At 72.8% G+C, this 57,516-nt stretch carries 46 protein-coding genes and 1 pseudogene (1 of these 47 only partly in view); 30 read left to right on the forward strand and 17 right to left on the reverse strand.

The window, feature by feature from the left end; genetic code table 11:
- Positions 1-22: 22 nt before the first annotated feature.
- Complete coding sequence (locus tag ACFQ79_RS21840; protein WP_383585956.1) at positions 23-397, reverse strand: hypothetical protein; 375 nt, start codon at positions 395-397, stop codon at positions 23-25.
- A 232-nt stretch (positions 398-629) separates the two neighbouring features.
- Here ACFQ79_RS21840 and ACFQ79_RS21845 point away from each other — a divergent pair, with 232 nt between their 5' ends.
- The 4 genes from ACFQ79_RS21845 (at position 630) to ACFQ79_RS21860 (ending at position 6,859) form a co-directional block, all read left to right on the forward strand.
- Positions 630-4,385: an ABC transporter ATP-binding protein gene (locus tag ACFQ79_RS21845; protein WP_383585958.1), complete on the forward strand. Its 3,756-nt coding sequence runs from the start codon at positions 630-632 to the stop codon at positions 4,383-4,385.
- Positions 4,386-4,456: 71 nt separating this feature from the next.
- Entirely contained in the window at positions 4,457-4,810 is a 354-nt protein-coding gene (locus ACFQ79_RS21850) for a hypothetical protein (RefSeq protein ID WP_383585960.1), read from the forward strand.
- Positions 4,811-4,891: 81 nt separating this feature from the next.
- Entirely contained in the window at positions 4,892-5,314 is a 423-nt protein-coding gene (locus ACFQ79_RS21855) for a hypothetical protein (protein ID WP_383585962.1), read from the forward strand.
- Positions 5,315-5,413: 99 nt separating this feature from the next.
- Positions 5,414-6,859: an aminopeptidase gene (locus ACFQ79_RS21860; protein ID WP_383585964.1), complete on the forward strand. Its 1,446-nt coding sequence runs from the start codon at positions 5,414-5,416 to the stop codon at positions 6,857-6,859.
- A 102-nt stretch (positions 6,860-6,961) separates the two neighbouring features.
- Here the strand turns inward: ACFQ79_RS21860 and ACFQ79_RS21865 are convergent, their stop codons facing one another.
- Positions 6,962-8,788, reverse strand: coding sequence for a glycoside hydrolase family 3 protein (locus ACFQ79_RS21865; protein WP_383585966.1), 1,827 nt, complete (start codon positions 8,786-8,788; stop codon positions 6,962-6,964).
- Positions 8,789-8,900: 112 nt separating this feature from the next.
- The gene (locus ACFQ79_RS21870; protein ID WP_383585968.1) at positions 8,901-9,830 is read right to left on the reverse strand and encodes a LysR family transcriptional regulator; all 930 of its coding nucleotides are present in this window, start codon (positions 9,828-9,830) and stop codon (positions 8,901-8,903) included.
- A gap of 110 nt (positions 9,831-9,940) precedes the next feature.
- Here ACFQ79_RS21870 and ACFQ79_RS21875 point away from each other — a divergent pair, with 110 nt between their 5' ends.
- Together ACFQ79_RS21875 and ACFQ79_RS21880 are read left to right on the forward strand one after the other, a co-directional pair.
- Positions 9,941-10,939: an EamA family transporter gene (locus ACFQ79_RS21875; protein ID WP_383586035.1), complete on the forward strand. Its 999-nt coding sequence runs from the start codon at positions 9,941-9,943 to the stop codon at positions 10,937-10,939.
- Entirely contained in the window at positions 10,936-11,499 is a 564-nt protein-coding gene (locus ACFQ79_RS21880; RefSeq protein WP_383585970.1) for an AAA family ATPase, read from the forward strand. Before ACFQ79_RS21875 ends, ACFQ79_RS21880 begins: the two co-directional genes overlap by 4 nt.
- Before the next feature lie 62 nt (positions 11,500-11,561).
- Here ACFQ79_RS21880 and ACFQ79_RS21885 read toward each other — a convergent pair whose 3' ends face one another.
- The 3 genes from ACFQ79_RS21885 to ACFQ79_RS21895 all read right to left on the reverse strand — a co-directional run bounded on the left by ACFQ79_RS21885 (position 11,562) and on the right by ACFQ79_RS21895 (position 16,252).
- Positions 11,562-13,847 (reverse strand): DPP IV N-terminal domain-containing protein, encoded by a 2,286-nt coding sequence (locus ACFQ79_RS21885; RefSeq protein WP_383585972.1) that lies wholly within the window; start codon positions 13,845-13,847, stop codon positions 11,562-11,564.
- A 65-nt stretch (positions 13,848-13,912) separates the two neighbouring features.
- Positions 13,913-14,584 carry a DUF4097 family beta strand repeat-containing protein gene (locus tag ACFQ79_RS21890; RefSeq protein WP_383585974.1) on the reverse strand — a complete coding sequence of 224 codons (672 nt, stop codon included), beginning with the start codon at positions 14,582-14,584 and terminating at the stop codon, positions 13,913-13,915.
- A gap of 621 nt (positions 14,585-15,205) precedes the next feature.
- Positions 15,206-16,252, reverse strand: coding sequence for a LacI family DNA-binding transcriptional regulator (locus ACFQ79_RS21895; protein ID WP_383585976.1), 1,047 nt, complete (start codon positions 16,250-16,252; stop codon positions 15,206-15,208).
- A gap of 110 nt (positions 16,253-16,362) precedes the next feature.
- On the opposite strand from ACFQ79_RS21895, the gene ACFQ79_RS21900 reads away from it, so the two are divergent.
- Genes ACFQ79_RS21900 through ACFQ79_RS21910 form a run of 3 tightly spaced genes read left to right on the forward strand, consistent with a single transcriptional unit; the run spans position 16,363 to position 19,477 of the window.
- A complete protein-coding gene (locus tag ACFQ79_RS21900; protein WP_383585978.1) occupies positions 16,363-17,514 on the forward strand; it encodes a Gfo/Idh/MocA family protein in 1,152 nt (383 codons plus the stop codon).
- Positions 17,511-18,674: a dihydrodipicolinate synthase family protein gene (locus ACFQ79_RS21905; protein ID WP_383585980.1), complete on the forward strand. Its 1,164-nt coding sequence runs from the start codon at positions 17,511-17,513 to the stop codon at positions 18,672-18,674. Before ACFQ79_RS21900 ends, ACFQ79_RS21905 begins: the two co-directional genes overlap by 4 nt.
- Entirely contained in the window at positions 18,674-19,477 is an 804-nt protein-coding gene (locus tag ACFQ79_RS21910; protein WP_383585982.1) for a sugar phosphate isomerase/epimerase family protein, read from the forward strand. Before ACFQ79_RS21905 ends, ACFQ79_RS21910 begins: the two co-directional genes overlap by 1 nt.
- A 21-nt stretch (positions 19,478-19,498) precedes the next feature.
- Here ACFQ79_RS21910 and ACFQ79_RS21915 read toward each other — a convergent pair.
- Both ACFQ79_RS21915 and ACFQ79_RS21920 read right to left on the reverse strand, forming a co-directional pair.
- Positions 19,499-19,663 (reverse strand): annotated as a pseudogene (locus tag ACFQ79_RS21915) (VapC toxin family PIN domain ribonuclease); the annotation flags it as partial.
- 177 nt (positions 19,664-19,840) lie between these two features.
- The gene (locus ACFQ79_RS21920; protein ID WP_383585984.1) at positions 19,841-20,311 is read right to left on the reverse strand and encodes a DUF937 domain-containing protein; all 471 of its coding nucleotides are present in this window, start codon (positions 20,309-20,311) and stop codon (positions 19,841-19,843) included.
- A gap of 122 nt (positions 20,312-20,433) precedes the next feature.
- On the opposite strand from ACFQ79_RS21920, the gene ACFQ79_RS21925 reads away from it, so the two are divergent.
- The gene (locus tag ACFQ79_RS21925) at positions 20,434-22,665 is read left to right on the forward strand and encodes an ATP-dependent RecD-like DNA helicase (protein ID WP_383585986.1); all 2,232 of its coding nucleotides are present in this window, start codon (positions 20,434-20,436) and stop codon (positions 22,663-22,665) included.
- Between the two features lie 179 nt (positions 22,666-22,844).
- Positions 22,845-24,134: a citrate synthase gene (locus ACFQ79_RS21930; RefSeq protein ID WP_026057844.1), complete on the forward strand. Its 1,290-nt coding sequence runs from the start codon at positions 22,845-22,847 to the stop codon at positions 24,132-24,134.
- 384 nt (positions 24,135-24,518) lie between these two features.
- On the opposite strand, the gene ACFQ79_RS21935 is transcribed toward ACFQ79_RS21930, so the two are convergent.
- A complete protein-coding gene (locus ACFQ79_RS21935) occupies positions 24,519-26,777 on the reverse strand; it encodes a heavy metal translocating P-type ATPase (protein ID WP_383585988.1) in 2,259 nt (752 codons plus the stop codon).
- A 73-nt stretch (positions 26,778-26,850) separates the two neighbouring features.
- Positions 26,851-27,075 carry a heavy-metal-associated domain-containing protein gene (locus ACFQ79_RS21940; protein ID WP_266966116.1) on the reverse strand — a complete coding sequence of 75 codons (225 nt, stop codon included), beginning with the start codon at positions 27,073-27,075 and terminating at the stop codon, positions 26,851-26,853.
- 125 nt (positions 27,076-27,200) lie between these two features.
- Between ACFQ79_RS21940 and ACFQ79_RS21945 the strand changes: the two genes are divergently transcribed.
- On the forward strand, positions 27,201-28,409 hold the full coding sequence (locus ACFQ79_RS21945; protein WP_383585991.1) for a cation:proton antiporter: 1,209 nt from the start codon (positions 27,201-27,203) through the stop codon (positions 28,407-28,409).
- On the opposite strand, the gene ACFQ79_RS21950 is transcribed toward ACFQ79_RS21945, so the two are convergent.
- Positions 28,387-29,040 carry a TetR/AcrR family transcriptional regulator gene (locus ACFQ79_RS21950; RefSeq protein ID WP_383585993.1) on the reverse strand — a complete coding sequence of 218 codons (654 nt, stop codon included), beginning with the start codon at positions 29,038-29,040 and terminating at the stop codon, positions 28,387-28,389. The genes ACFQ79_RS21945 and ACFQ79_RS21950 overlap by 23 nt on opposite strands.
- Positions 29,041-29,203: 163 nt before the next feature.
- On the opposite strand from ACFQ79_RS21950, the gene ACFQ79_RS21955 reads away from it, so the two are divergent.
- From ACFQ79_RS21955 to ACFQ79_RS21970, 4 genes are read left to right on the forward strand one after another with little or no spacing between them, the layout of a single operon-like run.
- Positions 29,204-31,594: an MMPL family transporter gene (locus ACFQ79_RS21955; protein WP_383585995.1), complete on the forward strand. Its 2,391-nt coding sequence runs from the start codon at positions 29,204-29,206 to the stop codon at positions 31,592-31,594.
- Positions 31,595-31,615: 21 nt separating this feature from the next.
- On the forward strand, positions 31,616-32,950 hold the full coding sequence (locus ACFQ79_RS21960; RefSeq protein WP_383585997.1) for a tachylectin-related carbohydrate-binding protein: 1,335 nt from the start codon (positions 31,616-31,618) through the stop codon (positions 32,948-32,950).
- 46 nt (positions 32,951-32,996) lie between these two features.
- Positions 32,997-34,265 (forward strand): tachylectin-related carbohydrate-binding protein, encoded by a 1,269-nt coding sequence (locus tag ACFQ79_RS21965; RefSeq protein ID WP_383585999.1) that lies wholly within the window; start codon positions 32,997-32,999, stop codon positions 34,263-34,265.
- A gap of 19 nt (positions 34,266-34,284) precedes the next feature.
- Positions 34,285-35,610 (forward strand): hypothetical protein, encoded by a 1,326-nt coding sequence (locus ACFQ79_RS21970; RefSeq protein WP_383586001.1) that lies wholly within the window; start codon positions 34,285-34,287, stop codon positions 35,608-35,610.
- Between the two features lie 36 nt (positions 35,611-35,646).
- On the opposite strand, the gene ACFQ79_RS21975 is transcribed toward ACFQ79_RS21970, so the two are convergent.
- On the reverse strand, positions 35,647-35,844 hold the full coding sequence (locus ACFQ79_RS21975; protein WP_015033732.1) for an AlpA family transcriptional regulator: 198 nt from the start codon (positions 35,842-35,844) through the stop codon (positions 35,647-35,649).
- A 273-nt stretch (positions 35,845-36,117) separates the two neighbouring features.
- Positions 36,118-37,053, reverse strand: a complete 936-nt coding sequence (locus ACFQ79_RS21980) for a sugar phosphate isomerase/epimerase family protein (protein WP_383586003.1) — start codon at positions 37,051-37,053, stop codon at positions 36,118-36,120.
- Positions 37,054-37,254: 201 nt separating this feature from the next.
- Between ACFQ79_RS21980 and iolC the strand changes: the two genes are divergently transcribed.
- From iolC to mmsA, 4 genes are read left to right on the forward strand one after another with little or no spacing between them, the layout of a single operon-like run.
- The gene (gene iolC, locus ACFQ79_RS21985) at positions 37,255-38,211 is read left to right on the forward strand and encodes a 5-dehydro-2-deoxygluconokinase (RefSeq protein WP_383586037.1); all 957 of its coding nucleotides are present in this window, start codon (positions 37,255-37,257) and stop codon (positions 38,209-38,211) included.
- A 9-nt stretch (positions 38,212-38,220) separates the two neighbouring features.
- The gene (gene iolB / locus ACFQ79_RS21990; protein ID WP_383586005.1) at positions 38,221-39,045 is read left to right on the forward strand and encodes a 5-deoxy-glucuronate isomerase; all 825 of its coding nucleotides are present in this window, start codon (positions 38,221-38,223) and stop codon (positions 39,043-39,045) included.
- Positions 39,042-40,913: a 3D-(3,5/4)-trihydroxycyclohexane-1,2-dione acylhydrolase (decyclizing) gene (gene iolD, locus ACFQ79_RS21995; RefSeq protein ID WP_383586007.1), complete on the forward strand. Its 1,872-nt coding sequence runs from the start codon at positions 39,042-39,044 to the stop codon at positions 40,911-40,913. Before iolB ends, iolD begins: the two co-directional genes overlap by 4 nt.
- A gap of 14 nt (positions 40,914-40,927) precedes the next feature.
- Entirely contained in the window at positions 40,928-42,439 is a 1,512-nt protein-coding gene (mmsA, locus tag ACFQ79_RS22000; RefSeq protein ID WP_318209895.1) for a CoA-acylating methylmalonate-semialdehyde dehydrogenase, read from the forward strand.
- Positions 42,440-42,554: 115 nt separating this feature from the next.
- Here mmsA and ACFQ79_RS22005 read toward each other — a convergent pair whose 3' ends face one another.
- Entirely contained in the window at positions 42,555-42,986 is a 432-nt protein-coding gene (locus tag ACFQ79_RS22005; RefSeq protein WP_383586009.1) for a GNAT family N-acetyltransferase, read from the reverse strand.
- 158 nt (positions 42,987-43,144) lie between these two features.
- Between ACFQ79_RS22005 and ACFQ79_RS22010 the strand changes: the two genes are divergently transcribed.
- Both ACFQ79_RS22010 and ACFQ79_RS22015 read left to right on the forward strand, forming a co-directional pair.
- Positions 43,145-45,877 carry a CocE/NonD family hydrolase gene (locus ACFQ79_RS22010; protein WP_383586011.1) on the forward strand — a complete coding sequence of 911 codons (2,733 nt, stop codon included), beginning with the start codon at positions 43,145-43,147 and terminating at the stop codon, positions 45,875-45,877.
- Positions 45,874-46,773 (forward strand): ABC transporter permease, encoded by a 900-nt coding sequence (locus ACFQ79_RS22015; RefSeq protein WP_383586013.1) that lies wholly within the window; start codon positions 45,874-45,876, stop codon positions 46,771-46,773. The genes ACFQ79_RS22010 and ACFQ79_RS22015 overlap by 4 nt, the downstream gene beginning before the upstream one ends.
- Positions 46,774-46,896: 123 nt before the next feature.
- Here ACFQ79_RS22015 and ACFQ79_RS22020 read toward each other — a convergent pair whose 3' ends face one another.
- Positions 46,897-47,616 (reverse strand): DNA-binding response regulator, encoded by a 720-nt coding sequence (locus ACFQ79_RS22020; protein ID WP_383586015.1) that lies wholly within the window; start codon positions 47,614-47,616, stop codon positions 46,897-46,899.
- A 215-nt stretch (positions 47,617-47,831) separates the two neighbouring features.
- Between ACFQ79_RS22020 and ACFQ79_RS22025 the strand changes: the two genes are divergently transcribed.
- The 4 genes from ACFQ79_RS22025 (at position 47,832) to ACFQ79_RS22040 (ending at position 53,497) form a co-directional block, all read left to right on the forward strand.
- On the forward strand, positions 47,832-49,460 hold the full coding sequence (locus ACFQ79_RS22025) for a von Willebrand factor type A domain-containing protein (RefSeq protein ID WP_383586017.1): 1,629 nt from the start codon (positions 47,832-47,834) through the stop codon (positions 49,458-49,460).
- 33 nt (positions 49,461-49,493) lie between these two features.
- Positions 49,494-49,961, forward strand: a complete 468-nt coding sequence (locus tag ACFQ79_RS22030; protein ID WP_383586019.1) for a DUF1772 domain-containing protein — start codon at positions 49,494-49,496, stop codon at positions 49,959-49,961.
- A 409-nt stretch (positions 49,962-50,370) separates the two neighbouring features.
- A complete protein-coding gene (locus ACFQ79_RS22035) occupies positions 50,371-51,252 on the forward strand; it encodes a BTAD domain-containing putative transcriptional regulator (RefSeq protein ID WP_383586021.1) in 882 nt (293 codons plus the stop codon).
- Positions 51,253-51,466: 214 nt separating this feature from the next.
- Positions 51,467-53,497, forward strand: coding sequence for a helix-turn-helix domain-containing protein (locus ACFQ79_RS22040; RefSeq protein WP_383586022.1), 2,031 nt, complete (start codon positions 51,467-51,469; stop codon positions 53,495-53,497).
- A gap of 34 nt (positions 53,498-53,531) precedes the next feature.
- Here the strand turns inward: ACFQ79_RS22040 and ACFQ79_RS22045 are convergent, their stop codons facing one another.
- Complete coding sequence (locus ACFQ79_RS22045) at positions 53,532-54,803, reverse strand: IS701 family transposase (protein WP_383586024.1); 1,272 nt, start codon at positions 54,801-54,803, stop codon at positions 53,532-53,534.
- A 385-nt stretch (positions 54,804-55,188) separates the two neighbouring features.
- Between ACFQ79_RS22045 and crcB (ACFQ79_RS22050) the strand changes: the two genes are divergently transcribed.
- Both crcB (ACFQ79_RS22050) and crcB (ACFQ79_RS22055) read left to right on the forward strand, forming a co-directional pair.
- Positions 55,189-55,632 carry a fluoride efflux transporter CrcB gene (gene crcB / locus ACFQ79_RS22050; protein ID WP_383586026.1) on the forward strand — a complete coding sequence of 148 codons (444 nt, stop codon included), beginning with the start codon at positions 55,189-55,191 and terminating at the stop codon, positions 55,630-55,632.
- A complete protein-coding gene (gene crcB, locus ACFQ79_RS22055; protein WP_383586028.1) occupies positions 55,629-55,982 on the forward strand; it encodes a fluoride efflux transporter CrcB in 354 nt (117 codons plus the stop codon). The genes crcB (ACFQ79_RS22050) and crcB (ACFQ79_RS22055) overlap by 4 nt, the downstream gene beginning before the upstream one ends.
- A 9-nt stretch (positions 55,983-55,991) precedes the next feature.
- Here crcB (ACFQ79_RS22055) and pucL read toward each other — a convergent pair whose 3' ends face one another.
- On the reverse strand, positions 55,992-56,909 hold the full coding sequence (gene pucL, locus ACFQ79_RS22060; protein ID WP_383586030.1) for a factor-independent urate hydroxylase: 918 nt from the start codon (positions 56,907-56,909) through the stop codon (positions 55,992-55,994).
- 454 nt (positions 56,910-57,363) lie between these two features.
- On the opposite strand from pucL, the gene kdpF reads away from it, so the two are divergent.
- Complete coding sequence (kdpF, locus tag ACFQ79_RS22065; RefSeq protein WP_345693099.1) at positions 57,364-57,453, forward strand: K(+)-transporting ATPase subunit F; 90 nt, start codon at positions 57,364-57,366, stop codon at positions 57,451-57,453.
- Between the two features lie 8 nt (positions 57,454-57,461).
- A protein-coding gene (gene kdpA, locus ACFQ79_RS22070; RefSeq protein ID WP_383586033.1) for a potassium-transporting ATPase subunit KdpA crosses the window boundary here: on the forward strand, positions 57,462-57,516 show its start. Its footprint extends 1,610 nt past the window's final position; the window shows 55 of its 1,665 coding nt (coding positions 1-55); it begins with the start codon at positions 57,462-57,464; the stop codon falls past the right edge of the window.

The following is a 57,516-nucleotide window of genomic DNA, read 5'->3' on the forward strand; positions in this document are numbered from 1 at the left end:
GGGCCGGGCCACCGGGGCCTCGTCACCCGACGAGTCCCTCCCAGGCCTTCCGGTACTCGGCGAGCCGGGCCTCGTACCCCTGCCGGAACTCCTCGGCCCCCTCCTTGGTCAGCCCGTCCCGGGACACCCGCCGTGCGGGTATCAGCCCGACCGCGTCGGCCATGACCACCACGGCCGCGGCGGCGACGGCCCCGCCGCGCTCCCGCGCGAGGAACGCCTGGTGCCCGGCCTCGCCCAGGAGCTGCCAGCAGATGTTGCGGGGGTTCCCCGCGGTCCGCTCCAGCTGCCGGTCCGGCACCGGCTCGACCCGCCCGGCCTCGGCCAGCCCCCTGATCGTGAGCAGCGCCGCGTACAGCTGCCCCCATCCGTACGGCACCCCGTCCTCGACCCGCGCCACGTGCGACCCCTTTCCCCTGGGCACCCCGCGAGACCACCCCGCAGCGGCTCCCCGACCCCTACCCATCGCGGGGCCCGCTCGCGCGCCGGGTCCCCCGCGTGGTCCTAGGACCACGGTCCCGCCCCCGTGGGACCTCCGGACGAAACCCGGGCCCGGTTTGTTGCGGCGGGATGAAATCGCAGCCCAGCCGTGTTGGGGCTTCCGGTAGAGCAGGACGAACGGGAGGCCACTCGTGGCGGCGGTCGGGGAACAACAGCAGGGCTGGGCGCGCAGGCTCGCCGGGTACGCGTGGCGGTACAAGGCCAACACGTTGCTCGCGCTCGGGTCCTCGCTGGTCGGCATGGCCGTGCTCGCCCTCGTGCCGCTGGTCACCAAGGTGATCATCGACGACGTCATCGGGGCGAAGACCCGGGACCTCTCGGTCTGGACCGGCCTCCTCATCGGCGCCGCCGTCCTCGTCTACGCCCTCACCTACGTCCGCCGCTACTACGGCGGACGCCTCGCCCTCGACGTCCAGCACGACCTGCGCACCGACATGTACGCCACCATCACCCGGCTCGACGGGCGACGGCAGGACGAGCTGTCGACCGGGCAGGTCATCGGGCGGGCCACCAGCGACCTGCAGCTGATCCAGGGCCTGCTGTTCATGCTTCCGATGACGATCGGGAACGTCCTCCTCTTCCTCATCTCGCTGGGCGTCATGGCCTGGCTGTCCCTTCCGCTCACCCTGGTCGCCCTCGCCGTCGCCCCCGCCCTCTGGTTCATCGCCAAGCGCAGCCGCACCCGCCTCCACCCCGCCACCTGGCACGCGCAGCAGCAGGCCGCGGCCGTCGCCGGGGTCGTCGACGGGGCCGTGACCGGCGTCCGGGTCGTGAAGGGCTTCGGCCAGGAGGACCAGGAGACCGGCAAGATCCGCGAGGCCGGACGGAAGCTGTTCGCCGGCCGCCTGCGGACGATCCGGCTGAACTCGCGGTACACCCCGGCCCTCCAGGCCGTCCCCGCCCTCGGCCAGGTCGCCGTCCTCGCCCTCGGCGGCTGGCTCGCGTACCGCGGCCAGATCACCCTCGGCACCTTCGTCGCCTTCTCCGCCTACCTGGCCTCCCTGGTCGGCCCGGTCCGGATGCTCGCCATGGTCCTCACCGTCGGCCAGCAGGCCCGCGCCGGCGTCGAGCGGGTCCTCGACCTCGTCGACACCGAGCCGGTCATCAAGGACGGGACGAAGGAGCTGCCCGCCGACGTGCCCGCCACCGTCGAGTTCGACGACGTGGCGTTCGGCTACGAGGGCGCCGACGGCAGGACCAGCCCCGTGCTCGACGGGTTCTCGCTGGAGATCCGCGCCGGCGAGACCGTGGCCGTCGTCGGCGCCTCCGGTTCCGGCAAGTCCACCGTCTCCCTGCTCCTCCCGCGCTTCTACGACGTCACCCACGGCGCCGTCCTCGTCGGCGGCCATGACGTCCGCGAGCTCACCCTGGACTCGCTGCGCGCCGCGATCGGCCTCGTCCCCGAGGACTCCTTCCTCTTCTCCGACACCGTCCGCGCCAACATCGCGTACGGCTTCCCGGACGCCACCCAGGAGCAGATCGAGGCGGCGGCCCGCGCCGCCCAGGCGGACCGTTTCATCGCCGAGCTGCCCGCCGGGTACGACACCAAGGTCGGTGAGCACGGACTCACCCTCTCCGGCGGCCAGCGCCAGCGCGTCGCCCTCGCCCGCGCGATCCTCACCGACCCCCGCCTGCTCCTCCTCGACGACGCGACCTCCGCCGTCGACGCCAAGGTCGAGCACGAGATCCACGAGGCCCTGAAGGCGGTGATGGCGGGCCGTACGACCCTGCTCATCGCGCACCGCCGCTCCACCCTCGGCCTCGCCGACCGCATCGCCGTCCTGGAGAACGGCCGGCTCGCCGACATCGGCACCCACGCCGAGCTGGAGGAGCGCTCCCCGCTCTTCCGCCGTCTGCTCACCGACCCGGACGAGCTGGGCGCCGTCTCGCCCGGCCACACCACCCCGGCCGAGCTCCCCGAGGACCGCACGCTGCGGGCCGAGCTGGACGCCGAGTTCGACGCCGAGCGCGGCATCACCCCCACCCTGTGGGTACGGGACGAGACCACCGGCCGGGAGAGCGACGCGCCCGGGGCCACCCCCGAGCTGCTCGCCGCCGTCGAGGCACTGCCGCCCGCCACCGACACCCCCGGCATCGACGAGGGCCGCGCCGTCGCGCCCGAGGACGGCTACGGTCTGCGCCGGCTGCTCCGCGGCTTCGGCGTCCCGCTGCTCATCAGCCTCGGCCTGGTCGCCCTCGACGCCGGCGCCGGTCTGCTGCTCCCGGTCCTGATCCGGCACGGCATCGACGAGGGCGTGAACCGGCTCGCGATCGGCGCCGTCTGGGCGGCCTCCGCGTTCGCCCTGGTCACCGTGCTCGTGCAGTGGGTGGCGCAGACCGCGGAGACCCGGATGACCGGCCGTACCGGCGAGCGGGTCCTCTACGCGCTGCGCCTGAAGATCTTCTCCCAGCTCCAGCGGCTCGGTCTCGACTACTACGAGCGCGAGCTCACCGGCCGGATCATGACCCGGATGACCACGGACGTGGACGCCCTGTCGACGTTCCTGCAGACGGGCCTCGTCACCGCCTTCGTCTCCGTCGTGACCTTCTTCGGGATCATGGTCGCGCTGCTCGTGCTCGACCTCCAGCTCGCCCTGGTGGTCTTCGCGACCCTGCCGGTCCTCGCCGTCGCCACGTACTACTTCCGCCGCTCCAGCGTGAAGGCGTACGAGCTGGCGCGCGAGCGGATCAGCGTCGTCAACGCCGACCTCCAGGAGTCCGTCTCCGGCCTCCGGATCGTGCAGGCCTTCCGCCGCGAGCAGTCCGGCGCGGCCCGGTTCGCCGAGCGCAGCGACCACTACCGCGAGGCGCGCGTCCGCGGCCAGTGGCTGATCTCCGTCTACTTCCCGTTCGTCACCCTGCTGTCCTCGGTGGCCGCGGCGGCCGTCATGATCGTGGGCGCGAACCGCATCGACGGCGGCACGCTCACCACCGGCGCCCTCGTCGCCTACCTCCTCTACATCGACCTGTTCTTCGCCCCCGTGCAGCAGCTCTCGCAGGTCTTCGACGGCTACCAGCAGGCCGCCGTCTCGCTGAAGCGGATGCAGGAGCTCCTCCAGGAGCCGACGTCGACGGCCGCCGCGCCCGCGCCCCTGGACGTGCTGTCGCTGCGCGGCGAGATCGCCTTCGAGGACGTCTCCTTCGCGTACGGCGGCGAGGACGGCGCCCCGAAGGACGAGACCGCCCTCACCGGCATCGACCTGCGCATCCCGGCCGGTCAGACCGTCGCGTTCGTCGGCGAGACCGGCGCGGGCAAGTCCACCCTGGTCAAGCTGGTCGCCCGGTTCTACGACCCGACGGGCGGCCGGGTCACCGCCGACGGCACCGACCTGCGCGACCTCGACCTCACCGCGTACCGGCACCGGCTCGGCGTCGTCCCGCAGGAGGCGTACCTCTTCGCCGGGACGGTCCGGGACGCCATCGCGTACGGCCGTCCCGAGGCGACCGACGCCGAGGTGGAGGCGGCGGCCCGTGCGGTCGGCGCCCACGACATGATCGCGACCCTCGACGGCGGCTACCTCCACGGGGTCGCCGAGCGGGGCCGTAACCTCTCGGCCGGTCAGCGCCAGCTCATCGCCCTCGCCCGCGCCGAGCTCGTCGACCCGGACGTCCTGCTCCTCGACGAGGCCACGGCGGCCCTCGACCTGGCCACCGAGGCCCAGGTCAACCAGGCCACCGACCGTCTCGCCGGCCGCCGGACGACGCTGGTCGTCGCCCACCGGCTGACCACCGCCGCCCGCGCCGACCGGGTGGTCGTGATGGACCACGGCCGGGTCGTGGAGGACGGCACCCACGAGGAGCTGCTCGCCCTCGACGGCCGGTACGCGACGCTGTGGCGGACGTTCATCGGCGAGGCCGTCGACGAGGAGGAGCCGGAGCGGGTGTGAGCACCCGCCCGTCCGGCAGGTGAGTACCCGGGCGGATACCGGAGCCGGGGCGGGCGGGGTGGGATGGAGGCATGAGCCCCCATCCCCGCACCCGCGCCGCGTCGCCCGTCCCGATCACCCCGCCGGACGTCGAGGGCCCGCGTCTGCGGAGGCGGTCGGCGGTCTGGGCGGGGCTCTTCGTGCCCGCGAGCCTGCTCGCCGGCATCCTCGTGCTCACCCGCGAGAACACCGCCCGCTGCCTCACCAAGGGGGAGGCTTGCGACGGCACCCCCGGCCTGTTCTACGTCGCCGCCCTGGCGATCGCCCTCGCGGCGCTCGTCACCGTGCAGAGCACCTCTCGCCCCGGGGTCCGCCGGGCGGCGTGCTGGACCCAGCTGGGTGCGGAGGGCATCTTCCTGATCTTCCTCCTCACCGCGTTCGCGTAGCGGGCGCCCGACGCGGAGGCAACCATTCCGGGGCGGGCTGCGTCGTACGCCCGTACGCCGATCCACTCGGGAGGGGAACGCATGCCCACGGACCCGCAGCACCCACGACGCGGCCCACGGCTGCTCGCCCGAGTCCTCGCGCCGCTCCTCGCCGCCCTCGCCCTCGTCCTGACCCCGGCGCCCCTCGTCCCCGGCGCCGCCGCCGGCACCGCCGAGGCCGTCTCCGTCTGCCAGGGCCGGCCCGCCAGGACCATCGCCTTCGCCACCGGCGAGCTCCGCCTCTACCGCACCCGCCACTACGCCTGCGCCGTCACCGTCGCCAACGGCGGCGGCCGCCGGCCGATGGCCGTCTCCCTCCAGCCGCGCGGCGGCCGGCCCGCCGTCCGGGCCGGACGGTTCGACCGGCAGGCCGGGCCCGTCACCGTCCACGCCCTCAACCGCTGCGTCCGGGTGAGCGGTTCGGTGGCCGGGCGGGGCACGTCCACCGGCTGGATCCTGTGCTGATGTACAGGAAAGTCCAAGGGTAAGGATCAACTGGGTCTGGCGGTCCACACGTTGCCCCCGCTAGGTTCGCGACACCGTTGTGAACCAAGGGGAGGGTGAATGCGCAAGTCGCTGAGATGGGCGCTGTCGCTTTCGGTGCTCATAGGCACCGTGGCACCGACCGGCGTGGCTACCGCCGCGGACACGGACACGGGCAGCACGGCCGTCGTCGACTCGCAGAGCACGGACATCAAGGACCGCATCCTGGCGATCCCCGGGATGAGCCTGATCGAGGAGAAGCCGTACGCGGGCTACCGCTTCTTCGTCCTGAACTACAAGCAGCCGATCGACCACCGCCGGCCGTGGGCCGGCACGTTCGACCAGCGGATCTCCGTCCTCCACAAGGACACGAGCCGCCCGACCGTCTTCCGCACCAGCGGCTACTCGCTGAGCACCACCCCGAGCCGCGCGGAGCCGACGCGGATCATCGACGGCAACCAGGTCTCCATGGAGTACCGCTTCTTCACGCCGTCCCGGCCGCAGCCCGCCGACTGGTCGAAGCTCGACATCTGGCAGGCGGCCAGCGACCAGCACCGGATCTTCAGCGCGCTGAAGAAGATCTACGGCCAGAAGTGGCTCTCCACCGGCGCCTCCAAGGGCGGCATGACCGCCACCTACTTCGAGCGCTTCTACCCGCGCGACATGGACGGCGTCGTCGCCTACGTCGCGCCGAACGACGTGGTCGACAAGGAGGACTCGGCCTACGACCGGTTCTTCGCGACCGTCGGCACCAAGGACTGCCGCGACCGCCTGAACAACCTGCAGCGCGAGGCCCTCGTGCGCCGCGCGCCCCTCGAGGCCAGGTACAAGGCGTGGGCCGAGTCGGAGGGCCTCACCTTCAACACGGTCGGCACGGTCGACAAGGCCTTCGAGGCCGTCGTCCTCGACTTCGTGTGGGGCTTCTGGCAGTACTACGGCGAGGACGTCTGCGACCAGATCCCGGTCGCGAAGACCGCCACCGACGACGAGGTGTACGGCACGATCGACGCCTACTCGGGCTGGGCCGCCTACACCGACCAGGGCCTGGAGCCGTACACGCCGTACTACTACCAGGCGGCGACCGAGCTCGGCTCGCCCACGATCAAGCAGCCGCACCTCAAGGGCCTGAGCCGCTACGGCTACCAGCCCGCGAGCAACTTCGTGCCGCGCGAGATCCCCATGAAGTTCAAGCCGCACGCCATGCGTGACGTGGACGACTGGGTCCGCAAGAACGCGAACAAGATGCTGTTCGTGTACGGCGGCAACGACCCGTGGGGCTCGGAGAAGTTCCACCTGGGCAAGAGCGCGCGCGACAGCTACGTGTACGTGGCGCCGGGCGCCAACCACGGTGCGAACGTCGCCGGGCTCGTCGAGGCCGAGCGGAACAACGCCACCGCCCGCATCCTCGCCTGGGCCGGGGTCCCCGCCCCGGCCGTCCAGGCGGCGCAGCCGCTGGCCCGCTTCGACGCGCGCCTCGACCAGCGGGTCGACGAGGACGCGACGAAGGAGCACGGCCTGCGGCCGTAACCGCTACGAAGGGGGGTGGGGTGCGTCCGGCGGCGCGCCCCACCCCCCTCCGTCGTGCCGGCCGTGCCGACCGAGCAGGCCGTGCCGGCGGTGGCGGCGGTGTCAGCGGTACGACAGGCCGTGCCCGACCGGGTAGAGCACCTTCGCCGGGTCGTCGGCGCTCTGCACCGGCACCGGCAGCCGACCCCTGGGCCTGGCCCTGCCCGCCAGGACCCGCGCCGCGGCCCGGAGTTCGACATCGGTCCAGGAGTAGGCGGCGAGCGTCGCCCGCTGGCCGTCGATCCGGGCGATGTCGTACGGGTTGCGGATCGCGATCGTCACGACGGGCACCCCGGTCGCGACGAGCCGCGCCACGAGCGTGCGCTGCGGGCTGGTCGCGGTGACGTTGTACGTGCCCACCACGACGACGTCCTTGCCCGCGGCCGCCGCCACCGCCTCCTCGATCTTGGCCGCCGTCGGGGTGATCCCCGTGGAGAGCGCGGTAGCGGTGAACCCCAGCTCCGTCAGGGCGGTCGCCAGCGTCGTCGTCGGCGGGCCCGTCGTACCGGACGGCGAGGCCGGGTCGGCGCCGACGACGAGGACCGAGCCGTGGCGGGCCGGGCTCAGCGGCAGGAATCCGCCGTCGTTGCGGAGCAGGGTCGTGGTGGCCTCGGCGATCCGGTCGGCCTGGGCGAGATGGGCGGCGGTGCCGACCACCCGCTCGACGCCGGCCCGGGTGACGTACGCGTTCCGGAACAGACCGAGCTTCGACTTGAGCCGCAGGATCCGCAGGATCGATTCGTCGAGCCGGGCCTCCGTCAGTTCGCCGTCCCTGACGGCCTTCAGGACCGCGTTCCAGGCCACATCGAGCTTCGGCGGGTTGAGCAGCTGGTCCACCCCGGCCTTCAGGGCGAGGACCGGGACGCGCTCGTCGCCGTACTTGGTGCGCACCCCCTCCATGCCGAGCGCGTCGGTGACCACCACACCGTCGTAGCCGAGCTCCTCGCGGAGGATGCCGGTGAGGATCGGCCGGGACAGCGTCGCCGGGTCCTCGCTCGGGTCGAGCGCCGGGACCACGATGTGCGCGGTCATGATCGAGTCGATCCCCGCGGCGATCGCGGACCGGAACGGCGGGGCGTCGAGCGCGCTCCACTGCGCCCGCGTGTGGGTGATCGTCGGCAGGCCGTAGTGGCTGTCGACGGCCGTGTCGCCGTGCCCGGGGAAGTGCTTGGAGGTGGCCGCGACCCCGGCCCGCTGGTAGCCCTTGACCTGTGCGGCGACCATTCCGGCGACCGCCGCCGGGTCGGAGCCGAAGGAACGGACGCCGATGACCGGGTTGGCCGGGTTGACGTTGACGTCGGCGACCGGGGCGTAGTTCTGCCGGATGCCGACGGCCGCGAGCTCCGCGCCCGCGATCTGCGCCGCCCTGCGGGAGTCCGCGAGCGAACCGCCGGCACCGAGGGCCATCGCGCCGGGCACCAGGGTGGCGGGCTCGCCCACCCGGCAGACGATGCCGTGCTCCTGGTCGGTGGAGATGAGCGCGGGGATCGGCGTGGGCTGCGCGAGCGCCGCCTGCTGGATGCCGTTGGAGAGCGCGGCGATCTGCTGCGGGTCGCGGGTGTTGTGGGCCCAGGAGAAGTAGATGACGCCGCCCACGTGGTAGCGGTCGACCAGCTCGGCGGCCGTACGGACACCGATCTCGGCGAGGTTGGCGTCGATGTCGGCCTGGTCGGGTGCGGTGGCGGAGTGACCGTACACCCGCATCACGAAGAGCTGGCCGACCTTCTCCTCGAGGGACATGCGGTCGATGATCCGCCGGAGCTTCCGGTCGTCGTGCCGGTCCTGCCCGGCGAGGGCGGGGGTGCTGACCCCGGTGACGGCGGCCGCTGCCGCGGCGGCGGTCACCGTGAGGAGGGTGCGTCGGGAGGGGGCGGGGGCGCGGTGGTGCACTGATGCTCCTTCCGGCCGTGCGAGGTTGAAGGGATCCATGCGCGAAGTCCTCGGAAGCCACCTCTGAAGGAAACTTCCAAGGGTCACGGATAGCCCGAAAGTAACTGCCAGGTCAAGGACCCGCGCACGAATCGCCCACGGCGGCGATCCCGGGCCAGAGCTCCTGGAGCGTACGGACCGTCTCCCGGATCGCCGGGCGCCGCGCCGCCCCGGTCCGCCACATGGCGTGCAGGCGGCGCGTCGGCATCGGGTCCAGCCGCACCGGTGTCACCTCCGGCGGCAGGGTCCCGCGCCCCAGGCGCGGCACCAGCGCGATGCCCAGACCGGCCGCGACCAGGGCGACCTGCGTGTGGTTCTCCTCCGCCTGATGGACGATCAGCGGCTCGAAGCCCGTCTCCCGCAGCGTCCGCGTCAGCCAGTCGTGGCAGACCGTCCCCGGCGGCTGCGAGATCCACCGCTCCGCCGCCAGCTCCTCCCGGCGCACCGAGTCCCGCGCGGCGAGCGGATGATCCCGGTGGACGAGGATGTCGCACAGGTCGTCGCCGATCACCGACTGCTCGACCCCCGGCGGTACGGGGAGCGGGGCGATGTCCCAGTCGTGCGCCACCGCCAGGTCGATGACCCCGCGCGCGACCAGGTCGACCGACACGTGCGGGTCCACCTCCGAGAGCCGGGCGTCGACATCGGGGTGGACCCGGCCCAGCTCCGCGAGCACCCGGGGCATCAGCCCGCGCGCCGCGCTCGCGAAGCAGCCGATGTCGAGCCGCCCGGCGGGCCGGCCGCGCCGCTCCTCCAGCCGTACCTCCGCCTCCTCCACGAGGGCGAGCAACCGGCCGGCGGTGGCGGCGAGGTGATGGGCGTCGTCGGTGAGGCGGATGCCGCGGCCGCTGCGTTCGAGCAGGGTCGTACGGGTCTCCCGCTCCAGCTTCGCGATCTGCTGGGAGACCGCGGACGGCGTGTAGCCGAGGGCGGTGGCGGCGGCGCCGACACTGCCGTGGACGGCGACGGCGTGCAGGGCGCGCAGACGGCCGAGATCCAGCACGGGCGTTCCTCCTCTTCGATGCGCGGGACGGATGGATGAAGCGTTGCTACATCTCACCATGAAGAACTCCGTGCTGGTGCTACACAGTCGGGGCGGCCATGCTCGACAGCATGCGCCCCGCCCACCTCGCCCTCGCCGCCCTGGTCGCCGCCGTCTGGGGAGTCAACTTCGTCGTCATCGAGATCGGCCTCGACCACTTCCCGCCGCTGCTCTTCTCCGCCCTCCGCTTCCTCGCCGCCGCCCTGCCCGCCGTCTTCCTGGTGGGCCGGCCCACCGTGGCCTGGAAGTGGATCCTGGCGGTGGGACTCGTCCTCGGCGTCGCCAAGTTCGGGCTCCTCTTCACCGGCATGGACCTCGGCGCCCCCGCCGGTCTGTCCTCCCTCGTCCTCCAGGTCCAGGCCGTCTTCACCGCCCTCTTCGCCTTCGCCGCCCTCGGCGAACGCCCCGGCCGCCTCAGGCTCGCGGGCATGGGGGTCGCCCTGGTGGGCATCGGCGTGGCGGCGGCGGACGAGGGCGGGGCCGGGTCCCTCACCGGGTTCGTCCTGGTGATCGCCGCGGCCGCCTGCTGGGGCGTCTCCAACGTCCTGACCCGCAAGGCCTCCCCGCCCGACGCGCTCAACTTCATGGTCTGGGTCAGCGTCGTGCCCGTCCTGCCGCTGCTCGGCCTCTCCCTCCTCCTGGAGGGACCGGACCGTGACCTCGCGGCCCTGCGCGGGCTCGACTGGACCGGCGTCGGCGTCATCGTCTACGTCGCCTGGATCACCACCGTCTTCGGCTTCGGCGCCTGGGGCCGGCTGCTCCGCCGCTACCCTGCCTCCTCCGTCGCCCCCTTCTCCCTCCTCGTGCCCGTCTTCGGGATGTCCGCGGCGGCGCTCGTCCTGGGCGAGGGAGTGAGCCCGGCCCGCTGGTGCGCGGCGGCGCTGCTCGTCGGGGGAGTGGCCCTGACGTCCTTCGCACCGGGCCGGCGGGCCACCGGCGGGGCCGGTGGGGTCAGCAGTGCTGGCGGGGCCGGGAATCCCGTGGCGGCGCCGGACCCCGTGGCCGTATCGTCGACCGGCCGCCCGCTCGGCGAGGAACGGCGCACGACCCGCGAGGAAAGGCCCGCATGACCTTCGAGAACATCACCGTGGACACCCCCGGACCCGTCCCCGGGGCCGTGCTGCTCGCCGGGATCCCCGGCAGCGGGAAGTCCACCGTCGCGGCCGCCCTCGCGGCCCGCTTCGCCCGGGCCGCGCACATCGAGGTCGACGACCTCCAGTCCCTCATCGTGAGCGGCTGCCACTGGCCGAGCCCGGACGGCGACCCGGAGGCGGACCGTCAGATCCTGCTGCGCGCCCGCAACGCCTGCCTCCTCGCCGGCAGCTTCGCGGCGGCCGGCTTCCTCCCGGTCCTCGACGACGTGGTCGTACGCCGCTCCCACCTGGACTACTACCGCGCCCACACGACGGCGACGGCGCTCCACGTGGTGATCCTGGCCCCCGGCCCCGCCAAGGCCTGGGAGCGCAACAACGCCCGCGACAAGCGCCTGACGACCGACTGGACCTTCCTGGACGAGGCGATGCGCGCGGAGCTGTCGGACGAGGGCGTCTGGATCGACAACGCGGACCTCACGGTGGCGGAGACGGTGGACGCGGTCCTCGCGGCGACGGGCCTGACCCCCGGGACGTAGCCCGTCGGATCCCCACGGGGGTGGGATCCGACGGGCTCGTCGTCCTGTCCGCGACGTCGCGGTCAGGCGAACATGTCGGCCAGCAGCTCGGGGCCGATCACGATCGGCGCCGGGCGGTAGGCGGGCGGCAGCGTCCCCATCAGCTCGCGGACCAGGAAGTCCCAGCAGCGGGTGCGGACATGGGCCAGGCAGTCGATGAAGGTGTGCTCGGCGCCGGGCACGACGTGCAGTTCGACGTCCTTGCCGGCGGCCAGGAGCCGGTCGGCGAACCGCAGGGTCTGGTGCGGGTGGACCTGGTCGTCCATGTCGCCGTGGACGAGCAGCAGCTTGCCGGTCAGCCGGTCGGCGAGGTCCAGGTTGGACGTCCGGGCCCAGGTCTCGGGGGCGTCCGCGCCGTCGTAGGACTCGACGAAACCGGCGTTGAAGGTGCGGGCGTCGTGCGAGCCGGAGAGGGCGGCCCCGACCTTGTACGTCCCGGGGAAGTCCAGCATCGCGCGGGCCGCGGCGAATCCGCCCCCGGAATGGCCGAAGACGCCGACCCGCTCCAGGTCCATCCACGGCCGGGTCTCGGCCAGCTGCCCCAGGGCCGCGACGTGGTCGGCCAGGGAGCCGGCGTCGGCCAGGTGACCGAAGGAGGCGTCGTGGAAGGCCTTGCTCCGGCCCGGGGTGCCCCGGCCGTCGAGCGCGATGACCACGAAGCCGAGCGCCGCCAGGGGTTCGGCGTCCATGCCCATGCCGCCGGGGTCGAAGCACGGGGCGACCCGGTTGACCTGCGGGCCCGGGTAGAGGTTGTCCACCACCGGGTAGGACCGGGCGGGGTCGAAGTCCCGCGGCCGGTACAGCACTCCGTAGACGTCGGTCTCGCCGTCGGCCGCCTTGACGCGGAAGCGCTCCGGCGCGGTCCAGCCGGTGGCGGCGAGCCTGGTGGTGTCGGCGCGCTCCAGCTCGACGAGCACCCGCCCGGTCCAGTCGCGGACCGTGGTGACGGGGGCGGTGTCGACGGTGGACGCGGAGTCGATGAAGTACTCCTGGTCGTACGGGGTTTCCGGGAGGGCGGCGATGTGGTCGAGCGTGTCGTCGGTGAGCCGGACGAAACCGGAGCCGTCCAGGCCGACCCGGCACACCGTGCGCCGGTACGGGTCCTCGTCGACGAGTCCGGAGGCGGTGAAGTACACGACCCGCCCGGCCTCGTCGACGCGCAGGATCTGCCGTACCAGCCACGGCCCGGAGGTGACCCGGCCGAGCAGCTCGCCGGTGTGCAGGTCGTAGCGGTAGAGGTGGCCCCAGCCGTCGCGCTGCGAGAACCACAGCACCTCGTCGGCGAGCACCCGGACGAGGGGCGGCTCGGTCATCCACTGGTTGGGCTCCACCCGGGTCTCCCCGCACTCGCGGATCACGACGGTGACGTCGCCGGTGACCGGGTCCAGGCGGTTCAGGGTGAGGGAGTGCTGGTCCCGGGGCCGGGCGAGGAAGTAGACGGCGGAGCCGTCCGCGGCCCACCACGCCCACTTCACGGTGATCGGCGACACATGGGTCATGATCAGCGGCTCCGCCTCGGCGCGGACCACCGTGCCCTCGGCGACGTCGAGGACGACCAGCTCGGCCAGCGGCAGGTGCTCGTCGCCTGCGTACGCGAACGGCTGGGTGTGCAGGCGGGGTACGCCTCCGTCGGCGGGCAACGCCTCCACCAGGTGGGTCCTGCGGACCTCGCGCTCGTCGGTCCGGTGGGCGAGGACCTTCGTCGAGTCCGGCGACCAGGCGACCGCGGGCGGCAGGTAGGGCACGCCGAGCTTGCGCAGCAGGGTGGCGTTGCCGGTCGCGGCGGGCCCCGGACCGTAGGCGTGACCGGGTGCGCCGTCGGTGGTCAGGGGCCACTCGCGGCCGTCGGACAGCGAGCGGGCCCACAGGTCGTGTCCCCGCTGGGACACCGCGGTCCTCCCGTCGGGCGACGTCACGTCCAGCGGGTTGCCCGGGGCGGTGAACTCGGCCGGCTCGCAGACGTATCCGTCCAGTTCGCAGCGCCAGTACGCGCCGAACGCGACGAACCTGACCTCGTTCCCGACCGGTTCGATGCCGGGGAACGGCAGGGCCTCGGGGTCGACCGGCTGCCCGGAGGCGGTGGCCAGCGAGGCGGCCAGCCGGGCGTGGTCGAAGGCCGGCTCACGTGTGCCCGCCGCCGGGTCGACCCGTACGAAGCGCCTGCCGGCGCCGTCGCTCACCGCGTACCAGAACCGGGCGCCCCCGTCGATCCACTGCGGCCTGACCTTGTCACCGACGACGAGCTCGCCCGGGCGGGCGGGACGACGGAGAAGCTGCTCGGCGGCCTGGTAGTTCTGAGTGGTGCTCATTCTGCTTGTCCGTCCTCGGAGTTCGTCGTGGAAGATCTGGGGGCGTCGGGCGCCGCCGGGGTGGTTCAGAGGCTGCGGGCGGTGATGTCGCCGTACGAGGTGGTGGCGTGGATGCTCAGGCCGGCGGCGGCGCCGTCGGTGTTGGCGAGGGCGTTGTGGACGCGGCCGTAGGCGGTGCCGGCGTTCAGGGTGGCGGAGACGCCGCGGGCGGCGCCGACCGTGATCTCGCCGGACTCGGTGCGCAGCACGACCGTGCCCCGCGTGGCCTCGGCGACGCGCAGGTCGCCCTTCTCGGCGCTGATCTCGGCGGGGCCGCCGAGGCGGCCGACCGTGATGTCGCCGGCGAGCAGGCGGACGCGGGCGCCCGCGGTCTCGTCGAGCTCGACCGTGCCCTGCGCGCTCTCGACGGTGACGTCGCCGAGGCGCCCGACGCCGCGGAGTTCGGCGGCGGCCGTCTTCGCCTCGACGCGGGAGCCGGCGGGGAGCTGGACGGTCACCTCGACGGAGCCGGAGTCGCCGAGGATCTTGTTCTTCGCGGGGGCGGCGGCGATTCGCAGGACGCCGTCGGTGAACTCGACGGTGATCTCCTCGGCGGCCTTCACGTCGTTGCCCTTGGCGGCGTTCGCGGGGCGGATGTCGACGGTGGCGTCGGCGCGGTCGGCGGCGATGAGCCGGATGCGGCCGGCGGGGATGTCGAGGACGGTGGTGATGGCGGCGGTGGTGGCGAACTTCTGCAAGGTTCTTCTCCTTCTTGGGGCGGGCCCGCTCTCGGGCCGCGCCGTTTCCGATGAGGGAAAAGCTACGTTGCGTTCATGGGTCTGGCAACGTGTTCGTTGCGCGAAGTGGGCATCGTTGCAGGTAGATTGAGGGATTTCGTTGCAACGGTTTCAAGGATAATGCAACGTCAGGAGTGTGGTTCGTTGCAATGGAATGAAGGTGAATGCACTGTGGGGGTGCTCTGAGTGCTCTGGGTGCCCTGGGTGCTCCGGGCGTCGGTGCGAGGTGCGGGGCGCGGGGCGCGGGGTCGGTGTCTCGGCGCCGACGGGGGCGCCGAAGGGGGGATGCGGCGGTGGGCTCGGTGATACGGCCAGGGCGGACGCGACCCTCGTGGATGCCAGACAGGTCGGCCGACGGGTCGATCGGCAAGTCGGCGGGCCGGTCGGCGAGTCGGCGGGGCGTCCGCCCACGCCAAAGGCAGGGGGGCCCGGACGCCAACTGCGGCACCTGCTCGGCCACTTCCTCTGAGCGGCCGTCCGGCCGCGTGCCCCCGGCGGCTCTGCGGCCCGTGCCCCGGCGGCTCTGCGGCCGCGTGCCCCCGCGGCCCTTCGTTCGTGCAACTCCCCCCGTGGCGCCGTCGCCTACTCCCGGGGCCGCCCCGTGGAACCCCGTACCACCAGCTCCGCCGGGACGCGGGCCAGGCCGCCCGCCGGGGGGTCCTCCGTGCCCATGGCCAGGCGGCCCGCTCGTGTCCCCGCCTCGTGCAGCGGCAGATGGACCGTCGTCAGGGACGGGACCGCGTCCACCGAGAACGGGAGGTCGTCGAAGCCCGCCACGGACACGTCGCCGGGGATCGACAGGCCGCGTTCCCGCAGGGCCGCGCAGACGCCGAGGGCGACCGTGTCGTTGGCGGCGACGACCGCCGTGAGGTCCGGGTCGCGGGCGAGGAGCTCGGCCGTGGCCTTGTAGCCGGCCTGCCGGTCGTACGCGCCGTGGACCGTCGGCCCCTCCGTGATCCCCGCCGCCGTGAGCGCCGCCCGGTGGCCCTCCAGGCGGTGCCGGGTCGTCGTCCGGTCGGCCGGGCCGGCCGCGTATCCGATGCGCCGGTGGCCGAGTTCGAGCAGGTGCTCGGTGAGGCGCCGCGCGCCGCCCCGGTTGTCGAAGACGAGCGCGGCCGCGTTCGCGTCGCCGGTGACCGGCGGCCGCCCGCAGAGCACGACCCGGGTCCCCGCCTCCGCAAGCTTGGCCAGCTTGCCGGTGGTCGCCGCCAGGTGCTCGGGGTCCTCGATCGAGCCGCCCATGAGGATCACGGCCGCGGCCCGCTGCCGCTGGAGCAGGGTGAGGTAGGTCAGCTCTCGCTCGGGGGAGCCGCCGGTGTTGCAGACGACGGCGAGCTTCTCGCCGCCGCCGCGCCCCGAGCCGCTCTCCCCGATGGAGCTCTGCGCCGCGCTCGCCATGATTCCGAAGAACGGGTCGGCGATGTCGTGGACGAGGACGCCGACGAGGTCGGAGGTGGCGGCGGCGAGCGAGCTGGCGGGCCCGTTGAGGACGTAGTCCAGCTCGTCCACGGCCCGCAGGACCCGCTCGCGGGTCGACTCGGCGACCGGGTAGTTGCCGTTGAGGACGCGGGAGACGGTGGCGGGCGAGACCCGTGCGCGAGCGGCCACGTCCGCCAGGGTGACGGTCATCGTGTGCGTACCTCCAGGGCCTTGTCGACGGCGATGTCGGCAGGCTAGCGTCATCGCCGATGGAAAGCGCTTTCTATCGAAGCGCGGAACGCCGGGGAGAGGAACCTTTCGTGACACGCAGGACAGTCCGCATCGCCATGAACGGCGTCACCGGGCGCATGGGACACCGCCAGCACCTGGTCCGTTCGATCCTCGCCCTGCGCGAACAGGGCGGCCTCGACCTCGGCAACGGCGAGACCCTCTGGCCCGAGCCGGTCCTCGTCGGCCGCCGCGAGCCCGCCCTGCGCGCACTCGCCGAGCGCCACGGCCTCACCGAGTGGTCCACCGACCTCGACGCCGTCCTCGCCGACGACACGATCGACATCTACTTCGACGCCCAGGTCACCTCCGCCCGCGCCGAGGCGATCACCAAGGCCGTCCACGCGGGCAAGCACGTCTACACCGAGAAGCCCACGGCCGCCGACCTCGCCGGCGCCCTGGAGCTCGCCCGGCTCGCCACCGAGAAGGGCGTCAAGCGCGGCGTCGTCCAGGACAAGCTGTTCCTGCCGGGCCTGCTCAAGCTCAAGCGCCTCATCGACGGCGGCTTCTTCGGCGAGATCCTCTCCGTGCGCGGCGAGTTCGGCTACTGGGTCTTCGAGGGCGACTGGCAGGACGCCCAGCGCCCCAGCTGGAACTACCGCTCCCAGGACGGCGGCGGCATCGTCGTCGACATGTTCCCGCACTGGGAGTACGTGCTCCACGAGCTGTTCGGCCGCGTCACCTCCGTCACCGCCCAGGTCGCCACCCACGTCCCGCGCCGCTGGGACGAGCACGGCAAGCCCTACGAGGCCACCGCCGACGACGCCGCCTACGGCATCTTCCAGCTGGAGGGCGGCGCCATCGCCCAGATCAACTCCTCCTGGACCGTCCGCGTCAACCGCGACGAACTCGTCGAGTTCCAGGTCGACGGCACCCACGGCTCCGCCGTGGCCGGACTGCGCAACTGCCGTGTCCAGCACCGCTCGGCGACCCCCAAGCCCGTCTGGAACCCGGACATCCCGGCGACCGAGCCCTTCCGCGAGCAGTGGCAGGAGGTCCCCGACAACGCCGAGTTCGACAACGGCTTCAAGGCCCAGTGGGAGCTCTTCCTGCGGCACGTCGTCCTCGACGAGCCGTACCACTGGGACCTCCTCGCGGGCGCCCGCGGCGTCCAGCTCGCCGAACTCGGCCTGAGGTCCGCCGCCGAGGGCCGCCGCCTCGACGTCCCGGAGGTCGGCCTGTGATCCGCCTGCCCGAGACCGGCGGCGGCACACGGGAGTACACGCCGCGCACCGAGCCGCCGGCCCCGAGCGGCGGCGGCGCCCTGACCTCCCGTACGGTCTTCTCCGCGGCCCACGTGGTCGCCGACCCGTACGCCGACACCACCCCCGACTCGCCCGCCGCGGTCGACTGGGACGCCACCCTCGCCTTCCGCCGGCACCTCTGGTCCCACGGCCTCGGGGTCGCCGAGGCCATGGACACCGCGCAGCGGGGGATGGGCCTCGACTGGACGGGCGCGGCCGAACTGATCCGCCGCAGCGCGGCCGAGGCGAAGGCGGTGGGCGGCCGGATCGCCTGCGGCGTCGGCACCGACCAACTCGCCGGGGACCCGCTCACCGGCCCCGCCGGACTGGCGGCGGTCCGCAAGGCGTACGAGGAGCAGCTCGCGCTCGTCGAGGAGACCGGCTCGCGGGCCGTCCTCATGGCCTCGCGCGCCCTGGCCGCGGCGGCGTCGGGCCCGGAGGACTACCTCGAGCTGTACGGCCACCTCCTCCGCCAGGCGGGCGAGCCGGTGATCCTGCACTGGCTCGGACCGATGTTCGACCCGGCGCTCGACGGGTACTGGGGCTCGGCCGACCTGGACACCGCGACCGAGACGTTCCTCGAGGTCATCGCCGCGCACCCGGACAAGGTCGACGGCATCAAGGTCTCCCTCCTGGACGCCCGGCGCGAGGTCGCACTGCGCCGCCGCCTCCCCGAGGGCGTGCGCTGCTACACGGGCGACGACTTCCACTACCCGGAGCTGATCGCGGGCGACGAACAGGGCTTCAGCCACGCCCTGCTGGGCATCTTCGACCCGCTGGCGCCGCTCGCGGCGGAGGCGGTGCGGACGCTCGACACGGGCGATGTGAACGGATTCCGGGCCGCCCTCGACCCGACGGTCGCGCTGTCCCGGCACCTCTTCCGGGCGCCGACCCGCTTCTACAAGACGGGAGTCGTCCTGCTCGCCTGGCTCGCCGGCCACCAGGACCACTTCACGATGGTCGGCGGCCTGGAGTCCGCCCGCTCGCTGCCGCACCTCGCGACGGCGTACGAACTGGCCGACGGTCTGGGCCTGTTCCCCGACCCGGCGCTCGCGGAGTCGCGCATGCGCTCCCTCCTGACGGTGCGGGGAGGCCTGTGATGGACCTCGACCGGTTCAGCATCAACCAGATGACGGTCAGGCAGCTGTCCCTCCCCGACCTGGTCGCCCACTGCGTCCGCCTCGGCATCCCGGGCGTCGGACTGTGGCGCGAGCCGGTCCAGGAGTACGGCGTCGAGGCGGCGGCCGGCCTCGTGCGGGACGCGGGCCTGACGGTCACCACCCTCTGCCGCGGCGGCTTCTTCACCTCGGACGGCTGGGAGGCCGAGAACCGGGCGGCGATCGACGAGGCGGTCACGCTCGGCACGGACACCGTCGTGCTGGTCTCCGGCGGCCTCACGCCCGCCTTCCCGGACCCGGCATCGGCCCGCGCCCGGATCACCGAGGCGATCGGCGCGCTGGCGCCCTACGCGGGCGACCGCGGAATCCGCCTGGCCGTCGAGCCCCTCCACCCCATGTACGCCGCCGACCGCTGCGCGGTCTCGACGCTCGACCAGGCGCTGGCCGTCGCCGAGCACTTCCCGCCCGAGCAGGTGGGCGTGGTGGTCGACACGTACCACCTCTGGTGGGACGACCGGGCCCCGGCGGCGGTGGAACGCGCGGGCGCGTCGGGCCGCATCCACTCCTTCCAGCTCGCCGACTGGACCACCCCCCTCCCGGCCGGCGTCCTGACCGGCCGGGGCCAGCTGGGCACCGGTGCGATCGACCTCCGGTCCTGGGCGGACCTGACGGAGAAGGCGGGCTGGACGGGCCCGGTGGAGGTGGAGATCTTCAACGACGGCCTGTGGTCGCGGGACGGCGTGGAGGTCCTGGAGGAGACGCTGGAGGCGTTCCTGGCGGTGTGACGACGTGCGGCGGGTGGACGGTCACTCGCCCAGGCGCCGCACGTCCTGCTGCTCGACCTCTTTGAGGACGCGGGCGACCGTGGCGAAGTCGTTGTCCCCGTGCAGGAGGGTCAGCCCGTGATGGACCGCCGTGCCACAGATCAGGAGATCGACGACGCCCGCTGAACGGTGCTGCCCCGTCTGCGTCATGCCGACGGCGCCGGTCTCCATCTCGGCGTCCCAGCGCCGCTGTGCGGCGGGATCGGTGCCGAGGTGGACGTACGCGCTGGTGTCGATGAGGTACGTGATCACTCGCCCCGCGGGTGCTGCGCGGAGGGCGCGCGGGGGTGGCCGAGGTGCGCGGGTGGCCGAGGCCGCGCGGCGTTACTTCCTCGGGCCGCCCAGGAGGTCGCCCAGGCCGTCCGCCGTCGTGCCGCCGTTCTTCTTCGCCGCCGCGCGCTTCGTCATGACCGCGAGGACCACCGGCACCAGGATGTCGACCGCTCGGGTCACCGTGGCCGCCGGGATGCCGGTCCTCTTCGCGATCGCGTTCGCCGCCGGGCGGGCCAGTCTGCCCAGGACTCCGGCCATGAGGCCGCCGGCCGCGAGGCCGCCGAAGCCGGCGACGCCCCGGAGTGGGGGTTCGGCCGAGGTGACCTCGTCGACGGCGGCGCGGACCTCGTCCGCGCTGGCCGGCTCGGCCGCCGCCTGGCGCAGTTCGCCGGAGAGTTCGGCCACCGAACTGCCCACCACCGCCTGTGCCCCCGCGGGGTCCGTGCCGAGCAGGCCGGCGATCTCCTGGAGCCGGTCGTCGCCCAGCTCGTTCAGGACCTCGTCCTCGAAGGTTTCGCTCATGCCGGAAACGCTACGACCTGCCCCCTCGGTCGGCACCCCGAGCATCCTGCCGGGGAAGGCCCCGGCGGGGAGTTGTCCACAGGGCCGCCCGCGCTGTCCGACCGGTTCGCTACCGTCGGGGCATGTCCAACGAAGGTCGTGGGCCGGGGTCGGCCGTGCTCGAGGGGGTCCTGGAGCGGATCACCTACGCCAACGAGGAGAGCGGGTACACGGTCGCCCGCGTCGACACCGGGCGCGGGGCCGGGGACCTGCTCACCGTGGTCGGCGCGCTGCTCGGCGCGCAGCCGGGGGAGTCGCTGCGGATGGAGGGCCGTTGGGGCTCGCATCCGCAGTACGGCAAGCAGTTCACCGTCGAGAACTACACGACCCTGCTGCCCGCCACGATCCAGGGCATCCGCCGCTATCTCGGCTCGGGTCTGGTCAAGGGGATCGGGCCCGTCTTCGCCGATCGCATCACCCAGCACTTCGGACTGGACACCCTCGAGATCCTGGAGGAGGCCCCCGGCCGGCTGATCGAGGTCCCGGGCCTGGGCCCCAAGCGCACGAAGAAGATCAGCGCGGCCTGGGAGGAACAGAAGGCGATCAAGGAGGTGATGGTCTTCCTCCAGGGCGTCGGGGTCTCCACCTCCATCGCGGTCCGGATCTACAAGAAGTACGGGGACGCCTCGATCTCGGTCGTGCGGAACCAGCCGTACCGGCTCGCCGCCGACGTCTGGGGCATCGGCTTCCTCACCGCCGACAAGATCGCCCAGGCCGTGGGCATACCCCACGACAGCCCGGACCGGGTGAAGGCCGGTCTGCAGTACGCCCTCTCGCAGTCCAGCGACCAGGGGCACTGCTTCCTCCCCGAGGAGCGGCTGATCGCCGACGCGGTGAAGCTCCTCCAGGTCGACACCGGACTTGTCATCGAGTGCCTCGCCGAGCTGGCCGAGGACCCCGAGGGGGTCGTGCGGGAGACGGTGCCGGGTCCGGAGGGGACACCCGTCACCGCCGTGTACCTGATCCCCTTCCACCGGGCCGAGCTGTCGCTCGCCGGGCAGCTCCGGCGGCTGCTGCGGGCCGAGGAGGACCGGATGCCTGGCTTCCGGGACGTGGCCTGGGACAAGGCGCTCGCCTGGCTCGCGGACCGGACGGGGGCCTCGCTCGCGCCCGAGCAGGAGGAGGCCGTCCGGCTCGCGCTCACCCGGAAGGTCGCCGTGCTCACCGGCGGCCCCGGCTGCGGCAAGTCGTTCACGGTCCGCTCCATCGTGGAGCTGGCCCGCGCCAAGAAGGCCAAGGTGGTCCTCGCCGCCCCCACCGGGCGGGCGGCCAAGCGGCTCGCCGAGCTGACCGGCGCGGAGGCCTCCACCGTCCACCGGCTCCTGGAGCTGAAGCCGGGCGGCGACGCGGCCTACGACCGGGACCGGCCGCTCGACGCGGACCTGGTCGTGGTCGACGAGGCCTCCATGCTCGACCTGCTCCTGGCGAACAAGCTGGTGAAGGCGGTGGCACCCGGGGCCCATCTGCTCCTCGTGGGTGATGTGGACCAGCTGCCGTCGGTCGGCGCGGGTGAGGTCCTCGGTGATCTGCTCGCTCCGGGGAGCCCCGTACCGGCGGTCCGGCTGACCCGGATCTTCCGTCAGGCGCAGGAGTCCGGCGTCGTGACCAACGCGCACCGGATCAACGCCGGAACCCCGCCGAAGACCGAGGGCCTGCCGGACTTCTTCCTCTTCGTCGAGGAGGAGACCGAGGACGCGGCCCGGGTGGCCGTGGATGTGGCGGCCCGGCGGATTCCGGCCAAGTTCGGTCTCGACCCCCGTCGTGACGTGCAGGTCCTCGCCCCCATGCACCGCGGTCCGGCCGGCGCGGGCTCGCTCAACGGGCTGCTGCAGCAGGTCATCACCCCGGCCCGCCCCGATCTGCCGGAGAAGCGGTTCGGCGGCCGGGTCTTCCGGGTGGGTGACAAGGTGACCCAGATCAGGAACAACTACGACAAGGGGGCCAACGGGGTCTTCAACGGCACGGTCGGTGTCGTGACCCGGCTGGACCCGGTCGAGCAGAAGCTGACGGTGCGGACGGACGAGGACGAGGAGGTGCCGTACGACTTCGACGAACTGGACGAGCTCGCCCACGCGTACGCGGTCACCATCCACCGTTCGCAGGGCAGTGAGTATCCGGCCGTGGTGATCCCGGTCACCATGAGTGCCTGGATGATGCTTCAGCGGAACCTGCTCTACACGGCCGTGACCCGGGCGAAGAAGCTCGTGGTCCTCGTCGGCTCCCGGCGGGCCATCGCCCAGGCGGTCCGTACGGTCTCCGCGGGCAGACGCTTTACCGCACTCGCGTTTCGGCTCACAGGGAGCACCCCCGTGTGAAAGATCACGGAGGACTACCGGAACCGGGGCGAAGGGGGCAGGATATGAAGGTTGGCGGCACTGAGTGCCGCCGATTGGCCCAATGGTCGACCCCGAGTGCACTCTCCTGAGCCAAATGGGGGATGGTAGAGACAGTCAGGGCACCTCGAAGAAGAGGCACTACGTCGGTGAGGGATGACGTGAGCGACAACTCTGTAGTACTGCGGTACGCGGACGGTGAATACACCTACCCGGTGGTCGAGAGCACCGTCGGCGACAAGGGCTTCGACATCGGGAAACTCCGAGCCCAGACCGGTCTGGTCACCCTGGACAGCGGATACGGCAACACCGCCGCCTATAAATCCGCGATCACCTACCTGGACGGTGAGCAGGGGATTCTGCGGTACCGCGGTTACCCCATCGAGCAGCTGGCCGAGCGCTCCACCTTCCTTGAGGTGGCGTACCTGCTGATCAACGGTGAGCTGCCCAAGGTCGACGAGCTGGCGACCTTCAAGAACGAGATCACGCAGCACACGCTCGTCCACGAGGACGTCAAGAACTTCTTCCGCGGTTTCCCGCGGGACGCCCACCCGATGGCGATGCTGTCCTCGGTGGTCTCCGCGCTGTCCACCTTCTACCAGGACAGCCACAACCCGTTCGACGAGGAGCAGCGCCACCTCTCGACGATCCGGCTGCTCGCGAAGCTGCCGACGATCGCGGCGTACGCGTACAAGAAGTCGATCGGCCACCCGTTCGTCTACCCGCGCAACGACCTCGGGTACGTCGAGAACTTCCTGCGCATGACCTTCTCGGTCCCGGCGCAGGAGTACGACCTGGACCCGGTCGTCGTCAACGCGCTCGACAAGCTGCTGATCCTGCACGCGGACCACGAGCAGAACTGCTCGACCTCCACCGTGCGTCTGGTCGGCTCCTCGCAGGCGAACATGTTCGCCTCGATCTCCGCCGGCATCTCGGCCCTGTGGGGCCCGCTGCACGGTGGCGCCAACCAGTCGGTCCTGGAGATGCTCGAGGGCATCAAGGCCAACGGCGGCGATGTCGACTCCTTCATCCGCAAGGTGAAGAACAAGGAGGACGGCGTCCGCCTGATGGGCTTCGGCCACCGGGTGTACAAGTCCTTCGACCCGCGCGCCAAGATCATCAAGGCGGCGGCGCACGACGTCCTCTCGGCCCTCGGCAAGTCCGACGAGCTGCTGGACATCGCGCTCAAGCTGGAGGAGCACGCGCTCTCCGACGAGTACTTCGTCTCGCGCAACCTCTACCCCAACGTGGACTTCTACACGGGCCTCATCTACCGCGCGATGGGCTTCCCGACCGAGATGTTCACCGTGCTCTTCGCGCTCGGCCGCCTGCCCGGCTGGATCGCCCAGTGGCACGAGATGATCAAGGAGCCCGGCTCCCGCATCGGCCGCCCGCGCCAGATCTACACCGGCGAGGTCCTCCGCGACTTCGTCCCGGTCGAGGCGCGCTAGTCCTCCGACTCGGACGCTCTCGTAAAAAAGAGGAAGCGCCCCGTCGTCGATCCCCCCACGGGTCGACGAGCGGGGCGCTTCCCATGTCCCGGTGCGGATTCCCCCCACGGGATCCGGGCCGGGCGTCTGCGGGTGTCGCAGAAGCTATGCGGGTCGGCGCGACGCGGTCTGCCGGGGTACGTACGGGAGGGCCGCTCAAAGCTCCCCGGTGCACGTGCCCCGGCCAACGCTTGCCTGGAACGTCCCCCAAGACATTCCATGAACGTCCCCCAAGACGTTCTCGGCATCGCCCACTTAGACTCGCGAACAGCCCAGATGGTTACCCCCCAATATCTGTGATCTAGGTCTCTTTGTGAAGGTCTTGTGCGTCACACGTGGGTGAATTCACGTGAAGCGGCGTAGACGAAGGCTGTTGGATACGACGAAGACGGACGAAAAGGCCATCGCCAGGCCGGCGATCATCGGGTTCAGAAGTCCGGCCGCGGCGAGCGGCAGCGCCGCCACGTTGTAGCCGAAGGCCCAGCCGAGGTTGCCCTTGATCGTCGCCAGGGTGCGCCGGGCGAGCCGGATCGCGTCGGCCGCGACCCGCAGGTCGCCCCGTACCAGGGTCAGATCGCTCGCCTCGATCGCCGCGTCCGTGCCCGTCCCCATGGCCAGACCCAGGTCCGCCGTGGCGAGGGCCGCCGCGTCGTTCACCCCGTCGCCGACCATCGCGACCGTCCGGCCCTCCGCCTGGAGCCGCCGGACGACCTCGGCCTTCTCCTCCGGCAGCACCTCGGCGATCACCTCGTCGATGCCCACCTCCGCCGCCACGGCCTCCGCCACGGCCGTGTGGTCCCCGGTGAGGAGGACCGGCCGCAGCCCGAGGCCGCGCAACCGGGCCACCGCCTCCGCGCTGGTGTCCTTGACGGTGTCCGCGACGGTCAGGGTGCCCCGGGCGACCCCGTCCCAGGCGACGTGGACGGCGCCGGGCTCGGCCCCCGCCGGCACGTCGACGCCCTCCGCCGTCAGCAGCGCGGCGCGGCCGACGAGGACCAGGTGCCCGTCGACCGAGCCGCGCACGCCGAGCCCGGGGACGTTCTCGAAGGTCTTCGGTACGGGGAGCTCCCCGCAGCGCTCGACGGCGCCGGCCGCGACGGCGCGGGCCACCGGGTGCTCGGAGGAGTGCTCCAGGGCCCCGGCCAGCCGGAGCAGCCCGGTCTCGTCGGTGGCGTCGGTGCCGTACTTCCCGCCGTACACGCGCACACCGGCCAGCCGCATCCGGCCGGTGGTGACCGTCCCGGTCTTGTCGAGGACGATCGTGTCGACGCGCCGGGTGGACTCCAGGACCTCGGGTCCCTTGATGAGGATGCCGAGCTGCGCGCCCCGGCCGGTGCCGACCATGAGCGCGGTCGGGGTCGCGAGGCCCAGGGCGCAGGGGCAGGCGATGATCAGGACGGCGACGGCGGCCGTGAAGGAGGCCGTCGGGTCGTCGGTCAGCAGCAGCCAGGTGACGAGGGTGCCGAGGGCGACGAGCAGCACGACCGGCACGAAGACGGCGGAGATCCGGTCGGCGAGCCGCTGCACCTCGGCCTTGCCGTTCTGGGCGTCCTCGACGAGCTTGGCCATCCGGGCGAGCTGGGTGTCGGCGCCGACGCGGGTGGCCCGGACGACGAGCCGGCCGGAGACGTTGACGCAGCCGCCGGTGACGTCGCCGCCCGCGGTGACGTCCAGCGGCAGCGACTCGCCGGTGAGGAGGGAGGCGTCGACGGCCGACGCGCCCTCGGTGACGGTGCCGTCGGTGGCGATCTTCTCCCCGGGCCGTACGACGAAGAGGTCGCCGGTCCGCAGCGCGTCGACCGGCACCCGTACCTCCGTTCCGCCGCGCAGGACTGCCACGTCCTTGGCGCCGAGTTCCATCAGGGCCCGGAGCGCCGCGCCCGCCTTCCGCTTGGCGCGGGCCTCCAGGTAGCGGCCGAGGAGGATGAAGGTGACGACCCCCGCCGCGACCTCCAGGTAGATCGCGGACGAGGCCGCGGAGCGGTCGACGGTGAGGTCGAAGCCGTGCCGCATGCCGGGCATGCCCGCGTCGCCGAGGAAGAGGGCCCAGAGTGACCAGCCGAAGGCGGCGAGGGTGCCGACCGAGACGAGGGTGTCCATGGTGGCGGCGCCGTGCCGGAGGTTGGTCCAGGCGGCCCGGTGGAAGGGCAGCCCGCCCCACACGACGACGGGGGCGGCGAGGGTGAGGGAGAGCCACTGCCAGTTGTCGAACTGGAGGCCCGGGACCATGGCGAGCAGGACGACGGGCGCGGAGAGCAGCGCGGAGACGGTGAGCCGCTGCCGGAGGGAGGCGAGTTCGGGGTCCCGGGAGGGATCCCGCTCCTCCGGTGCGTCCGCCGGCTCGGGCTCGGGCGGCGGCGGTTCCTCGGCCGTGTAGCCGGTCTTGACGACGGTGGCGATCAGCGCGTCGACCCCGACCTCCTGCGGGTGTTCGATCCGCGCCTTCTCCGTGGCGTAGTTGACGGTCGCGGTCACCCCGTCCATGCGGTTGAGCTTCTTCTCGACGCGGGCCGCGCACGAGGCGCAGGTCATCCCGCCGATCGTCAGCTCGGTGACCGCGACGACCGTGCTGTCGGTGGGGGGTGCGGTGGTGCTGGAGGTCATGTGCGGTTCCAAAAGGGGAGCAGGGCCGTACCCGGTAACGGTACGGCCCTGCGGGGTGTCGACGGGGGAGAGGTCAGACCAGCTCGTAGCCGGCCTCGTCGACGGCGGCGCGGACGGCCTCCTCGTCGAGCGGGGCGGCGGAGACGACGGTCACCTGGCCGGTGGAGGCGACGGCCGTCACCGACGAGACGCCGGGAAGCGCGGAGATCTCGCTCGACACCGCGCCCTCGCAGTGGCCGCAGGTCATGCCCTTGACCTGGTAGACGGTGGTGAGGTCGGTCTTCGTCTCTGCGGTCATGGCGCTCTCCTCGTGGGTTCAGGACCGTACGCCGGGCAGTTTATACCCCTAGGGGGTATAAATCCAGTCGGGTCCGGCCGTGCCGCGCCGACGGGCCACGCTGATCCCTATGGTAAATACCCGATATGTCGCAATCGGGGACCACGCTCATCCTGATCATGGCGATCGCCGTCCTGGCGCCGCTGCTCGCCTACGGAGTCGGGCGCAGGCTTCCCGTCCCCCTCGTCATCTTCGAGATCCTGCTCGGCATCCTCATCGGCCCCGACGTCCTGGACTGGGCGCGCCCCGACGCGCTGGTCGACGGGCTCTCGGAGCTCGGCCTCGCCATGCTGATCTTCCTCGCGGGGTACGAGATCGAGTTCGGCAAGGTCCGCGGCGACACCCTCCGGCGCTCCGTGTGGGCCTGGCTGATCGCCCTCGGGCTCGGCCTCGCCACCGGTGTCCTCCTCGGCGGCGGATACACCAAGGGCGTCTTCATCGGCGTCGCGCTGACCAGTACCGCGCTCGGCACCGTCCTGCCCGTGCTCCGGGACTCGGGCGACCTCCACGGGCGGTTCGGCTCGGTCGTCATGGCGTTCGGCGCGGTGGGCGAGTTCGGCCCGATCATCGCGATGGCCCTGCTGCTCAGCGGACGCGGCGCGGCCGAATCGACCGCGCTGCTCGCGGTCTTCGCCGCGCTCACCGCGGGGGCGGTGTTCTGGGCGCTGCGGCCGCGCCCGCCGTGGTTCTCCCGGATCATCGCCAAGACCCTGCACACCAGCGGTCAGTTCGCGGTCCGGTTCGTCTTCCTGCTGCTCGCCCTGATGCTGGGAGCCTCGCAGGCCCTCGGGCTCGACATCCTGCTCGGCGCCTTCGCGGCCGGCCTCGTCACCCGGCTCGTCCTGACCGGTGCGGCGCCCGAGTCGGGGCCGCAGATCCTGGAGAAGATCGAGGGCGTCGGCTTCGGCTTCCTCGTGCCGGTCTTCTTCGTCGTCACCGGGATCGAGTTCGACCTGGCCTCGCTCCTCGACGGCGGCCGCACCCTGCTCCTGCTGCCGGTCTTCCTGCTGCTCTTCCTGGCGGTGCGCGGCGGGCCGATCTGGTTCCTCGCCCCGCGCGACCTCGACCGCAGGGACCGGGGCGGGCTCGTGCTGTACGGCTCCACCGCTCTGCCGCTCGTCGTCGCCATCACGACCATCGGCGTGGACGACAAGACGATGACGGCCGGCGAGGCGGCGGCGCTCGTCGGGGCCGGCATGCTCTCCGTTCTCGTCTTCCCGCTGGTCGCGCTGAAGTCGCGGTCGGGGGCGAAGGGCCTCCCGACCGAACGGATCAGCGGCTCGGAGTCGTGGTGATCTGCCCCTCGACCGCGGGCTCGACCAGCGGGGAGAGGTAGCGCAGGAGGAGCGTCTTCAGCTCCGCGATCGTGGCGTCCCGCTCGGCCCCCTCCGGCGCGGCGAGGACGAGGTCGAGGCCCCCCTTGAAGGTGGCGAAGGCCATGCCCGCCGTCCGCATGCGGTCCTCGGCGGGCAGCGCGGGCGCGTAGTGGGCGATCACCTCCTGCACGCGGGTGAGCAGGGTCGCGTGCAGCTCGTCGTGCTCCTCCGCGATCCGGCCGGGGACCTCGGATCCGTGCATCAGGGCGAGGAAGGCCGGGTTGGCGCAGTTGAACTCGATCAGCGGGTCGACGACGGCGTCCAGCAGGCCGGGCAGCGGCAGGGCGAGGTTCTCCGGGGTGAACGCCTGGCCGTGGGCCTCGCGCATCTGGTGCAGCAGGCGCTCTCCCAACTCGATCGCGATGGCTTCCTTGTTGGGGAAGTACTGGTAGAGCGTGCCGGGCGAGACATGGGCCTCGCGGGCGATCGCGTTGGTGCTGGACGCCGTGTAGCCGTTCGCGCAGAAGACGTTCGCGGCGGCCTGGAGCAGCTGCGCGATGCGGCGCTCTCCCCGCGCCTGACGGCGGCGCGGCTTCGGTTCTTCGGACATGGCTGTCCCCAGCTCTCCTCAACACGTTTGACAAACACGAGAGGTCGCTCGCATTCTTGAGAAACGCGAGTGATCACTCGTGTTTGCCAGTCTATGGCAATGGGCGACCCATGTGACCTGCCGGGAAGCGAGCACAGGGGTCAGGTGAAGGGGACACCTCGTCATGGCCGAAGTCAAGAAATCAGCGCCCGGCGGGGCCGGATCCAGCGGGGCCCGCGCCGAAGGCGGCGGATCCGGCAGGCCTCCCGCAGAAGGCGGCGGATCCAGCGGGCCCGCCGCGGAGGGCGGCGGATCCGCCAGGCCCCTCGCGGAGGGCGGCGGATCGCCGAAGCGGGACGGGGCGGGCGGCTGGACGCGGTTCGTGACCGTCCGGCCGCGCCTGACCCTGCTCGTCGCCCTCGTCCTCACCGCCCTCGCCGTCCTGGCCGGCGGCGGGGTCGCCGACCGGATGGGCAGCGGCGGCTGGGAGGACCCGGCTGCCGAGTCCACGTACGCGACCGAGGCGCTCGGGCACCGGTTCCCCGGCTCCCAGCCCAATCTGCTCCTGCTCGTCGACGCCGGAGCGGCCGGCGTCGACGCGCCCGCGGTCACCGCCGAGGCGCGCCGGCTCGCCGAGCGGCTCGACGCCGAACCGGGCGTCGACGGCGTCGGCTCCTACTGGTCCACCGGCTCGCCCGCCCTCCGCTCCGAGGACGGCCGCAAGGCCGTGATAGCCGCCCGGATCGCCGGCGAGGAGAAGGACGCGGCCGCCGTCCTCGACCGGATCGCCCCCGAGTACCGGGGCACCCACGGCCCCGTCGAGGTCTCCCTCGGCGGCGGGCTCGCCGTGCGCCACGAGATGCAGACGGTCATCCAGGAGGACCTGCTGCGGGCCGAGCTCATCGCCCTGCCCCTCACCCTCGTCCTGCTCGTCATGGTCTTCGGCAGCGCCGTCGCCGCCCTGCTGCCGCTCGGCGTCGGCATCGTCGCCATCCTCGGCACCAACGCCGTCCTGCGCGGCATCACCGAGTTCACCGACGTCTCCGTCTTCGCGCAGAACCTGACGACGGCCCTCGGCCTCGGACTCGCCATCGACTACGCCCTGTTCGTCGTCCGCCGCTACCGCGAGGAGCTCGCCGCCGGGGCCGACACGTACACCGCCGTCCGCACCACCCTGCGCACCGCCGGGCGGACCGTGCTCTTCTCCGCCCTGACCGTCGCCGTCTCGCTCGCCGCGATGCTGGTCTTCCCGCAGTACTTCCTGCGCTCCTTCGCGTACGCCGGCATCGCCGTGGTCCTGCTCGCCGCGACCGCCGCCCTCACCCTGCTCCCGGCGGCCCTCGTGCTGCTCGGCGACCGGGTCAACGCGCTCGACCTGCGGCGCCTCCTCCGGCGCGGCCGGGCGCCCGGTGCGCAGCGCGCCGGGGACGGCGACGGCGCGGGCTGGGGGCGGGCCGCCGCGCTCGTGATGCGCAGGGCGCCGGTCTTCGCCGTCCTCACCACCGCCGGCCTCGTCCTCCTCGGACTGCCCTTCCTCGGCGTGAAGTTCGGCACCGCCGACGACCGCCAGCTCCCCGTCACCGCCTCCTCCCGGGTCGTCCAGGACGAACTGCGGCACGGCTTCCCCGGCGACCCCGGCGGCACCCTCACCGTCCTCGCCGAGGGCGAGGCGACCCCCGCGCAGTACGCGGCCTTCCGCGAGCGGATCGGCGCCCTCGACGGCGTGGTCCGGGCCGACGGGCCGGTGACCGCACCCGGCGGCCACGCCTACTTCACCGTCGTCCCCGAGGGCGAGACCGTCGGCGCCCAGGCCCAGCGGACCGTGTCCGAACTGCGGTCCGCACCCGCCCCGTTCGAGACCTCCGTCACCGGACAGGCCGCCGTCCTCGTCGACTCCAAGGACGCCCTCGCCGAGCGGCTGCCCTGGGCCGCGGCGGTCATCGTGATCGTCACGCTGCTCCTGGTCTTCCTGCTCACCGGCAGCGTCCTCATCCCCGTCCAGGCCGTCGTCCTCAACGCCCTCAGCCTCACGGCGATGTTCGGCGCGGTGGTCTGGGTCTTCCAGGACGGCCACCTCGCGGGACTCCTCGGCTTCACCCCCACCGGGGACATCGAGACCACCCTGCCGGTGCTCATGTTCTGCGTGGCCTTCGGACTCTCCATGGACTACGGGGTGTTCCTGCTCTCCCGCATCAAGGAGGAGTACGACCGCACCGGCGACCACGAGCACTCCGTCCGCTTCGGCCTGCGCCACACCGGAGGCCTCATCACCGCGGCCGCCGTGATCCTGGCCGTCGTCATGGTCGCCATCGGCACCTCCCGCGTCACCAACACGAAGATGCTCGGCCTCGGCGTCGCCCTCGCCGTCCTCATGGACGCCATGGTGGTCCGCAGCCTCCTCGTGCCCTCCGTGATGAAACTGACCGGCAGCCTCACCTGGTGGGCACCGGGGCCGCTGCGGCGCTTCCACGACCGTTTCGGAATCAGCGAGAACGATCCGTACAACCTTTCGGAGACTCCCGGTGTCATAGAGGCGTCCGGGGAGTTGCGGGAGACCGCCTCCTCACGTCGATGAGCTGATTCCATGGGGGAATTCGTGTTACGTGTACGTACGAGCCTGGTCCTGGCGACGGCCCTTGTCGCGGGAATCGCACCGGTGGCGCTCGGGGGAGCGGCGGCTGTGGCCGCACCGGTGTCGGCTCAGGTGGGAACGGCCGCCGAGACCGGGTCGGTCGTGCAGGAGGGGGGCCGGCTGACCGTGCCGGCCGGCCCCGAGGGGCCGGTGACGCTCCGCTTCAAGGCGACGCTGCCGGCCGGGGTCACCGGACCGGTGACCGCGCGGGTCACCCTCCCCATCACCAACTGGCCGCCCGGTGGATGGACCGACCACCGCACGGCCGCCCAGATCGAGTCCACCTGCTCGGTCGGCGGCGGAGCCTTCGAGGCCTGCGCCTGGCGGGGCACCAGTTTCTCCGACGACCCCGGCCCGTCCCGGGTTCTGATCGACCTGCCCGCCGTCGAGGCCGCGGCGACCCTCGACCACGCGGTCACGCTCGACCTGCCGGACACCCTCGGGTGGATCGGCTCCCTCGACGCGCCCGTCGAGCTGAGGGACGCGAGCGGGACCGTCGTCGCCCAGGGCACGGTCGGACTGGACGTCGTGGAGTCCGTCCCCGCGGCGGACGCCCGCGGTGCCGTCCACGCCCGCGACAAGGCCGGTGTCCTCTGGCGTTACGAGGCCACGGGCAACGCCGACAGGTCCCTGACGCCCCGCAAGCGGATCGGCGGCGGCTGGAACATCTACTCGGAGATCGTCCAGCTGACGCCCACGACCGCGGCCGGCACGGGTGACCTGGTCGCCCTGGACATGGAGGGTGTCCTCTGGTTCTACCGGGGCACCGGCGACCCGGCGGCCCCGTTCGCGTCGCGGGTCCGCGCCACGGGCGGCGGCGGCCTTCCCGAGTGGGCGGACTACACGGCCATCGCCTCCAACGGCGAGGGCGGTCTCGTCGCCCGGGACAAGGCCGGCGTCCTCTGGAACTTCGAGCTGAACGACGAAGAGCACCCCCGCTTCAAGCCGCGTGTGCGCGTCGGCGGCGGCTGGAACATCTACACGGAGATCGCCGCCTTCGGCGACGGCCTGGTCGCCCGCGACGCGGCCGGCGTGCTCTGGAAGTACAACGCGTCCTCCTCCGAGTCGCCGAGCGCGCCGTACGCCGCCCGCTGGAAGGTCGGCGGCGGCTGGAACGTCTACAACGACATCGTGGGGACGAAGGAGCTGGGCCGCGGGACCCACACCGAGCTGATCGCCCAGGGCATCGACGGCACGCTCTGGGCCTACGACGCCCAGTCCACCGGCTCCGGCTACGCGCCCGGCTCGACCGCCACGCAGCTCGGTCACGGCTGGGACATCTACACGGCGATCATCTGACGCCTCTCCGGGGGGATCCATGAGACACATCCGTACGTTTCCGGTCATGGCGGGGCTTCTGCTCGCCACTCTGATCCCCCCGGTCACCGGAGGGGCGCAGGCGTTCGCCGCGCCCCTCTCGGCCGCCCCCCGCTCGGCGGCGGCCGAGCCGGGGACCGTCGTCCAGCAGGGCGGCACCGTCGTCGTCCCCGCGGGCGAGGAGGGAGCCGTCACCACCTACCTGACGGCCACGCTCCCGGCCGGTGCCACCGGCCCGGTGACGGCCCGGCTGTGGTGGTCCGACATCGCGTGGATACCCGGAGGGGACTACCCCCACCTGCTCCGGTACGTCACGTTCTCCTGTGCCGTGAACGGCGGCCCGTTCACGGCCTGTCACCCGTCCCGCTCCGGGAACGGCCCCGACGTCTCCTCCGAACTGCCGACGGCCGAGGCCGCGCGCACGATCACCTACGCCGTCCGGATCGACGCCGCCACCTTCGCGGAGGGTTCTCCGCTCCGGGGCAGCCTCTCGCTCACCGGGGCGACGGGTGCGCACCTGGCCACCGGGCCCGTCGAGATCCAGTTCGTCCCCGGCACCCCGGAGGCGGACCAGCGCACCGTGCTCCACGCCCGTGACCGGGACGGCGTGCTCTGGCAGTACGAGGGAACGGGCAAGGCGGCGAAGCCCTTCGAGGCGCGCACACGGGTCGGCGGCGGCTGGGGCGCGTACACGGCGCTCACCAAGCTCGGCCCCTCGACGGCGAACGGCGGGGGCGACCTCGTGGCGCGCGACGGCAGCGGCGTCCTCTGGTACTACTCCGGCTCGGGCGACCCGGCCGCCCCGTTCTGGCCGCGCGTCCGGGTCGGCGGCGGCTGGAACGCCTACACCTCCCTCACCGGTACGCCCAACGGGCTGCTCGCCCGGGACCGCTCGGGTGTCCTCTGGCACTACCGGCGCGCGCACGAGGCACCGCCCCATGCCCCCTTCGAGGCGCCCGTCCGGGTCGGCGGCGGCTGGAACGCGTACACCGCCGTGACGGCGCTCGGGAACGGCCTCGTGGCCAGGGACACGAGCGGGACGCTCTGGCGCTACGCCGACGCCGCCGGCAACGACCCGGCCGCCCCGTTCGCCCCGCGCGTCCGGGTCGGCGGCGGCTGGAACGTCTACGCGAACGTGGTGGGCACCGGAGACCTGGGGCGCCTCACCCACCAGGACCTCGTGGCCCGCGACGGGGACGGCCGCCTCTGGGCGTACGAGGGCGACTGGCGCGGCGCTCCCGGGCCCACCAGGACGCAGGTCGGGCGGGGCTGGAACATCTACGACACGCTCCTCTGAACGTCATCGGAGAACATCCATGAGTCAGCCGCGAAGAGCCCCGGCCCTACGAAGAGCCCTGGTCGCGACGGGAGTCGTCCTCGCCGCGGCGGCCACCCCGGTGGCCGCCGCCCCCGCGCCCGCCCCGGAACCGGCCGCGCGCACGGCCGTGGCCGCCGCGGAACCCGGGACCATCGTGCAGGAGGGCGGACCGCTGACGGTGCCCGCCGGCGGGCACCCGGTCACCACCCGGCTCACCGTCACCCTGCCGCCCGGCACGGGAACGCTGTACGCGCAGCGGGTCGCCTTCAAGGCGGCGGGGGACACGGAGTCCCGCCCGGCCGAGCAGTTCACCTCCACCTGCTCGGTGAACGGCGAACCGGCCATGCCCTGCGACTGGTCCTCTCCCGACCCGGAGACGGTCGACGGCACCTGGCTCGTCCTCGACCTGCCCGGCGCCTCGGTGCGGACCGGCTCCTCGACCGTCACCTACGACATCACGGTCGCCGTCACCGAGGGCATGGAGTGGCTCTCCCGGCTCGACGCCACCGTCGAACTCCAGGACGTCGACGGCCCGGTCGCGCGGGGGGAGATGGCCCTCGTCATCGTCCCCGGAGCGATCGAGGCCCGGCCCAGGTCGTCGCTGCACGCCCGGGACCGCGACGGCGTGCTCTGGCAGTACGACGCCACCGGGCGCGCCGACGCGCCGTTCGCGAAGCGGAAGCGGATCGGCGGCGGCTGGAACGTCTACACGGCGGTCACCAAACTCGACCGCACCACCGCCGAGCCGAACAAGGGCGCCATGGTGGCCCGCGACCGGAACGGCGTGCTCTGGCACTACGCGAGCAGCGTCCGGCCGGGGGCGCCCTTCGAGCCGCGCGAGCGGATCGGCGGAGGGTGGAACGTCTACACGAGCATCGTCGGTCTGACGGGCGGCGACCTCGTCGCCCGCGACCGGGACGGGGTCCTCTGGTTCTACGAGGGACGCGGGCACGGCCGGACGGGCGCCTACACGTTCCACCCGCGGGTCAGGGTCGGCGGCGGCTGGAACGCGTACACCTCCCTCGCCTCCTTCGGCGACGGGCTGGTCGCCCACACGGCCGCGGGCCGGCAGTTCCGGTACGAGAGGTCGGACGACCCGGACCCGTCCACGCCCTTCGAGCCCCGCCGTGAGGTCGGCGGCGGCTGGAACCGCTACACGGCCCTCGCCGGACTGGGGCTCGTCATCGAATCCCCCTCCCTCGCCGCCCGGACCGCGGACGGCAAGCTGGTCGTCTACGGGGTCGACCGCTGGAAGGGGAACTCCGACCCGTACCGGCCCCGCCCGGTGGGCGGGGGCTGGAACCTCTACGACCTGCTCGTCTGACCCGTCGTCCGGTCCGGCGCCGGGAGCCGGCCGCGCTCAGTCGCGGCGGCCCCGGTTGCCGGGGCGGCTGGCGACCCAGGCGCGGATCGTGTCCGCGTACCAGTACGGCTTGCCCGACTCCACGTGATCGGGGGCCGGCAGGAGTCCGTGCTTCCGGTAGGAGCGGACCGTGTCGGGCTGCACCCGGATGTGTGCGGCGATGTCCTTGTACGACCAGAGCCTTCTGTCCGTCATGCCTGGTACCTCCCTGCGCGCCGCGCAGCGGCGGCGGGGGTGCCGTTCGGGGGCGCTGCGGGCATGCGATGGCGATCACTGAGCCATTGCCCCCTGCAACGACCCCGTCAGACAGGAGGAGAGGGCCTGTCGAGCGGCTGTGACGGAAAGCCCGCGTAACGGAGATATGCGTGACGCCCAAGGGACGAGTGTGACGAAAACGCGGCATCAGGACATCGGTGTGTCCGCGTGCCTCGCCCCTGGTCAGGGAGATATACGCCGGTCGCGCGCCCGTCACACGCCGCAGGAGCGGAGATAGCGCCGGGTACGGAGCGCGATCGGGTACGGAACGTCCGGCTCGCAGGGGTACATGTCCTGCTCGACGATCGCGAACAGGTCCACGTCCAGGGCCGAGGCGGCCGCGAGCACCGGTTCCAGAGCGGGTACCCCGGACGGCGGCTCGCACATCACCCCGCGTGCCACCGCCGGCCCGAACGGCACCCCCTCGGCCACCACCCCGGCCAGGATCTCCGGGTCGACCTGCTTGAGGTGCAGGTAGCCGATCCGCTCGCCGTACGTCTCGATCAGCTTGACGCTGTCCCCGCCGGCGTACGCGTAGTGCCCGGTGTCCAGGCAGAGCGAGACCGCCTCCGGGTCGGTCGCGTCCAGGAACCGCGTCACGCTCTCCTCGTCGTCGAGATGGGTGTCGGCGTGCGGATGGACGACGATCCGCAGCCCGTAGCGCTCGCGCACCTCCCGGCCGAGCCGCTCGGTGAGCCCCGTCAGGTCCCGCCACTGCGCGGCGGTGAGCGTCCGGTCCTCCAGGACCTCGCCCGTCCGGTCGTCCCGCCAGAACGACGGGATGACGACCAGATGACCCGCGCCCACCGCCTGCGCCAGGGCCGCGTTCTCGGCGACGTGCGCCCAGGTCCGCTCCCAGACGTCCGGGCCGTGGTGCAGGCCGGTGAAGACCGTCCCCGCCGAGACCCGCAGCCCGCGCCGCGCGGTCTCCTCCGTCAGGACGGACGGATCGGTGGGCAGATAGCCGTACGGGCCGAGCTCGATCCACGTGTAGCCCGCGCCGGACACCTCGTCCAGGAAACGCTGCCACGGCACCTGCCGGGGATCGTCGGGGAACCACACCCCCCAGGAGTCCGGGGCGGAGCCGATCCGGATCCGGGACGGGGGCGGAGACGAGGGCGAGGGCGGCTGCGGTGACGGCGTCGTCATGCCTGCCACCTTGACCGGGGCCCGCGAGCAGCGTCAAGGAGGCCGCCCCGGCCCGCGCGAGCCGTTCCCCGCCGGCGGCCCGGTCGTCAGAATGTCCGGACATATCGTTGACACGCCTCCGGGCGGACGGCTAGACCTGGGTGCGGAAGCCGGACGCGAGAGGTGGCGCGGGTGGAGTCGGAGCCGTACGACCTGATCACCATGGGGCGCCTCGGCGTGGACCTGTACCCGCTCCAGACCGGAGTCGGGCTCGACCGCGTCGACACCTTCGCCAAGTTCCTCGGCGGCTCCCCGGCGAACGTCGCCGTCGCCGCCGCCCGGCTCGGCCTGCGCACCGCCCTCGTCTCCCGCACCGGCGCCGACCCCTTCGGCACCTATCTGCGCCGCGAGCTGAAGGGCTTCGGGGTGGACGACCGCTGGGTCACCGAGGTCGACGCCCACCCCACCCCCGTCACCTTCTGCGCCCTCTTCCCGCCCGACGACTTCCCGCTCACCTTCTACCGCCGCCCCAAGGCCCCCGACCTGGAGATCCACCCGCACGAGCTGGACCTCGACGCGATCCGCGCCGCCCGGGTCCTCTGGGCGACCGGTACGGGCCTCTGCGACGAGCCGAGCCGCACCGCGACCCTGGACGCGCTGCGGGCCAGGTCCGGGCAGGAGACGACCGTCCTCGACCTGGACTGGCGGCCGATGTTCTGGGCGGACCCGGCGGCCGCCCGCCCCTCCTACGCCGAGGCGCTGCGGCACGCGACCGTCGCCGTCGGCAACCTCGACGAGTGCGAGGTGGCGACGGGGGAGCGCGAGCCGTACGCGGCCGCCCGCGCGCTGCTCGCAGCCGGAGCGGACACCGGCCTCCGGCTCGCCGTCGTCAAGCGGGGCCCCGAGGGCGTCCTCGCGCTCGCCGCCGACGGCACGAGCGCCGAGGTGCCGCCGCTGCCGGTCGAGGTGGTCAACGGCCTCGGCGCGGGCGACGCGTTCGGCGGGGCGCTCGTCCACGGACTGCTCGCCGGCCGGGACCTGGAGACCACCCTGCGCCACGCCAACGCCGCCGGCGCGATCGTCGCGGGCCGTCTCGCCTGCTCGTCCGCCATGCCGTACGCCGCCGAGATCGCCGAGGCGCTCGCGACCGGCTCCGGAACCCTGGCGGAAAACGGGTAGGGGTGAGTCATGAGCACCCGTCACCCCCCGTCCCTCCACCTCCCCGCCGGAACCGCCGCCCACGGCCCGTACGGGCTCGACATCGACCCCGCGCGGGCCGGCTGGACGTACTCCGCCCTCCGGGTCCTCACCCTCGGACCGGGCGGGATCCACTCCTTCGAGAGCGGGGATTCCGAATGGGCCGTGCTTCCCCTCTCCGGTGCCTGTAGCGTGCGCGTCGACGGAGAGATCCTCGAACTCCAGGGCCGCGCGAGCGTGTTCGACGGAGTGACCGACTTCGCCTATGTACCGCGCGACGCCCACGCCCAGATCGCCTCCGGTGCGGGAGGCCGCTTCGCTTTGGCAGGAGCGAAGTGCGAGCGACGACTCCCCGCCCGCTACGGCCCCGCGCCGGAGGTTCCCGTCGAGACCCGCGGAAGCGGCAACCGCGCCCGCGAGGTGCGGAACTTCGCCTCGGCCGACGCCTTCGCCTGCGACCGGCTCATCGCCGTCGAGGTCGTCACCCCCGGCGGCAACTGGTCCTCCTACCCGCCGCACAAGCACGACGAGCACCGCCCCGGCGCCGAGTCCGTCCTCGAAGAGATCTACTACTACGAGATCGAGGGCCCGGGCGCCCTCGCCTACCAGCGGATCTCCCCCTCCCGGCCCGGCGGCGCCGAGCTCCTCGCCGAGGTCCGGCACGGTGACGCCGTCCTCGTACCCGACGGCTGGCACGGCCCGTCGATCGCCCAGCCCGGACACCCGCTGTACTACCTGAACGTCATGGCCGGACCCGGCCCCGAACGGGAGTGGCGGATCTGCTTCCACCCCGACCACACGGAGGGATACGCATGAGCGTCCGGCTCACCGTCGCCCAGGCCCTGGTGCGTTTCCTCGCCGCGCAGCACACCGAACGCGACGGCGTACGGCAGCGGCTGATCACCGCGACCTGGGGCATCTTCGGCCACGGCAACGTCGCCGGCATCGGACAGGCGCTCGTCGAGTACCCCGACCTCATGCCGTACCACCAGGGACGCAACGAACAGGCCATGGTGCACGCGGCCGTCGGCTACGCCCGCCAGTCCAACCGGCTGCGCACCCACGCCGTCACCACCTCCATCGGCCCCGGCGCCACCAACCTCGTCACCGGCGCCGCCCTCGCCACCGTCAACCGGCTGCCCGTCCTCCTGCTGCCCGGCGACACCTTCGCCACCCGCCCCGCCGACCCCGTCCTGCAACAGCTCGAAGTCCCGTACGCGGGCGAGACGTCCGTCAACGACTGTCTGCGCCCCGTGTCGCGCTACTTCGACCGGATCAGCCGCCCCGAGGCGCTGGTCCCGGCCGCCCTCGCCGCCGTACGCGTCCTCACCGACCCCGCCGACACCGGGGCGGTCACGCTCGCCCTGCCGCAGGACGTGCAGGCGGAGGCGTACGACTGGCCCGAGGAGTTCCTCGCCGAACGGACCTGGACCGTGCGCCGCCCGCGGCCCGACACCGCCGAACTCGACGCCGCCGTACGGGCGGTCAGGAACGCCCGGCGGCCGATGATCATCGCCGGCGGCGGAGTCAGGTACAGCGCGGCCCAGGACGCCCTGAGCACCCTCGCCCGGTCGGCCGACCTCCCCGTCGCCACCACCCAGGCCGGCAAGGGCGTCCTGCCCTGGGACCATCCCTGCGACGTCGGCGGGATCGGCCACACCGGCACGGGGACCGCCGACGCCCTCGCCCGCGCCAGCGACCTGATCATCGGCGTCGGCACCCGCCTCACCGACTTCACCACCGCGTCCGGCACCCTCTTCCGCCCCGACACGCGGCTCGTCAACCTCAACATCACCGCGTTCGACGCCCACAAGCAGGCCGCGCTGCCGCTCGTCGCCGACGCCCGGGCCGGACTTGAGGCCCTCACCGAGGCGCTCGGCGGCCACCCGGGCGACCACCGGCAGGACACCGCGCACTGGGCGGCCTCCAAGCGGGAATGGCAGGAGCGGACCGACGCCGCCTACGCCGCACCCGACCCGCACGCCCGCCCCACCCAGGTCCAGGTCCTCGGCGTACTCGACACTCTGGTCGACGGCAGCGACATCCTGATCAACGCCGCCGGCTCGCTCCCCGGCGACCTGCACAAGCTGTGGCGGACCCGGTCCAGCGACCAGTACCACGTCGAGTACGGCTACTCGTGCATGGGATACGAGATCCCCGCCGCCATCGGCGTCGCCCTCGCCGCCCCCGGCCGGCCCGTCTGGGCCCTCGTCGGCGACGGTACGTACCTGATGAATCCCACCGAGATCGTCACCGCCGTCCAGGAGGGACTGCCCATCAAACTGGTCATCCTCCAGAACCACGGCTACGCCTCCATCGGCGGCCTCTCGGAGGCCGTCGGCGCCGAGCGCTTCGGCACCGACTACCGCCACCGGGACGCCTTCGGCGGCTTCACCGGCCCGCCGCTCCCCGTCGACCTCGGCGCCAACGCCGCCTCCCTCGGCATGCGGGTGCTGCGCCCCCGCACCGTGCGTGACCTGCGGGAAGCCCTCGCGGACGCACGGACCGCGACGGTTCCCACATGTGTCTACGTCGAGACCGAAACGCCAGACACTGTGTCGGGCCCGCCCCCGGCCCAGGCATGGTGGGATGTGCCCGTGGCCGAGACCTCGACCCGCCCGTCGGCGGTCAAGGCCCGGGAGGAGTACGACCGGCACGTCACCGCCCGACGCCGCCATCTCTGAAGGAGCATTTCGTCATGACGAACACCGTCAAGACCGTCAACCACTGGATCGGTGGCAAGACCGTCGAGGGCACGTCGGGCAACTGGGGCCCGGTCACCGACCCGGCCACCGGCGCCGTGACCACGAAGGTCGCGCTCGCCTCCGTCGAGGAGGTCGACGCCGCCGTCGCCGCCGCCAAGGACGCCTGGGCGACCTGGGGCACCTCCTCGCTCGCCCAGCGCACCACCATCCTCTTCAAGTTCCGCGCGCTCCTCGACGCCAACCGCGACGCCATCGCCGAGCTGATCGTCGCCGAGCACGGCAAGGTCCACTCCGACGCCCTCGGCGAGGTCGCCCGCGGCCTGGAGATCGTCGACCTGGCCTGCGGCATCACCACCCAGCTCAAGGGCGAGCTCTCCACCCAGGTCTCGAACCGGGTGGACGTGGCGTCGATCCGCCAGCCCGTCGGCGTCGTCGCCGGCATCACGCCCTTCAACTTCCCGGCCATGGTGCCGATGTGGATGTTCCCGATCGCCATCGCGACCGGCAACACCTTCATCCTCAAGCCGAGCGAGAAGGACCCCTCGCCGTCCCTCAAGATCGCCGAGCTGCTCGCCGAGGCGGGCCTCCCGGACGGTGTCTTCAACGTCCTGCACGGCGACAAGGTGGCCGTGGACCGCCTCCTGGAGCACCCGGACGTCTCCGCGATCTCCTTCGTCGGCTCCACCCCGATCGCCCGGTACATCCACACCACCGCCTCCGCCAACGGCAAGCGCGTCCAGGCGCTCGGCGGCGCGAAGAACCACATGCTGGTCCTCCCGGACGCCGACCTCGACGCGGCGGCCGACGCGGCCGTCTCCGCGGCGTACGGCTCCGCCGGCGAGCGCTGCATGGCCATCTCGGCCGTCGTGGCCGTCGGCTCCATCGGCGACGAGCTGGTCCAGAAGATCCGCGAGCGCGCCGAGAAGATCAAGATCGGCCCCGGCACCGACCCGACCTCCGAGATGGGCCCGCTCATCACGGCCGTCCACCGCGACAAGGTCGCCTCCTACGTCCACGGCGCTGCGGACGAGGGCTGCGAGGTCGTCCTCGACGGCACCGGCTACACGGTCGACGGTCACGAGGACGGCCACTGGATCGGCCTCTCCCTCCTGGACCACGTGCCGACCACCGCCAAGGCCTACCAGGACGAGATCTTCGGCCCGGTGCTCTGCGTGCTGCGCACCGAGACGTACGAGGAGGGCCTCGCCCTCATCAACGCCTCGCCCTTCGGCAACGGCACCGCGATCTTCACCCGCGACGGCGGCGCCGCCCGCCGCTTCCAGCTGGAGGTCGAGGCCGGCATGGTCGGCGTGAACGTGCCGATCCCGGTGCCGGTCGGCTACCACTCCTTCGGTGGCTGGAAGGACTCGCTCTTCGGCGACCACCACATCTACGGCAACGACGGCGTGCACTTCTACACCCGCGGCAAGGTCGTCACCACCCGCTGGCCGGACCCGTCGGACGCCCCGGCGGGCGTGGACCTGGGCTTCCCGCGCAACCACTGACGCGCGGGCGGTTCACACCGACGGCCCCCGGGGTGCCTGACAGCACACCCCGGGGGCCGTCGGCCTTCCCCGGCGTCCGTGGTCCTCGGCGGTTCTCACCGGTTCTCGGCGGTCCTCAGTGGCTCTCGGCGTCCTCGGTGAAGACCCAGCCGCGCATCGAGAACACCCCTTCGTCCGCCGCGCCCGCCGACCGGTACGTAGCGAGCGCGGGATCGTTGTCCGTGTCCACGCCCACCCATACGCCCCGGCAGCCCCGCTCCCGGGCCTCCGCGACAAGTGCCTTCGTCAGGGCGCGCCCCACCCCGCGCCTCCGGTGGGCCTCGTCCACGGACAGCTCGTAGAGGCACATCTCCGCTCCCTTGTCCGGGTGCAGCATCTCGATCCCGGAGACGAACCCGGCCGGGAAGCCGTCCTCCGCGTAGGCGATGAGCATCAGATGCCCCGGGGCCGTCAGGAAGCGCGTCGCCCAGTCCTCCCGGGGCGGGTCGTCGTACAGGTGTCCCGCCGCCAGCAGCTCCGCCACCGTCGCCGCCCGCCGGATCTCCATGCCACCTCCGTGTGTCCGCGTGTCCGTGTGTCCGCGTGCCTCTGTGTCCGCGTACCGCGCCTGCTGTACGCGGACCGTACTGCGTACGACCGGAGGAGGTGCGGCACTTCCGTCTCCGGGCAGCCGTGGCGCACAGGCGGCCCGCTTAGGCTCGAACCATGCGACTCCGACTTCCCCGGTGGGCCGCGGTCACCGCCGTCCTCGCCGTCATCGCGGGTGCCGGCACCTGGACCGCCGTCGCCTCGGACGATCCGCCGCCCGTACACCGGGCGGACCGGATGCTCGACCTCGACGGCACCCGTATCGACACCTCCTACTTCACCGGCGACGCCGACGGACGCCGGCCGGCCGTCCTCCTCGGCCATGGCTTCGGCGGCTCCAAGGACGACGTCCGCGCCCAGGCCGAGCAGCTGGCCCGGGACGGCTACGCCGTCCTCACCTGGTCCGCGCGCGGCTTCGGCGCCTCCGCCGGCGAGATCGGGCTCAACGACCCCGACCACGAGGTCGAGGACGCCCGGAAGCTGATCGACTGGCTCGCCGCCCGGCCCGAGGTCCTCCTCGACAAGCCGGGCGACCCGCGCGTCGGCGTCACCGGAGCCTCGTACGGCGGCGCGATCTCGCTGCTCGCCGCCGGACACGACAGCCGCGTCGACGCCATCGCCCCGCAGATCACCTACTGGAACCTCGCCGACGCCCTCTTCCCGGACGGAGTCTTCAAGAAGCTCTGGGCCGGGATCTTCTTCTCCGCCGGGAACCAGCCCGGAGCCCCGGCCGCGGTCGCACCGGGGGAGGTCCCTCCGGGGAAGGCGCCTGCGGGGAAGGACTCCGCCGGGAAGGACTCCGAGGCCAAGAACCCCGCGGGGAAGTCGGCCGCCTGCGGCCGGTTCACCCCCGAGCTCTGCGCCCTCTACGAGCGCGTCGCCGTCTCCGGGAAGCCCGACGCCGCCGCCCGCGCCCTGCTCGAAGCCCGCAGCCCCTCCGCCGTCGGCTCCAAGGTCAAGGTGCCCGCGCTGCTCGTCCAGGGCCAGTCCGACTCGCTCTTCACCCTGGCCCAGTCCGACGCCATGGCCCGCACCCTCACCGCGAACGGCGCCCCCGTCGCCGTCGACTGGATCTCCGGCGGTCACGACGGCGGCGACCGCGAGACCGAGCGCGTCGAGCGACGCATCAGCACCTGGTTCGACCGCTGGCTGAAGAAGGACACCTCCGTCGACACCGGCCCCGCCTTCCGCGTCAGCCGAACCGGCGGCGTCGACTCCACCGACGGGCAGGCCACCCTGCGCGCCGCGACCGCCGACCGCTACCCGGGTCTCACCGCCGACGCCACCGGCATCCCGCTCGCCGGACCGGTGCAGACCTTCGCGAACCCCGCCGGCGCCGCACCGCCCGCCGTCTCGGCCGTCCCCGGCCTCGGCGGCGGAGTCGCCGGACTCTCCTCCCTCGGCGTCGGCCTCTCCCTCGACTTCCCCGGCCAGCACGCCCGGTTCGACGCGAAGCCGCAGGACGAACCGCTCCGGATCACCGGCACCCCCACCGTCCGCGTCAAGGTCACCTCCACCGCCACCGACGGATCCGCCGTCCTCTTCGCCAAGGTGTACGACGTCGGGCCCGACGGCCGGCAGCAGGTGCTGCCCGCCCAGCTCGTCGCCCCCGTCCGCGTCGACGGCGCCCAGGCCGGGAAGAGCGTCACGCTCAACCTTCCGGCGATCGACCACGAGGTCGAGGCCGGACACCGGCTCCGGCTCGTGGTCGCCGCCACCGACCTCGGCTACGCCTCCCCGGCCGCCCCCGCCGACTACACCGTCGCCGTCGAGGGCCCGCTCACCGTCCCCACCGCCCCCGGCCTCGACACCCAGGCCGCCGCCCTGCCCTGGTGGGTCTGGGGCCTGCCGCTGCTCGGCCTCGCCGGCGCCGCCGCCCTGCTGCTCACCGCCCGCCGCCGCACCGCCGCCCCCGCGCCCGACCCCGAACTGGCCGCCGTACCGCTCCAGATCACCGGGCTCTCCAAGAAGTACAAGGGCGGCGACCGGTACAGCGTCAAGGACCTCACCTTCCGCGTCGAGCAGGGCCAGGTCCTCGGCCTCCTCGGCCCCAACGGCGCGGGAAAGACCACCACCCTGCGGATGCTGATGGGCCTGATCACCCCCGACGAGGGCGAGATCCGGGTCTTCGGCCAGGCCATCCGGCCCGGCGCCCCCGTCCTCTCCCGCGTCGGCTCCTTCGTCGAGGGCGCCGGCTTCCTGCCGCACCTCAACGGGCGGGAGAACCTGGACCTGTACTGGAAGGCCACCGGCCGCCCCGCCGAGGACGCCCATGTCGACGAGGCCCTGCGCATCGCCAACCTGGGCAACGCCCTCGACCGGGCGGTCCGCACCTACTCGCAGGGCATGCGGCAGCGCCTCGCCCTCGCCCAGGCGATGCTCGGCCTGCCGGACCTGCTGATCCTGGACGAGCCCACCAACGGCCTCGACCCGCCGCAGATCCGCGAGATGCGCGAGGTGATGATCCGGTACGCGGCCGGCGGCCGTACCGTCATCGTCTCCAGCCACCTCCTCGCCGAGGTCGAGCAGTCCTGCACCCACCTCGTCGTCATGGACCGGGGACAGCTCGTGCAGGCCGGACCGGTCGCCGAGATCACCGGCTCCGGCGACACCCTGCTCGTCACCCTCGCGGAGGCCGTCCCCGACGCGCTCGTCGAGAAGGTCGGCGCCCTCCCGGGCGTCGCCACGGCGACCCGGGCCGACGGCGGGATCCTCGTCCGCCTCGACACCCTCGACCCGACCGCCCTCATCGGCGAACTCGTCGGCCTGGACGTGCCGCTGACCGGCGTCGGACCGCACCGGCGCCTCGAGGACGCGTTCCTGACCCTGATCGGAGGAGGAGCCGCATGAGCCCGCTGCTCGACACCCCCACGGCTCCCGAGGCCGCCGCGGCCCCCGCGGAGTCCGCCGCCCCCGGCTACCGCGCCGGACGCACCCTGCCGCTGCGCGTCGAGGCCCTGCGCCAGTGGAAGCGCCGCCGCACCCTGATCATGGGCGGCATCCTGGTCGCCCTGCCGTTCGTCCTGCTGATCGCCTTCGCGATCGGCGGCGACCAGGACGGCGGCGGCAACGGCCGCATCACGCTGATGGACACGGCGACCGCCTCCGGCGCCAACTTCGCCGCGACCAGCCTCTTCGTCTCGGCCGGGTTCCTCCTCGTCGTCCCGGTCGCGCTGTTCTGCGGGGACACCGTCGCCTCCGAGGCGAGCTGGTCCTCCCTGCGCTACCTCCTTGCCGCGCCCGTGCCCCGGTCCCGGCTCCTCGCCTCCAAGCTGACGGTCGCCCTGGCCTACAGCGCGGCCGCGATGGTCCTGCTGCCGCTCGTGGCCCTGGCCGTGGGCACCGTCGCCTACGGCTGGGGGCCGCTCCAGCTGCCCACCGGTGGTGCCGTGCCCGCCGGGGACGCGGTGCTCCGCATCGGGATCGCCGTCGCCTTCGTCTTCGCCTCCCAACTGGTCACCGCGGGACTCGCCTTCTGGCTCTCCACCCGCACCGACGCCCCGCTCGGCGCGGTCGGCGGAGCCGTCGGCCTGACGATCGTCGGCAACGTCCTGGACGCCGTCACGGCGCTCGGCGACTGGCGCGACTATCTGCCGGCGCACTGGCAGTTCGCCTGGATCGACGCGCTCCAGCCGCAGCTGGAGTGGGGCGGCATGGTGAAGGGCACGGCGATCTCGCTGACGTACGCCCTGGTCCTCTTCGCGCTCGCCTTCCGCGGCTTCGCCCGCAAGGACATCGTGTCGTAGGCCCCGACCGGCGACTCCCGGCCGGCAGAGCTCACCGGCGCCTCCCGCACGGCAGGTTCCGAGCGGCGGTTCCGCACGGCGGTTCCGCACGGCGGTCCCGGCCGGGGCCCTAGGGTCTTCTGCTCACAGCCACCCCCTTCGAGCCGCTTCCGCGCCCGCGCGGAAGCGGCTCGTCGTGCCGAGGGCGGCCATCAGCTCGCCCACCCGCCGGCTGTACGTCCGCGCGGACATGCCGAGCCGGGCCGCCGCCGTCTCGTCCGTGACCCCCGACAGCAGGGCGTCGAGCACCGGACGCAGCTGCGGCGGCAGATCACCCGACGGCCGCGGGGGCGGCGGCGCGTACGTCAACTCCTCGGCCGTCGTCCAGCAGGCGTGATGGGCCCGGGCGAGGGCCTGCACCACCACCGGGTCGCGGATCAGGAGCAGCCCGTTGTAGAGCAGCTCCAGGTCGAGCGGGACCGCGGCCACCGTCCGGTCGACGACGATCATCTTGAACGGGATGGCCTCCGCGAGCCGGGCCCGGCCCGGAATCCGGAGCCCGCCCTCGAGGTGGGGCAGCGCGTGCCGCGGCACGATCCGCCGGACCTCGCCGGCCCGCTCGGCCGCCGCCCGCATGCACGCCTCCGCCAGCTCCAGGAACGGCTCGGGGATCGCGCAGCCCGCCGACGCGACCGGGTCGTCGAAGGTCAGCAACTCGTACCGCGTGGAAGCGGCCAGCCCGGCGAGCGCCGCGCTGATGCGCCGCGCACCCCGGACCGGGCGCCCCGCGGGCCGCTGTCCCTCGGTCGCGGCCCGGTTCATCGCCGAACGGGCGAGCATCACGGAGCCCGCGCTCTCTGCCACCGCTGACCACCCCCGCCCGATCGATGTCCACTCCATGTACGCATGTGACTGCACACGGTGACAACCCCTGTTGAAAAGGATGGCGAATCCATGCCACACCTCGTCCCCCCGGTCGCCGTTGCCGCATCGAGATCCATCCGCAACTCCTTCGACTGCTCCCAGCGGGCCTCCCGTTCGTCACATTCACAAGTGGCTTACCAAGAGGGGGAGATGACATGGCACGACAGGACAAGAGGGCGGCCGGACGCCGCCGGGCCCGGTTCTCGGCCACCGTCGCGGCTCTGCTGGCGGCCGGACTGGCCGTCGGAGGCTGCGGCGCCGGCGGCGAACGCGCCGGCGCCGACCGGGCGAAGGGGGAGGGCGGCCGGACCGCCCCGGCGGCCCCCGACGGGGGAGCGGGCACCGTGAACCCCGGGGGAACCGCGAACCCCGAGGGCGCCGACGGCGCCGCCGAGGACCGGCGGCCGTCCTCCGTGCCCGCCCCCGACTACCTCTCGACGTTCGCCCTGGACGTGGACACCGCCTCGTACGGCTACGCCCGCCGCACCCTCGCCGAGGGGAGGCTGCCCGACCCGGCGACCGTGCGCCCCGAGGAGTTCGTCAACAGCTTCCGTCCCGACTACCCGCGTCCGGAGGGCGACGGCTTCAGCGTGACCCTCGACGGGGCCCGCGCCGGGCAGGACGGCTGGTCCCTGGTCCGGGTCGGCCTCGCCACGCGCGCGGCGGACCGGAGCGGCGAACGCCCGCCCGCCGCCCTCACCTTCGTCGTCGACGTCTCCGGCTCGATGGCCGAGCCGGGCCGGCTCGACCTGGTCAAGGAGTCGCTCGGACTGCTCGCCGACGAGCTCCGCGACGACGACTCGATCGGCCTCGTCACCTTCAGCGACCAGGCCGAGACCCGGCTGCCGCCGACCCGGGTGGGCGACGCCCGCGGCCGGATCCGCGAGGTGGTGGACTCCCTCGCGACGAGCTCCTCGACCAATGTCGAGGCGGGCGTCCGCACCGGCTACGACGTGGCCGTCGAGGGCCACCGGGAGGGCGCCACCAACCGGGTCGTGCTGCTCTCCGACGCGCTCGCCAACACCGGCTCCACCGAGGCCGGGACGATCCTGGAGCGCATCGACGCGGAGCGGAAGCGGTACGGGATCACCCTCTTCGGCGTCGGTGTGGGCAGCGACTACGGCGACGCGTTCATGGAGCAGCTCGCCGACCGGGGCGACGGCCAGACCACGTACGTCTCCGACGCGGCGCAGGCCCGCAAGGTCTTCGTCGACCAGCTGCCCGCCCATGTGGAACTGCGCGCGCGGGACGCCAAGGCGCAGGTCTCCTTCGACCGGCGGACCGTGGAGAGGTTCCGGCTGATCGGCTACGAGAACCGTGAGGTCGCCGACGAGGACTTCCGGAACGACCGGGTCGACGGCGGTGAGGTCGGTGCCGGTCACACGGTCACCGCGCTGTACGCGGTCAGGACCAGGCCCGGGGCGACCGGCCCGGTGGCCACCGCCACCGTCCGCTGGCTCGACCCGGCCACGCGCGCGCCCCGCGAGCGTTCCGGCTCGGTCGGTACGGCCGCCCTCGCCGGTGACGTCTGGGGCGGCGGTCACGACAGTCTGCAACTGACGGCGATCAGCGCCTACTTCGCGGACGCCCTGCGGGGCGGCGACCTGCCGGGCGCCCCGGGCCTTCCGGTGCTGGCGGAGCGCGCCGAGTCGATCGCCGGCCGGTCGGGTTCGGCGGTGGTGCGGGAGCTGGCCGAGGCCGTGCGGCAGGCCGACCGGCTCCGCGGGCCGGCCGAAGGGCCCACTCATGAGGGTGAGTTGAAATCCGGCGACCCGTACAGCTGACGCATGGGGCGGGCAGCGGGTGAGAATGGCCGCATGGCCTCCCTGCTGCTCGCCCTCGCCATCGGATCCACCGGCCTGTACGCCGGTTTCATGCTGATCTTCCAGACCGGGATCATGCCCGCGCTCGCCCGTCTGGCGGACGCCGAGTTCGTCACCGCGATGCGCCGGATCAACGAAGCCGTCCCGAGGGGCGTGTTCCTGATCGTCTTCCTCGGGGTGGTCGCCTTCCCCGTCGCCGCGTTCTTCGTCCCCGTCGACGGCCGGACGGACACCCAGAAGTGGCTGGTGCTCGCGGGGCTCGTGTGCGCGGCCCTCAACCACGCGGTCACCATCGGCGGGAACATCCCGCTCAACAACGCGCTGGCCGCGTCGGAGGCCACGGGCGACGAGCCGTCGGCCGTCCGTGCCGCGTTCGAGAAGCGCTGGAACGGCTTCCACCGTGTCCGTACGCCCCTGATCGTCGTCGCGTTCGGCCTGCTGACCGCCGCCGCCGTCGTCTAGGGCGGGGCCCGTCCCGCCCCTCCCGTCCGCCCCGCCCCCGCCCCGCCCACGGCCCGTCGGCCCGCCCCGACGGGCCGCTCGGCCGTCCGCCCCCGGAGCCCCCGGCCGCGGAACCGTACCCGGTGGACGGTTTCTGGCGTGAACTCGTGCGTGTCGGCCTCTTCTCGCTCCACGAGGGTCCCGCGAAAGCGTACCTACGAGTCCGGAAACAGTCTTCGGGTGTGTGTCGGTCTGCGCCAGTGACGAAAACCCTACGGCCTTATAACCCCCCAAAGGGGGTGAATCAACCCGATATCCCGGGTTGGGTTTCCGTACCCTCCGGTTTCTTATTGACATGCCTACGGGGGTCTTTTCTAATCATCGAGAGTCATCCCGCGCGCTGACACCGCACAGGCATGGAGGGGGCAAGGTGGACGTCCGGATTCTGGGGGGACTGTCGGTACGTGAGCACGGGGTGTCGATCACGCCGACAGCCGCCGCGCCCCGGCAGCTCCTCGCCCTGCTCACGGCCAGCGCCGACCAGGTCGTCCCCGTGACCGTGCTCACCGAGGAACTGTGGCCGTCCGGTGCGCCGCGCGGCGCCCGCACCGAACTCCAGGCCCACATAGCAGAGTTGCGCACCCTCATCACGGGCGCGCTGCGCGGAGCCCCCTCGGCGGAGCCCGGGCCCGGCTGGTCCGACCGGCGCACCGCCGACGCGATCCTCGTCTCCCAGCCCGGCGGCTACCGCCTCGACACCGGCGGCGGCACCAACGACGTCCGGCAGTTCGAGCGCGCGGCCGGCGCCGGATACCGCGCCATGGAGGCCGGCGACCTCGACCGCGCCGCACTCCGCCTCGGCGAGGCACTCGCCCTGTGGCGCGGCGAACCGTACGCGGGCGTCGCCGCGGGACCCCGCCTCCGCCGAGAGGTCGAGCGCCTCGAAACCTCGCGGCTGAGCGTCCTCGACCAGTGGGTGGAAGCCCAGTTGGGCCTCGGCCGGCACGCGGAACTCGTCCCCGAACTCTCCGGGCTCGTCGCCCGCTACCGCACCAACGAGCCCCTCCACGCCCACTACATGGTGGCCCTGCTGCGCTGCGGCCAGCACGACGAGGCCCTCACCGTGTACGAGCGGCTGCGCACGGCCCTCAAGGGGGAGAGCGGCATGGAGCCCTCGGCGCGGCTGCGCCGCCTCCAGCGCTCGGTCCTCGCCGTACGGACCACCGAGGTACGCCCGCTCTACGCGCCCCGCGTCCCGGCCCAGTTCAGCCCCGCGCGGGCCCGGCTCGTCCCGGCGGGATCCCTGGGCTGAACCCTCGACGCGGCCCGGAGCACGGCCGCCCGCTCGACATCACAGCCCTCCGAGGATGGCCGGTCTGACCAGCCGGACACCTCCCGGGGGCCTTCACCGGGAATGAAGTGCGGGAACTCACCGTTGACCGACTCCCGAAGCCGAATTAGTTTCGGCGAGCAGTACGGGTTTCCTCCCAGGTGCCCGATTTCGCTCGACTACGGGGGACGGGGCCATGACCTTGCACGGCGCGGACGGAGCCGGTGGTGCCGACGCGCTGCTCACGGTCCTCGAACTACTCGCCCGGCAGGCTCCGCCCGCCCAGTTCGACACCCTCCTCGACGAGGCCCGGCTCGCCGGAACCGGCGGAGCGGAACTCGACCGCGTCGAACGGGCCGTGGCGCTCGCCGGTGAGGTGAACGCCCGACGCGAGCAGGACGCGCGCCGCGAAGCCGGACTCGCCGCGCTCACCGACACCGCCCGCGACCTCACCCGCTCGTACGACCTCGACAGCCTGCTGCGGGTGATCACCCGCCGGGCCCGTCGGCTCCTCGGCCTCGACCTGGCGTACGTGACCCTGCGCGGCCCGCACGGAACCTGCTACGTCCACACCGCCGAAGGCTCCCGCACCGGACAGGCCGGCGGCCCGAGGATCGCCCCCGGCCTGCGGATCGCCGAGGGGTACGGGCTCGGCGGCGCCGTCCAGTCACACGGCGAGGCCGTGTGGACCGCCGACCGCCTCGCCGACGAACGCTTCGCCTCCTTCGACTCCCTCGACGCCGGAGTCCACGTACCCGCCTTCGACGAGGTCGCCGAAGCGGCCCTGCGCGCCGAGGACCTGCACGCGATCATGGCCGCGCCGCTGCGCAGCGGCGACACCGTGATCGGCGTCCTGCACGGAGCCGACCGGCGGGTCCGCCACCACACCGGAGAGGAGATCGGGCTGCTCACCGCGCTCGCCGACCTCGCCGCACTCGCCGTCGAGAAGGCCGGACTCCTCGACAGGACCCGGGCCGAGGTCTCCGAACTCGAACGGGACAGCTCCCGGGTCCGCACCAGCCTCACCCGGATGCGGCACGTCAGCGAGGCCCACGGCCGGATCATGAACCTCGTGCTCGCGGGCGGGGACCTGGGCAGCGTCGCCAAGGCCGCCGCCGACGCCCTCGACGCGACGGTGATGATCCGCGACCAGGGCGGCCGCTGTCTCGCCACCGCCGGAGACATACCCGGCCTCGTCGAGGAGGCCGTCGCCAAGGCCTCGCTCGACGCACACGCCCGCCGCCGCCCGGTCCTCGCCGACGACGACACCTGGGTCGCCCCCGTCATCGCCGGCTCCGAGGACCTCGGCGGCCTCGTCATCCGCGCCGCCGGCGGTCTCACCGGCGAGGACGAACGGCTCCTCGAACTCGCCGCCCAGTCCGTCGCCTTCCTCCTCCTCATGCGGCGCTCCACCGCCGTCGCCGAGGGACCCGTCCGCGACGAACTCCTCGACGACCTCATCGCCGACCCGCCGCACGCACCCCAGCAGATCGCCCAGCGCGCCCGCCGCCTCGGCGTCGACCTGCGCAAACCGCACGTCCTCGTGCTCGCCCGGCCGGAGGGCGGCGAACAGGGCAGGGCCGTCGTCTGGGCGTCCTCGTACGCGTACCGCCTCAGTGGTCTGAAGACCGTGCAGGGCGGCTGCATCGTGCTGCTGCTCCCCGGCATCGACGCCTCGGCCGCCGCCAGGGCCGTTGCCGACGAACTGTCCCCGCTGCTCGGCCACCCCGTCTCCGTCGCCGCCGCCGGACCCGGCCAGAGCCCGGACGGCGTGGCCCGGATGCACCAGGAGGCCGGGCGCTGCCTGGACGCGATGAGCGCCCTCGGCGGCACCGGCTCCGCGGCGTCCGTGCAGGACCTGGGCTTCCTCGGACTGCTGCTCTCCGACGACAACGACGTCGACGGCTTCGTCGAGGCGGCGATAGGACCCGTACTCGACTACGACGCCGAGCGGTTCACCGATCTCACCCACACCCTGGAGGCGTACTTCGCCTCGGGCGGCAGCCCGACCAACGCCGCCGAGGCGCTCCACGTCCACCCCAACACGGTCTCGCGCCGGCTGGAGCGGATCGGTGAACTCCTCGGCCCCGAGTGGCAGAAGCCCGGCCAGGTCCTCGAGGTCCAGCTGGCGCTGCGCCTCCAGCGCACCCGGGAGGTGCTGGCCAGGGGCCGCGCCACCGCGGACCCCGGCCGACCGTCGCCGGGTCCGCAGGAGAGGAGCGTCTGACCGTGGACGCGGGCCGTGCGGCCGGCCGTGCGGCTCAGCTCGCCGTACGCGCCGCCCGTCCCGATCCGTAGCCGGAGCCGTAGGACGCCTCCCAGTCGGTGGCGGCCATCACCGTCGCCGCGTGGGCCGCCGACGCCAGCGTGATGTGCCGGTGCCAGCCGCGGAACGAGCGGCCCACGAAGTCCCGCAGACCCGCCCCCTCGCCGACCTCGACGAAGTCCCGCTCCACCCGGCGGGCCAGCTTCGTCAGCCGCAGCAGCGAGCCGACCGGCGAACCGGTCAGATCGCTGATCCACACCCGGGCCGGAGGCCGCCGCGGGTCGTCCCACTCGCCGAGCAGCACCAGCGGACGCATCCGCTCGCCGCCCGGCGTGGGCAGCGCGACCCGTACGGCCGTGGCCAGCGAGGTGCGCGAGGTCCGCGCACCGGCCACGGTGTCCACCCAACTCACCGGCCTGCGGAGGCCCTTGAGCGACTCGAGGATCTGCAGCGCCGACAGCGGACCGGCCCCGAAACCGGGCAGCGAACGGTCGGCGATCGCCAGCCGGGAACCCGGACCGATCCGGGCCACGACCGGCACCCCCGCACCGGCGAGCCGGGTCAGGGCCGCCCGTCCCGCGCCGCCCCGGATGTCGAGCAGCACCGGCTTGCGGGTCACGTCCGACCAGCGGGCCGTGTCGAGCGCCGCCGCGACGGCGCACTCCTCCAGGGTCTCCTCACCGGCCTCCTGGGGAACCTCCGCGCGGTCGCGCCGCGTGCGGTCGTTCACCCAGGGGTCCGGCAGGAACAGACGCCAGTTGACGGGCACGCTCAGCTCGTCGCTCGCGAACCACACCCCGAACGCCTGCTGGCCGTGGAAGACCTGCCCGCGCTCCGGGTCGAACCGCCGGTCCACACCCACCGAGTGCTCGCCGGCCTTCGGTATCGGCATCGGCCGCACCACCCAGGCCTGCGGGCAGCTGTTGCGCTCCAGGTACCGGGCGAGCGCCGCCCGCATCGGCTGCCAGTCCCAGGTGGAGCTGGACACGAAGTGGTGCAGGCTCTGCTCGGCGGCGGGGCCGCCTATCTGAGCGGCGATGTTACGGATGGACTTGCGGCCCTGCGCGGTCAGCAGGCCGTGCAGATACTGCTCGGCCTTCAGACGCTGGTCCCGGCGCGGGAAGCCGGAGAACAGCGCGGCACACAGCTCGGCGTAGACGTCCTCGCGCGAGCCGGGCGCGCCGACGGTCCTGACGACGTCCAGGGGAACGGCCGGCGGAACGGGCCCGGTCACGGCCCTGCGCTTGGTTGCGACGGATGTACTCACGACACTCCTGCCCGAAGGTTGCGCAGCTCCCTCCCGCTGCTCCACCACCGTCGCCCGACACGCCCTCCGGCGACGAGGTGTACCCGGCACCCGAATCGGCCGTCGGATGGTGACCGGACCACCCCCCGCCGTGTCGTCGCAGGTCGGAGGCGTGCCCAAGGCCCTCTGACGGCCCGCGGCCGGTGGCCGTTCCGTGCCTCGCCACGGCCCTCCGGAATACCCCGTGGGGGATCTGACAGACTCGCGGGACCGGCTTTGACCGGTCGCAGGGCGTGGCCGGACCATCGCAGAGCGAGGCTGCACGGGCCGGACCCCGGTTAATGCCCCAGGCCGGGGGCCGTGCCTGTGCGCCTCGCCTTGACCCGTCCCTCGTAGGCTTGCGGCCATGGGACTGCGTGCGGAACTGCCGGTCGTCGGGGTGGTGGCCGCCGGCGGCGCCCTCGGCGCATCCGCCCGCTACGGCGCGGGACTCGTCTGGCCGACCCCCGAAGGCGCCTTCCCGTGGACCACGTTCACGGTGAACGTCGTCGGGTGCGCACTCCTCGGAACGCTGATGGTCCTGCTGACGGAGCGGCCGGCCGAGTGGTCGACGGCGCTCCCGCACCCACTCCTCCGGCCCTTCCTCGGCACCGGATTCTGCGGCGGGTTCACCACCTTCTCGACGTACGGCCTCGAGACCCAGCGGCTGCTGAGCGCCGGGGACCCGACACGCGGTCTGCTCTACCTGGGCGGCACCCTGGTCACCGCACTCGCCGCCGTCTGGGCCGGCGTCGCCGGCACCAGGGCCGTACACGCCAGGGTGGGACGGGGCCGGGTGGGGCGCGCGTGAACTGGCTGCCGGTGGTCGCGGGCGCCGCCGTCGGCGCGCCCCTGCGCTACCTCACGGACCGCGCGGCGCGCGCCCGTTTCGGCCCCGGCTTCCCCTGGGGCACGTTCACGGTGAACGTCGTCGGATCGTTCCTCCTCGGACTGCTCACCGGGGTGGCCTCGGCCCAGGTCCATCTGCTGCTCGGCACGGGCCTGTGCGGGACGCTCACGACGTACTCGACCTTCTCGTACGAGACGCTGAAGCTGTACGAGGACGGCGCGAAGGGGTACGCGGTGCTCAATGTCGCCGGGAGCCTGGCCGCCGGCCTCGGAGCCGTATGGCTGGGAGTGGAGACGGCCAGGCTGTGGTGATCCGGTCGCTCAGGCGGTGATCCAGTCGCTGGTCGCGATCACCGGCTGCACGCCGTCACGGTGGATGGTGCCCTCGATGAGGCCGTACATCCGGTCCGCCGCGAAGTAGACCTCGTTGTCGTTCTCGAGGCCGAAGGGCTCCAGGTCCACCAGGAAGTGGTGCTTGTTCGGCAGGTTGAGCCGGACCTCGTTGACCGTGGAGACGTTGTCCAGGACGCGGTCGGCCATCGCGTGCAGCGTCTGCTGGAGCGAGTAGCTGTACGTCTCCGCGAACGCCTCCAGCATGTGACGGCGCACCTTCTGGTACGAGCGGTCCCAGTCGTGCTCCTCGTCCGCGGCCGCCGGGGCCGAGTTCGCCCAGCGGGCGGTGACCTTGGTGGCGAGGATCCGGTCGTACGCCTCCTGGAGCGTCGTGTACCGGTCCTTGATGAAGCCGTGGAACTCGGAGTTCGTCGAGTTCATGACGGTGAGGTCCTTGAGGCCCGAGAGGACCTGGAGCCCGGTGTTCGCCGAGTAGGTGATCTGCGCGGTGCGGACCTCCTGCCCCTTGCGGGCGAAGGAGTGCTGCTCCTTGCGGGTGGGGACGGAGATCCGCTCCCAGGCGTACTCCTCCACCCGGATCTGTGCCTCGTGGATCACCGCCTGCGAGGTCACGAAGTGCTTGGCCAGGAGGATGCCGAAGGCCTCGGGGGAGGCCACGCCGTGCTCCTTGGCGAAGGCGTAGACCGTGTTCTTGGTGGTGTCGGTCGGCAGGCAGTTGCCGTTGTCGCCGGTCAGATGGACATCGCGGTACTCACCGCGCAGCGCCACCGACACGTTCAGGTCGCGGATCTCGTGCCATGTGCCGTCGCCGCCCTTGCGGGTCACGGCGACGATGCGGTTCTCGGCCTTGCCGTACTGGTTCTGCGCCAGGACGTGCTTGCTCATGCTGCTCAGCTCCTGCGGGTACGTGGATACGGATATCCCGTACGCCCGGCGTCCAGCGTTCCCCGTCGTCCCCGAGGGTGCCGCTCCCCGCCGTCCGACCCGTGAACGGCGGGCCGCCCCGGGACTGACGAGCATCCCGGTCCGTAGGTTTCGCTCGAAGATATGTCCCCTTCCGGCCACTGGCAATGGTTGAGCACCGAACCAGGGGGAGCCCGAAACCCGTGGGCCAGGTCACCCGGACGTACGGGACGCGTCAAGACGGGCAGGGACGGCGTTAGGGGCACGTCAACGGAGGCGGCGCGACGGCGGGGGCGAGGTTTCCTCATCTCGTCCGAGAATCCGTTCTTCCTTCTTCCTGCATCCGGGAGCTCACGATGGCCGACGTGGCCTTCGTCGTCACCACGATCGCGGTCTTCGCGCTGGTGGCCTTCATCGCCAAGGGGGTGGCCAAGCTGTGAGTGCCGAGAACATCGTCGGTCTCCTGGTCGCCGTCGCCCTCCTGGGCTACCTCGTCCTCGCCCTCGTCAAGCCCGAGAGGTTCTGAGGCCGATCATGAGTCCCGTTCTTGCTGGAGTCCTCCAGCTCCTCGCCCTTATGGTCGCGCTCG

The organism is Streptomyces sp. NPDC056480 (assembly GCF_042795405.1).
Taxonomy (GTDB): domain Bacteria; phylum Actinomycetota; class Actinomycetes; order Streptomycetales; family Streptomycetaceae; genus Streptomyces.

Bases quoted from the DNA above. Each gene is read 5' to 3' on its own strand.
- ACFQ79_RS21850 (WP_383585960.1), top strand. From the start codon at position 4,457: ATGAGCCCCCATCCCCGCACCCGCGCCGCGTCGCCCGTCCCGATCACC.
- ACFQ79_RS21855 (WP_383585962.1), top strand. From the start codon at position 4,892: ATGCCCACGGACCCGCAGCACCCACGACGCGGCCCACGGCTGCTCGCC.
- ACFQ79_RS21860 (WP_383585964.1), top strand. From the start codon at position 5,414: ATGCGCAAGTCGCTGAGATGGGCGCTGTCGCTTTCGGTGCTCATAGGC.
- ACFQ79_RS21875 (WP_383586035.1), top strand. From the start codon at position 9,941: ATGCGCCCCGCCCACCTCGCCCTCGCCGCCCTGGTCGCCGCCGTCTGG.
- ACFQ79_RS21880 (WP_383585970.1), top strand. From the start codon at position 10,936: ATGACCTTCGAGAACATCACCGTGGACACCCCCGGACCCGTCCCCGGG.
- ACFQ79_RS21885 (WP_383585972.1), bottom strand. From the start codon at position 13,847: ATGAGCACCACTCAGAACTACCAGGCCGCCGAGCAGCTTCTCCGTCGT.
- ACFQ79_RS21895 (WP_383585976.1), bottom strand. From the start codon at position 16,252: ATGACCGTCACCCTGGCGGACGTGGCCGCTCGCGCACGGGTCTCGCCC.
- ACFQ79_RS21910 (WP_383585982.1), top strand. From the start codon at position 18,674: ATGGACCTCGACCGGTTCAGCATCAACCAGATGACGGTCAGGCAGCTG.
- ACFQ79_RS21920 (WP_383585984.1), bottom strand. From the start codon at position 20,311: ATGAGCGAAACCTTCGAGGACGAGGTCCTGAACGAGCTGGGCGACGAC.
- ACFQ79_RS21925 (WP_383585986.1), top strand. From the start codon at position 20,434: ATGTCCAACGAAGGTCGTGGGCCGGGGTCGGCCGTGCTCGAGGGGGTC.
- ACFQ79_RS21935 (WP_383585988.1), bottom strand. From the start codon at position 26,777: ATGACCTCCAGCACCACCGCACCCCCCACCGACAGCACGGTCGTCGCG.
- ACFQ79_RS21940 (WP_266966116.1), bottom strand. From the start codon at position 27,075: ATGACCGCAGAGACGAAGACCGACCTCACCACCGTCTACCAGGTCAAG.
- ACFQ79_RS21945 (WP_383585991.1), top strand. From the start codon at position 27,201: ATGTCGCAATCGGGGACCACGCTCATCCTGATCATGGCGATCGCCGTC.
- ACFQ79_RS21950 (WP_383585993.1), bottom strand. From the start codon at position 29,040: ATGTCCGAAGAACCGAAGCCGCGCCGCCGTCAGGCGCGGGGAGAGCGC.
- ACFQ79_RS21955 (WP_383585995.1), top strand. From the start codon at position 29,204: ATGGCCGAAGTCAAGAAATCAGCGCCCGGCGGGGCCGGATCCAGCGGG.
- ACFQ79_RS21965 (WP_383585999.1), top strand. From the start codon at position 32,997: ATGGCGGGGCTTCTGCTCGCCACTCTGATCCCCCCGGTCACCGGAGGG.
- ACFQ79_RS21970 (WP_383586001.1), top strand. From the start codon at position 34,285: ATGAGTCAGCCGCGAAGAGCCCCGGCCCTACGAAGAGCCCTGGTCGCG.
- ACFQ79_RS21975 (WP_015033732.1), bottom strand. From the start codon at position 35,844: ATGACGGACAGAAGGCTCTGGTCGTACAAGGACATCGCCGCACACATC.
- ACFQ79_RS21980 (WP_383586003.1), bottom strand. From the start codon at position 37,053: ATGACGACGCCGTCACCGCAGCCGCCCTCGCCCTCGTCTCCGCCCCCG.
- iolC (WP_383586037.1), top strand. From the start codon at position 37,255: ATGGGGCGCCTCGGCGTGGACCTGTACCCGCTCCAGACCGGAGTCGGG.
- iolB (WP_383586005.1), top strand. From the start codon at position 38,221: ATGAGCACCCGTCACCCCCCGTCCCTCCACCTCCCCGCCGGAACCGCC.
- iolD (WP_383586007.1), top strand. From the start codon at position 39,042: ATGAGCGTCCGGCTCACCGTCGCCCAGGCCCTGGTGCGTTTCCTCGCC.
- mmsA (WP_318209895.1), top strand. From the start codon at position 40,928: ATGACGAACACCGTCAAGACCGTCAACCACTGGATCGGTGGCAAGACC.
- ACFQ79_RS22005 (WP_383586009.1), bottom strand. From the start codon at position 42,986: ATGGAGATCCGGCGGGCGGCGACGGTGGCGGAGCTGCTGGCGGCGGGA.
- ACFQ79_RS22010 (WP_383586011.1), top strand. From the start codon at position 43,145: ATGCGACTCCGACTTCCCCGGTGGGCCGCGGTCACCGCCGTCCTCGCC.
- ACFQ79_RS22015 (WP_383586013.1), top strand. From the start codon at position 45,874: ATGAGCCCGCTGCTCGACACCCCCACGGCTCCCGAGGCCGCCGCGGCC.
- ACFQ79_RS22025 (WP_383586017.1), top strand. From the start codon at position 47,832: ATGGCACGACAGGACAAGAGGGCGGCCGGACGCCGCCGGGCCCGGTTC.
- ACFQ79_RS22030 (WP_383586019.1), top strand. From the start codon at position 49,494: ATGGCCTCCCTGCTGCTCGCCCTCGCCATCGGATCCACCGGCCTGTAC.
- ACFQ79_RS22040 (WP_383586022.1), top strand. From the start codon at position 51,467: ATGACCTTGCACGGCGCGGACGGAGCCGGTGGTGCCGACGCGCTGCTC.
- crcB (WP_383586026.1), top strand. From the start codon at position 55,189: ATGGGACTGCGTGCGGAACTGCCGGTCGTCGGGGTGGTGGCCGCCGGC.
- pucL (WP_383586030.1), bottom strand. From the start codon at position 56,909: ATGAGCAAGCACGTCCTGGCGCAGAACCAGTACGGCAAGGCCGAGAAC.